A 55938-nucleotide genomic window follows, 5' to 3' on the forward strand; every position below is an offset into this window, starting at 1 on the left:
GATGATCAGGTTGATAGGTCAGAGGTGGAAGCGTGGCGACATGTGGAGCTGACTGATACTAATAGATCGAGGACTTAACTAAAACGAAAAGCGGAAACGCCTGTTTATCGGCGTACAAACTGGAAGAGCTTGTTCTTTCGATAAAGGAAACACGATGAACGTAAGTGAATCGATGTTGACTTACGCAAAAGAGATGATCGGAAGTTTGATAGGCGATAGGCGTTGGAGCTGGACAATAAAACTTAGCGTAAGCTAAGTGAGATTACTTGTTTCTTTTCTTTTACTTCATAATCTAGTTTTGAGGGAATAACTCTCAAAAATCAATAGTCTGGTGGCGATAGCGAGAAGGTCACACCCGTTCCCATACCGAACACGGAAGTTAAGCTTCTCAGCGCCGATGGTAGTTGGGGGTTCTCCCCCTGTGAGAGTAGGACGTCGCCAGGCTGTCAAAAGGTTCTAAAAGCATTATGCTTTTAGGGCTTTTTTTATTTTAATTATCCCTTTTTATATTTACCCCAAATGTTTTAATCTTTTAAGTTTCTTTCGCTTGATAAATATAAATATATATTATTTTTTTATTCAATAAGATAAGCCTCGGCAAATTATTTAAACTTGAAAATTGTGATAAATCAGACTATAGTTAATATAATCTTTATACATACTCTCCTTTCTGGCATGAAAGAATGATGATAGTAGGTTTGGAATCACTAAAAAATGGGAAAATTAATAAAACGTCTTCCTTGCTAAATATTATTTTTATCGTGTATAATTATAGTCAAATATAGTCAAAGTCAGAAGGGGGAGGCTTGGTGAGAAATATTTCGGATATAATTGAGCTTTACTTAAAAGAAGTATTAGAAATGAGCGAAAAATCATTAGTGGAAATAAAGCGAAGTGAAATTGCCGATAAATTTGAGTGTGTCCCATCACAAATTAATTATGTTATTAATACTCGTTTCACTATTGAAAAGGGGTATGTAGTTGAAAGTAAACGTGGTGGCGGTGGTTTCATTCGAATTATGAAGGTTCAAACACATGATCATGCCCATTTAATTGATCAATTACTATCCCTTATTCAAAGTCGGATACCTCAAAACAGTGCGGAAGATTTAATTCTTCGACTAGTAGAAGAAGATGTTATTAATAAGCGAGAAGCAAAGATTATGTTAAGTGTAATCGATCGCTCTGTATTATATTTAGAATTACCTTATCGAGATGAATTAAGAGCAAGATTATTAAAGGCGATGTTAACATCATTAAAATATAAATAACATCCCAGTTTTTAAATTGAGGTGAGAAACATGATGTGTTCTGAATGTAATCAAAGACCAGCTACTTTACATTTTTCAAAAAATATTAATGGGAATAAGACAGAGTTTCATCTCTGCGAGCATTGTGCACAAGAAAATGGTGATATGTTTATGATAAACGGAACAACTGGTTTATCTTTAAACAGTTTATTAGCGGGGTTACTAAATATAGAGCCAAGTTTTCAACACATCACTGAGGATACTTATAAGCGACAACAGCCTTTACAGTGCAAAGAGTGTCAGATGACATTTTCTCAATTCAGGAAAGTTGGTAAATTAGGCTGTCCTCACTGTTATGATACATTTAAAGAACAATTGCTGCCATTCATTAAACGATTGCATGGTGGTAATGTAGAGCATAAAGGGAAAATTCCAGAACGAATAGGTGGTCATTACCTCATTAAAAAGGAAATTGACCAGTTGCGAATAGAGCTCAAAGATCTAATTAATAGGGAAGAGTTTGAAAAAGCAGCAGTTATTCGAGATGAAATAAAGCATAAAGAACAACAGTTAACTTCTTTTAATGAGGGAGGGGAGTAACGTGTCTTTAGAAAAATTTATAAGTAAAGCACGGACTTCATGGATGAGTTCCGAGGGACCTGACTCTGAAATTGTGCTTACCTCTCGGATTCGATTAGCTAGGAATATACAGAACGTGAATTTTCCTCTTTTATTTTCAAAAGAAGAAGCTGATAATGTGATTCAGCAGGTGGAGGATTCTCTATTAAAGCAATTCAATCAAGAACTAGAATTGCTTGCAATGAGTGAGTTAAACACATTAGAGAAAAGAGTTCTAGTAGAAAAGCATCTCATTAGTCCTCAGCTTGCTGACCAATCTCCTAATGGAGCTGTAATATTATCAGAAGATGAAGAGTTAAGCATAATGATTAACGAAGAAGATCATATTCGAATTCAGTGTATAAAGCCTGGTCTCCAAATAGATGAAGCATTTAAAGAAGCTGATTCAATGGATGATTTAATAGAAAAAAAGATAAATTATGCTTATCATACAGAAATGGGATATTTAACAAGCTGTCCGACTAATATAGGAACAGGTTTAAGAGCTTCTGTAATGATGCATTTGCCAGGAATGGTGTTAACGCAACAAATGAGTCGAATTATTCCGGCTATTCAACAGCTTGGCTTAGTGGTTAGAGGTATTTATGGAGAAGGTAGTGAGGCACTTGGAAATATTTTTCAGATATCCAATCAAATAACATTAGGAAGATCTGAAAAAGACATCATGGAGGAACTAAAAAGTGTCGTTATGCAGTTGATTGAGCAAGAAAAAGGAGCAAGAAATGCATTAGCACAAACCTCCAACATACAATTAGAAGATAGAGTTTTCCGCTCCTATGGAATATTATGCAATAGTCGTATTATGGAAACAAAGGAAGCAGCTAAATGCCTTTCCGATGTTCGATTAGGTATTGATATGGGATATATCAAAAATATATCAAAAAGTATCCTTAATGAATTAATGATTCTTACCCAGCCAGGGTTTTTACAACTTTACGCTGGAGAACAAATGAATCCAACTGATCGCGATATTCGTCGTGCATCCTTAATAAGAGAAAGATTAAAATTGGAAACAGAATAAAGATTCTAAGGAGGATGAAAGTATGATGTTTGGCCGATTTACAGAAAGAGCGCAGAAGGTATTGGCACTTTCCCAGGAAGAAGCAATTCGCTTAGGTCATAATAATATTGGTACAGAGCATATTTTACTTGGGTTAGTTCGTGAAGGGGAAGGAATCGCAGCAAAGGCTTTACAGGCGCTTGGATTAGGTGCAGAAAAAATTCAAGAGGAAGTAGAAAACTTGATCGGCCGTGGGCAAGATGCAGCACAAACTATTCATTATACACCAAGAGCTAAAAAAGTAATAGAACTGTCGATGGATGAAGCAAGGAAATTAGGTCATTCATATGTAGGTACAGAACATATCCTTTTAGGGTTAATAAGAGAAGGAGAAGGGGTTGCTGCTAGAGTATTAAATAATTTAGGTGTAAGCCTAAATAAAGCTCGCCAACAAGTACTTCAATTACTTGGAAGTAGTGAGTCTGGCAACCATCCAGGTGGATCGGCAGCTAGTGCTAATACCCCAACTCTAGATAGTTTAGCTCGTGATTTAACAGCTATTGCAAGAGAAGGAAGCCTAGATCCGGTTATTGGTAGAAGCAAGGAAATCCAACGTGTTATTGAAGTGTTAAGCAGACGAACAAAAAATAACCCTGTATTAATTGGGGAACCTGGTGTTGGTAAAACAGCTATTGCTGAAGGCCTTGCACAACAAATTGTTCAAAATGAAGTTCCGGAAATATTAAGGGATAAACGTGTTATGACATTAGATATGGGGACAGTTGTGGCTGGTACGAAATACCGTGGTGAATTTGAAGACCGTTTAAAGAAGGTAATGGATGAAATTCGCCAAGCTGGTAATATTATTCTATTCATCGATGAGTTGCATACGTTAATTGGTGCTGGTGGAGCAGAAGGTGCAATTGATGCTTCCAATATTTTGAAACCATCTCTAGCGCGTGGGGAGCTTCAATGTATTGGTGCTACTACATTAGATGAATATCGTAAATATATTGAAAAAGATGCGGCATTAGAAAGAAGATTCCAGCCTATTACAGTAGATGAACCTACAAGTGAAGAATCTATTCAAATTTTAAAAGGTTTAAGAGATCGCTATGAGGCACATCATCGTGTTTCAATTACAGATGAAGCAATTGATGCAGCTGTAAAATTATCTGATCGCTATATTTCTGATCGCTTCTTACCAGATAAAGCAATTGACTTGATTGATGAGGCTGGTTCTAAGGTCCGTTTAAGATCTTATACAACTCCTCCTAACTTAAAAGAGTTGGAAGTAAAGTTAGAGGAAGTACGCAAAGAAAAGGATGCTTCTGTTCAAAGTCAAGAATTCGAGAAGGCGGCATCTTTACGTGATACGGAACAAAGATTGAGAGAACAGTTAGAAGAGACGAAGAAGAATTGGAAAGAAAAGCAAGGACAAGAGAATACAGAAGTGACAGTGGAAGATATTGCGAGTGTTGTTTCTAGCTGGACTGGAATCCCTGTATCTAAGCTTGCACAAACAGAAACAGATAAGTTATTAAACATGGAAAATATTCTTCACAATCGAGTAATTGGTCAAGAAGAAGCAGTAATTGCGATTTCTAAAGCAGTAAGACGTGCTAGAGCTGGATTAAAAGATCCAAAGAGACCAATTGGTTCCTTTATTTTCCTTGGTCCTACTGGGGTGGGTAAGACGGAGCTTGCTCGTGCCCTTGCGGAGTCTATGTTTGGGGATGAAGATGCGATGATTCGTATCGATATGTCTGAATACATGGAGAAGCACTCTACTTCAAGGCTAGTAGGATCTCCTCCAGGGTATGTCGGATATGAAGAAGGCGGACAATTAACGGAGAAAGTAAGAAGAAAACCATACTCTGTCGTGCTTTTAGATGAAATTGAGAAGGCACATCCAGATGTATTCAATATCTTACTTCAAGTTCTAGAAGATGGTCGACTTACAGACTCAAAAGGAAGAACGGTTGATTTCCGTAATACTGTCTTAATAATGACATCTAATGTTGGTGCTTCTGCGTTGAAACAAAATAAATATGTTGGTTTCAATGTTCAGGATGGAGACCAAGATTATAAAGATATGAAGGGTAAAGTAATGGAAGAGCTGAAAAGAGCATTCCGTCCAGAGTTTTTAAATCGTATCGATGAGACAATTGTTTTCCATGCATTAGAGAAAAAGCATTTAAAAGAAATCGTTACTTTAATGGCAGATCAATTAGTTAAACGCCTAGTAGAACAGGACATTCAACTATCTATTACAGAAGCGGCAAAAGAAAAAATAGCGGAAGAAGGCTATGATCCAGAGTATGGAGCAAGACCACTTCGTCGTGCGATACAAAGACATGTAGAGGACCGATTATCGGAAGAGCTTCTAAAAGGAACCGTATTAACTGGTCAACAGATTGAGTTAGATGTAGAGAATGGTGAGTTCACAGTAAAGGTCAATGGAGCAGAGCCAGCAGTAAATTTACAAAAATAATAAACGAGTAAATGAATATAAGTGACACACGTATTACAGCTTCCTGCGTGTGTCCTTTCTTTATTTAATAAAATATAGGTGTAAGATTACCATCTAAGTATTTTCGTATAGCAACATACCGGGAATACATATCATTAAGGTAGAAGAAGAAATGAGTATACAAGGAAAAGGGTGCTGAATATGGCCAAAAGGAAAACAAAATTTCTTTGTCAGGATTGCGGATATGAATCTGCAAAATGGATGGGGAAATGTCCAGGATGTGGCAACTGGAATACCATGGTGGAAGAAGTAGAGAAAAGCGCTGTTCAAAGAAAAGGAGCGTTTGCCCACACAGCTACCAGTACGATTGCTGCAAAACCGATTCCTATAACAAGCATTGAAACTGTTAATGAACCTAGAATTTATACAGATTTAATCGAATTAAATCGTGTGCTTGGAGGAGGAATAGTTCGAGGTTCACTCGTATTAATAGGGGGCGATCCAGGGATAGGGAAGTCTACGCTTTTATTACAAGTTTCTTCTCAATTGGCACAGAAGAAGCATTCCGTTTTATACGTATCTGGGGAGGAATCTCAGAAGCAAACAAAATTAAGAGCAGATCGGTTAGGTGTAGTTTCAGACCATTTGCTTGTTTATTCGGAAACCAATCTAGAAGAAATAAGTAGAACGATTGAAAATACGAATGTAGAGTTTGTTGTTATTGATTCGATTCAAACAATCTATCATCCCGAAGTTACTTCTGCACCTGGAAGTGTTTCTCAAGTTAGAGAATGTACAGCGGAATTGATGCGAATTGGAAAAACAAAAGGAATAGCAATTTTTATTGTAGGACATGTTACAAAAGAAGGATCTATAGCAGGTCCAAGATTGTTAGAACATATGGTGGACACTGTTTTATATTTCGAGGGAGAAAGACATCATACATATCGCATTTTGCGGGCAGTAAAGAATCGATTTGGGTCTACCAATGAGATGGGCATTTTTGAAATGAAAGAATTTGGTCTTGAAGAAGTAGAGAATCCATCTGAAATTTTCCTAGAAGAGCGTTCACAAGGTGCCGCGGGTTCAACAGTTGTAGCATCAATGGAAGGGACGAGACCTGTTCTTGTTGAAATCCAAGCATTGATTTCACCGACGAGCTTTGGTAATCCAAGGAGGATGGCGACTGGGATTGATCATAATAGAGTCCCGCTTTTAATGGCAGTGTTAGAAAAAAGAGTAGGAATGTTATTACAGAATCAGGATGCTTATTTAAAGGTAGCTGGTGGGGTAAAACTGGATGAGCCTGCTATTGATTTAGCAATCGCAGTAAGTATTGCGTCAAGCTTTAGAGATAAACCAACTAAAGCTACGGATTGCATTATAGGAGAAGTTGGATTAACTGGGGAAGTTAGAAGAGTTTCTCGTATTGAGCAAAGAGTACAGGAGGCTGCAAAACTTGGGTTTGAACGTGTTATTATTCCAAGCAATAATTTAAGCGGTCTAAAGGCACCAGAGGGAATAAAGGTTGTGGGAGTTAGTTCAGTGGCAGAGGCATTAACAGCCGCTTTTGGGGACTAATTAAGAAAAAATACATTGATGTGAATTTTTAGTTGTGTTAAAATGGAGTATTTAATTATTTGACAGCGATTTATTTTTAATGCTAATCTAGTTTTATCAAATAAAATAGATATTTATCTCTCTGTCTGTGTTATCTTTTCAATTTACAGTTGGGAATTATATGTTTTTCTATGTATCTTCCTTTATCCATAATTTTTATAGATAGATACGAAGGAAGTATTTACAGTATATTATTATTTCCCGCGCAATGTATAAGGATTGCATCAAAATTAACACTAGTATTTGGCATAGTCATCATATCTATAAAAATAACTTTTTCATTACAAATAAAAAATTCCTGTAATATTAGGTTTCAAATCTGGGAATTTGTTTATAATGTGAAAGAGGAGGTGGAAGTATTGTTAAAACGCATTGTTCAAATTTGTTTTTTAATTATTGGAGGAACAATAGGATTTTTATTCATTCCTGATTTATTCTCCATAATGTCTATTGATCATAATCTTATTAATAACGCATATGTGTCAGCAATACTTGGTGCCATTATTTTTTATCTTATTACTTTTTGGGCGATTGATTATATTGTTAACTTTATCAAGTTCTTGGAAGAATCGATTGTAAAGGCTCCAATAACAGATATTATTTTTGGTAGTGTTGGAATAGGATTTGGGTTAACTTTGGCCTTTTTAGTAGGGTATGCGTTAACATCTGTTCCTGTGCTTAATAATGTCGCGCCAATTCTTTTGTCATTACTTTTTGGATATTTAGGTTTTCAAGTTGGCTTTAAGAAGAGAGATGAACTGTTAACGCTCTTCACAGCAAGAAAGAAAAAAGTAGTGGAAGAAGAACCCTTAAAAGTTGAAAAAAGTAATTTAAAAATATTGGATACTAGTGTTATTATTGATGGGAGAATTGCGGATATTTGCCAAACAGGGTTCCTAGAGGGCACCATTGTTATTCCGCAATTTGTTCTTGGAGAGCTTCAGCATATAGCAGATTCATCAGATGCGCTTAAACGTAATCGAGGAAGAAGAGGGTTAGATATTCTTAATCGGATACAAAAAGAGTTAGCGATTAAAGTGGAAATTTACGAAGGTGATTTTGAAGATATCACAGAAGTAGATAGTAAACTAGTTAAATTAGCTAAATTGACTAATGGTGTTGTTGTAACGAATGATTTTAACCTAAATAAAGTTTGTGAACTGCAGAAGGTTGCTGTTCTTAATATTAACGACTTGGCAAATGCCGTAAAACCGGTTGTTCTTCCTGGAGAAGAGATGAAAATCCAAATTATCAAAGACGGGAAAGAACATAATCAAGGTGTTGCATATCTAGATGATGGAACAATGATTGTTGTGGAAGAAGGACGCAATTATATTGGAAAACATATAGATGTTCTTGTAACAAGTGTCTTGCAGACGTCTGCGGGTCGAATGATTTTTGCTAAACCAAAGTTATTAGAAAAAGCATTGTAAGAATAGGGGTTAGTAACATGGCTTATGAAGTCATTATTCCGGCAGCTGGACAAGGGAAACGAATGGGATTAGGAAAGAACAAACTGTTTCTTGAGTTAGACCATTTACCAGTATTTATTCATACCTTACTTGTTTTCGAAAATGATCCAAACTGTAATGGAATTTGGTTGGTAGTTAGTTCAGACGATAAAAAACAAATGAGTGAACTAGTAAAGAAATATGCAATTATGAAAGTTGCTGCACTAATTGAGGGTGGTAGTGAAAGACAACACAGTGTCTACCATGCAGTAAAGGAAATATCGGATGATACGATCGTTCTTGTTCATGATGCGGCTAGACCTTTTATTCAAACAGATCAAATAGCTAGATTGACAAAGGTTGCAGAGGAAAGTGGCGCAGCTGTTTTAGCAGTACCAATTAAAGATACTGTCAAAAGGGTTGATGGTGATTTGGTAGTGGAAACAGTTGAGCGTTCAAGCTTGTGGGCTATTCAGACCCCACAAGCTTTTCGCATTTCCATTTTAAAAGAGGCACATGAAAAGGCGGTTGTAGATACATATATAGGTACAGACGATGCTAGTTTGGTGGAGAGATTTGGACAAGCTGTTCACATTGTTGAAGGAAACTATGACAATATTAAATTGACGACACCGGAAGATTTATACTTTGCTGAAGCAATAGTAGCGAAGCGAAAAATAAAGAACTAGCGAGAGAGTAATATTTTTTAATAAGGGAAAAAGACTGGAGGATTTTTAAGATGTTTCGGATTGGACAAGGTTTTGATGTTCATCAATTAGTAGTCGGCAGGCCGCTTATTATCGGTGGGATAGAAATACCGCATGAAAAGGGACTGCTCGGACACTCTGATGCAGATGTTTTACTACATACGATTGCGGATGCCTGTTTAGGAGCTATTGGAGAAGGAGATATTGGAAATCATTTTCCAGATACGGATGATGCATTTAAAGATGCTGATTCAGCAAAACTATTGCAGCATGTATGGCAAATAGTGAAGGAAAAAGGCTATAAATTAGTAAATGCTGATTGTACGATTATGGCACAGCAACCTAAAATGGCACCCCATATTCAGGCAATGCAAGCAAGGATTGCGGAGTTGCTCGAAACAGAACAGGAAAATGTAAATGTAAAAGCGACTACTACAGAGAAATTAGGGTTTACTGGAAGAGGAGAAGGAATTGCATCACAAGCGGTTGTATTACTCCAAAAAAGAAATGGATAAATGATAGGTAATTAAGGACGAAACCTTTTAAAGGAAAAAGCAAAGTGATAGAATAGATTAGAAAAAGCGTAAGTAATCAAGGAGGCACAAGCATGTCTAACGAAATTCGTGTTCGTTATGCTCCAAGTCCAACGGGACATCTGCATATTGGGAATGCGCGTACAGCATTATTTAATTATTTATTTGCACGTAGTAAAGGCGGAAAGTTTATTATCCGCATTGAAGATACTGATAAAAAAAGAAATATTCAAGGTGGAGAAGAAAGCCAGCTGAAATATTTAAAATGGCTTGGAATGGACTGGGATGAAAGTACGGATGTTGGTGGTGAATATGGTCCGTATCGTCAGTCTGAAAGAAATGATATTTACAAAAAGTACTACACAGAATTATTGGAAAAAGGACTTGCTTATAAATGTTATTGTACGGAAGAGGAAATTGAAGCAGAAAGAGAAGAACAAGTAAGCAAAGGAGAAACACCTAAGTATTCAGGCAAATGTCGCCATTTAACAAAAGAACAACAGGGGAAATTAGAAGCTGAGGGAAGACAGCCTAGTATTCGAATTCGTGTTCCTGAAAATGTTGTTTATGAATTTAATGATATGGTTAAAGGGGAAGTTTCTTTTGAATCAGAAACAATTGGCGATTATGTCATTGTTAAAAAGGACGGGACTCCAACATATAACTTTGCTGTGTCTATTGATGATCATTTAATGGATATCACCCATGTTTTACGTGGAGATGATCATATTACCAATACACCAAAACAATTGATGCTCTATGATGCATTTGGTTGGGAAAGACCGATATTTGGGCATATGACATTAATTGTCAATGAAAGCAGAAAGAAATTGAGTAAGCGTGATGAATCAATTATTCAATTTATTGAGCAATATGAAGAACTAGGCTATTTACCTGAAGCGTTATTCAATTTTATTGCTTTATTAGGCTGGTCTCCAGAAGGCGAAGAGGAATTATTCTCTATTGAAGAATTTATTCGTATTTTTGATCCAGCGAGATTGTCTAAATCTCCTGCGCTATTTGATCAAAATAAATTGGCATGGATGAATAATCAATATATTAAAAAGGCAAATATAGAAACTGTTGTGCGTCTAGCTGTTCCACATTTAGAAAAAGCTGGCTTAGTGAATGAAAATCGTTCTGCTGAAGAAGAGGCATGGGTAAATAATTTGGTTGCTTTATACCAAGAACAAATGAGCTGTGGAGCAGATATTGTAGACTTATCTACTTTGTTCTTCAGTGACGAAATTCATTATGATGAAGAAGCAAAAGAAGTTTTAGCTGGGGAACAAGTTCCTGCAGTAGTACAAGCCTTTAAAGAAGCATTAGCTGAAATGTCGGAATGGAGTGCTGATCAGATAAAGGCTTCCATTAAAGCAGTTCAAAAGGCTACCGGTCAAAAGGGTAAAAACTTATTTATGCCAATTCGAGTTGCTACAACAGGACAAACGCATGGACCAGATTTACCAAAAGCCATTGAGCTTCTAGGAAGAGAAAAAATTGATGCAAGATTAACAGCATTAATTAGTTAACATTTCTAGGGAAATGTAATATAGTAATAGGAAAGCTATATAGAAAAATCGTAGATGAGGAAAAGTAAAAAAGGAGAAGCTTATTAGAGAGAATCATCACCCGGCTGAAAGTGATTCAAGTAACCTCTTTTTTGAAGTGCACCTCAGAGTCCTATATCGAAAAAATGTTTTAGTAGATAGAGGCGGAACCTAACCGTTAACAGGGATTGAGTGGAGATTATCGTTTACGAGCGATAGTCTAAACAGAGTGGAACCGCGCCTCAAAAAGCGTCTCTGTCTTTTTTAGACAGAGACGCTTTTTTTATGGATTTATCCCATTCTTAATGGACAGTAATTCTCCTAAAAGCTTATGGAAAATAAGAAGATAAGTGGGAGGTTAACTTTCCGTAAAGGTCCCATTGGTTCAACAAACCATCGGGAGAGGGCCCTCGACTGATGAAGGTTTCTTTATTCATTAAAGGTAAGAGCGAACTTGCTATTTGGAGGGAGTACGTTTACCTTGTGGTGATAGATTTGTTTTTAGAGTATTGTCTGTATGGAGAGTCGGGAGAATTTCTAAGTTCTAATTTTATATTAACAATAATGGTATTAAACTGATGTATCTTTTGCATAAAAATAATTATTTTAGGAAATGAAGCGAAAGAACAACGATCCATTTTTAAGGAGTATGACTGTTAGAAAGCAGAATATAGTTGCAAATGGGGGGAGATTAGTATGTTTCGGCGCATAAAAGAGGATGTTGCAGTTGTGTTTGAACAAGATCCTGCTGCAAGAAGCTCAATAGAGGTTATCTTAACCTACTCAGGGTTGCATGCCATATGGTTTCATCGAATTGCTCATTTTTTATATAGACATAAAAGGTTCTTCCTAGCTAGGGTCATCTCACAATTTTGCCGCTTTTTGACAGGTATTGAAATACACCCAGGAGCAAAGATCGGAAATCGACTATTTATTGATCACGGAATGGGCGTTGTCATAGGGGAGACGTGTGAAATTGGGGATAATGTCACCATTTTTCAGGGAGTAACGCTTGGGGGAACAGGGAAAGAAAAAGGAAAAAGACATCCGACTGTTAAGGATAATGCGCTGATTGCCTCAGGAGCCAAAGTATTAGGATCAATTGTTATTGGGGAAAATGCGAAAATCGGTGCTGGTTCCGTTGTGCTTAGAGACGTACCAGCAAATTCAACGGTTGTAGGTATTCCGGGGAGAGTAAAGGTACAAGATGGTATTAAAATAAAGAAAGACTTAAATCATTGTGATTTACCAGATCCAGTTGCTGATCGACTAAAAGAAATGGAAATGGAAATTACTCAATTAAAAGAACAACTAAAAGAATTACAGGATGAAAGGAGTTATAAGTAATGTCTATTCAAATATATAACACTTTATCAAGAGTAAAGGAGGACTTTGTTCCACTTGAAGAGGGAAAGGTAAAAATGTATGTGTGTGGACCAACAGTCTATAATTATATCCATATTGGTAATGCTCGTCCTGCTATTGTTTTTGACACAGTTCGTCGCTATCTAGAATTCCGTGGTTATGATGTACAATACGTATCCAACTTCACTGATGTGGATGATAAATTGATTAAAGCAGCAAATGAACTTGGAGAAACAGTACCGGTTATTGCTGACCGCTTTATCCATGCATACTTTGAGGATGTTTCCGCATTGGGCTGCAAAAAAGCTGATTCGCATCCCCGTGTAACAGAGAATATGGATATTATTATCGATTTTATTGCTGCATTAATTGAAAAGGGCATTGCCTATGAGTCAGAAGGTGATGTCTATTATCATACAAGAGCTTTTAATGGATATGGTAAGCTCTCTCATCAATCCATTGATGAACTGCGCTCAGGTGCTAGAATTGCAGTAGGAGAGAAAAAACAAGATTCATTAGATTTCGCTCTATGGAAGAAGGCGAAAGATGGAGAGATTTTCTGGGAAAGTCCTTGGGGGCAAGGGCGTCCGGGGTGGCATATCGAATGCTCTGCAATGGTCCGCAAATATTTGGGTGATACCATTGATATCCATGCAGGCGGGCAGGATTTGGCATTTCCCCATCACGAAAATGAAATTGCTCAGTCTGAAGCATTAACTGGAAAGACTTTTGCTAATTATTGGATGCATAATGGATATATTAACATTGATAATGAGAAGATGTCTAAGTCGCTTGGGAATTTTATTACGGTAAATGATATTATTAAAATTCATGATCCACAAGTGTTAAGATTCTTTATGCTATCTGTTCATTATCGCAATCCAATTAACTATAGTGAAGAGGTATTGGAAAAGACAAGAGCTGGTTTAGAAAGAATTCGGACTTCTTATGAAAACTTAAAGCATCGCAGTACAGCAAGTACAGATCTTACTGATACAAATGACGAATGGATTGCTAAAATTGCTGATCTTCGAAAACAATTTGTTGAAAGTATGGATGATGATTTTAATACAGCGAACGGAATATCTGTTCTATTTGAATTATCGAAGCAAGCAAACTATTACCTACTTGAAAAAACAACATCACCTGCTGTTATTCATGCTTTTATGAATGAATTTGAAGAATTATTTGGAGTGCTTGGTCTATCCCTATCTCTTGATGAGGAATTATTAGATGAAGAAATAGAAGCACTGATTGAAAAAAGAACACAAGCAAGAAAGGATAGAAATTTTGCCCTTGCTGATCAAATTAGAGATCAATTAAAGGCAATGAATATCATTTTAGAGGACACAGCACAAGGTATACGATGGAAAAGAGGGTAAAAGATGCTTCTCTATGAAAAAAAAGTAGATGAAAAGCAATTGAACAGCCTTGCCCTTGCCTATATGGGTGATGCTGTTCTTGAAATATATGTAAGAAGACATTTGTTATATAGCGGAAAAGTGAAGCCAAATCAGCTTCATAGGGAAGCTACCAGATATGTATCAGCTAAAGGACAGGCAAAAGTAGTGCATCACCTCCTTGAAAAGGAATTTTTTTCGGAAGAGGAAATAGCAGTATTAAAGAGGGGAAGAAATGCAAAATCGGGTACGGTCCCTAAAAATACGGATGTACAGACATATCGATATAGTACTGGTTTTGAAGCGGTATTAGGATATTTATATTTAGCGATGAAAGAAGAGCGACTTGAGGAAATAATCCAAGCGGCTTTTTCTATCATTGAAAGCAAATAGGAGGAGCAAAAAGTGTCTAGTGACTTTATTGTTGGAAAAAATGCAGTAATTGAAGCATTAAAATCAGAAAGAGATGTAAATAAAATACTTATTGCAGAAGGATCCCAAAAGGGCCAAATGCAAACAGTAATCGGTTTAGCTAAACAGGAAAATGTACTCGTTCAATTCGTTCCCAAAAAAAAATTAGATAGCTTGGTAGATGTGAATCATCAAGGGGTTGTAGCGCAAGTTGCTGCCTATCAGTATGCAGAAATAGATGATTTGTTTGCATTAGCAGAAAAGAAGCAAGAAACACCCTTTTTCTTGTTGCTTGATGAAATTGAGGATCCGCATAATTTAGGATCTATCATGAGAACGGCTGATGCAGTAGGTGCGCACGGCATTATTATTCCTCGGAGACGGGCAGTAGGTTTAACGGCAACTGTAGCCAAAGCTTCCACGGGTGCTATTGAGCATATTCCTGTTGTACGTGTGACAAATATGGCAAGGACGATAGAGGAACTTAAGACGAGAGGAATATGGATTGCAGGAACAGATGCAAAAGGAAGTGAAGATTATCGGAGATTCGATGGAACGATGCCATTAGGATTAGTGATTGGTAGTGAAGGAAAAGGCATGGGAAGGCTGATTAAGGATAAATGTGATTTCCTTATTCATTTACCTATGGCTGGAGCTGTCACTTCGTTAAATGCTTCTGTTGCAGCCGCACTTTTAATGTATGAGGTATATCGGAAACGCCATCCACTTGAGGGATAAAAATGGATATTCTTATCGTCGATGGATATAACATTATTGGAGCTTGGCCAGAATTAAATGCGCTAAAACATAAAGATCTTGCAGCAGCAAGGGATGCTTTGGTTAGTAAAATGGCGGAGTATCAGGGATATTCAGGATATCGAGTAATAGTTGTATTTGATGCCTATTATGTGAAGGGGACAGAGAAAAAGTATAAAGATTACAAGGTGGAAGTCATTTTTACTCGGGAAAACGAAACAGCTGATGAACGGATTGAAAAGCTTGCTATTGAGCTAAATAACAGAAAAACACAAATACATGTTGCGACATCAGATTTTACGGAACAGTGGGCGATTTTTGGACAAGGTGCCCTGCGAAAATCAGCCCGGGAATTGTGGATAGAGATGGGTGGCATGGAGCAGGAAATAGGGAAAAAAGTAAAAAAAATAAAAGAAAAAAAGCCTGTTGCTAAGATTCCGCTTTCGAGAGAAATAGAAGAAATTTTCGAAAAATGGCGCCGTGGAGAGAAATGAGTTGTTGACGCTCAAAAAAAAGCTAGAGTATAATGGATTTATCCATGATTGCACGGTCGGGGGGATCTGTATGAGTACTGACAACTGGACTAAGAGTAACGAATATATTAGAAATTATATGGAACTTGAAGATGAAGTGTTAGTGGAATTGGTGCACAAAGGGGAAAGTGATGCTTTAGATTACTTAATTCAAAAGTATCGTAACTTTGTGCGAGCTAAAGCCAGATCCTATTTCTTAATCGGAGCAGACAAAGAAGATATTGTACAAGAAGGAATGATTGGTCTTTATAAGGCGATTCGTGACTTTAAAGAGGACAAACTCTCCTCATTTAAAGCTTTTGCAGAACTATGTATAACACGCCAGATTATAACTGCTATTAAAACGGCAACTAGGCAAAAGCATATTCCTTTAAATTCTTATGTTTCTTTGGACAAGCCTATCTATGATGAAGAATCTGATCGAACATTAATGGATATTATATCTGGTGCAAAGGTTCTTGATCCAGAAGAATTAATCATTAATCAGGAAGAATATGATCATATTGAGATAAAAATGTCTGAATTATTGAGTGATTTAGAAAGAAAAGTATTGTCTCTATATCTTGATGGTCAATCTTATCAGGAAATTTCTGAAGAATTAAATAGACATGTAAAGTCGATTGATAATGCTCTACAACGAGTGAAGAGAAAGTTAGAGCGATATTTAGAAATAAGAGAATTTTCGCTTTAAGCATCAATTTTTTTTGAAATAGCAAATATTTACTGATATTGACATCTTATGCGTGTCCATGATACAGTTTGAGAAGATATAAAGGACGTAGTAGGTGTAATGTGAAATGAGAAAAAAGCTTGTGTTAGCATGTGAAAAATGTGGGTCAAGAAATTATTCTACTGTGAGTAACAATGGAACAGACCGTTTGGAGATAAAGAAATTTTGTCAAAATTGTAATGCTCACACCGTTCATAAAGAAACAAAATAACGATTTTTTAGAATAAATTACCCGCACTTAAAGATGGAGGTAACAAAATGCAAAGTGCTGTTAAGTATTTTCGCGAAGTTGGTAGAGAATTAAGAAAGGTTAGTTGGCCAAGAAAGAAAGAGTTAACTAATTATACGCTCACAGTTCTTGTAACTGTTGTCTTTTTTGCTATCTTCTTTGCGGTTGTTGATTTAGGAATTTCTGAACTTATTCGTTTAATACTTGAATAACAGTTGTCTACTCATGGTATAATGGTAAAACGATAGGAAACATTTACAAAAGCCCGGTAACGGGTTTTTTCATTTGCTGAAAAATAAATGAATTGTTCCTTACAGATACTATAAAAAAACAGCACGAAAAAATAAAGTTACAGGGAGGGACGGACGAAAAAGTCCTCTTTTATGGAAAAAAACTGGTATGTAGTGCATACGTACTCCGGATATGAAAATAAGGTGAAAGCCAATTTAGAAAAAAGGGTAGAAACAATGGCGATGCAAGATAAAATTTTCCGCGTTGTGGTACCTGAAGAAGAAGAAACCGATATTAGAAATGGTAAAACAAAAGTAGTAAAAAGAAAAGTTTTCCCAGGTTATGTGTTGGTAGAAATTGTTATGACAGATGATTCTTGGTATGTAGTTCGTAATACCCCTGGTGTAACTGGGTTCGTAGGCTCTGCTGGATCGGGCTCAAAGCCAACTCCACTTTTACCAGAAGAAGTCCAAGTGATTCTGAAGAGAATGGGTGTCGAGGAACAAAGAATTGAAATTGAGTTCGAATTAGGGGAAACAGTGAAGGTGAATGAAGGTCCATTTGCTAACTTTACTGGGACTGTTGAGGAAATTGATAAGGATAAGGCAAAGGTTAAAGTACTAGTAAATATGTTTGGAAGAGATACCCCTGTGGAACTCGATTTTACACAAATTGAAAAATTTTAACTAGAAAACTTGAAATGATATTGAAAAAGTGTTACTATTTCATAGGTCAGTATATCTCATAAAGAGATAGGATATTGTCAAATTTCTTTATTTCATATAAAGACGAAAAGTTGAGTGGGAGGGGAAACCCCTATTACCACATCACGGACTTTAAGGAGGTGTGTCTCGTGGCTAAAAAAGTAATTAAAGTTGTTAAATTGCAAATCCCAGCAGCTAAAGCGAATCCGGCACCACCAGTTGGTCCTGCATTGGGTCAAGCTGGCGTAAACATCATGGGATTCTGTAAGGAGTTTAACGCTCGTACAGCTGAACAAGCTGGTTTAATAATTCCTGTTGAGATTACGGTTTTCGAAGACCGTTCATTTACATTTATTACAAAAACTCCACCTGCTGCAGTTTTACTTAAAAAAGCAGCTGGTATCGAGTCTGGTTCTGGTGAACCAAATCGTAATAAAGTAGCAACTGTTAAGCGTGATAAAGTACGCGAGATTGCTGAAACAAAAATGCCCGATCTAAATGCAGCTAGCGTTGAATCCGCTATGCGCATGGTTGAAGGTACTGCCCGCAGCATGGGTATTGTTATTGAAGACTAAACCTATATATGGTTAGTGTTGATTAAGGTTGTGACGACGGTAAATCTTTAGTCGCAACCTTTATTCGTGGGAGGTAATTCCGCTAAAACCACAATTCAAGGAGGAAATAAAGTTATGGCTAAAAAAGGTAAGAAGTATTTAGAAGCTATCAAACTTGTTGATCGTACTAAAGCTTACCCAATTCAAGAAGCAATTGAATTAGTAAGAAAAACTAGCACTACAAAATTTGATGCATCTGTTGAGGTTGCTTTCCGTCTAGGCGTTGACCCTAAGAAAGCTGACCAACAAATCCGTGGAGCAGTAGTTCTTCCAAACGGAACTGGTAAAACTCAACGCGTTTTAGTTTTCGCTAAAGGTGAAAAATTAAAAGAAGCTGAAGCAGCAGGAGCAGACTATGTAGGCGATGCTGAATATATAAATAAAATCCAACAAGGTTGGTTTGATTTCGACGTAATCGTTGCAACACCAGACATGATGGGTGAAGTTGGTAAACTTGGTCGTGTATTAGGACCTAAAGGTTTAATGCCAAACCCTAAAACTGGAACAGTTACATTTGATGTAACGAAAGCAGTTAACGAAATTAAGGCTGGTAAAGTAGAATACCGTGTAGATAAAGCTGGTAACGTACATGTTCCAATCGGTAAAGTATCATTTGATGATGCTAAACTAGTTGAAAACTTCCAAACTATCTTTGATACAATGTCAAAAGCAAAACCAGCAGCTGCAAAAGGAACTTACATGAAGAACGTTTCTGTTACTTCAACAATGGGTCCTGGCGTAAAAGTAGATCCTTCTACTGTTTGATAAAAATTGGTATTTGACAAAATGAGATGGATATCATATACTTCATCTTGTTGAAAAAATAAATAACATTTGTACCGTAGACAGTAGGTGCTAAAATTTTAGCTTAATGTCCTGCCGAGGTAATACGATAGATTATTTGATCAGTTGTGAGAACGACTATTGTATACACCTCCATGTCTAAATGATATGGAGGATTTTATTTGTCGGTATAAATGTAGAAATTCTACAGGAGGTGTAAAGATGAGCAGCGTAATCGAACAAAAGCAACAAATAGTATCTGATATTGCTGAAAAATTCAAAGCGAGTAAATCAACAATCGTTGTTGACTACCGTGGTTTGACTGTTTCAGAAGTAACTGAACTTCGTAAACAACTTCGTGAAGCAGGAGTAGAGTTCAAAGTTTTCAAAAACTCTTTAACTCGCCGTGCTGCAGAATCTGTTGAATTAGCAGGTTTAAACGAATCTCTAACTGGTCCTAACGCTATTGCGTTCAGTACAGAGGATGTTGTTGCACCAGCAAAAATTTTAAACGACTTCGCAAAAAAACACGAAGCGTTAGAAATTAAAGCAGGAGTAATCGAAGGAAACTTAGCAACAGTTGAAGAAGTGAAAGCTCTTGCTGAACTTCCATCACGCGAAGGTTTACTTTCTATGTTACTCAGCGTTCTTCAAGCACCAATCCGCAACCTTGCTCTTGCTACAAAAGCAGTTGCAGATCAAAAAGAAGAACAAGGCGCTTAATATTTAATACGGAAACGTATCATAAAAAACCCAAAATACAAGGAGGAAAAATATAATGTCTAAAGAACAAATCTTAGAAGCAGTTAAAAATATGACTGTTTTAGAATTAAACGATTTAGTAAAAGCAATTGAAGAAGAATTTGGAGTAACTGCTGCAGCTCCTGTAGCTGTAGTTGCAGGTGGCGGAGAAGCTGCTGCAGAAAAAACTGAGTTTGATGTAGTTCTTGCATCTGCTGGAGATCAAAAAATCAAAGTTATCAAAGTTGTACGTGAAATCACAGGTCTTGGTCTTAAAGAAGCAAAAGAACTTGTTGACAACACTCCAAAAGCAGTTAAAGAAGGAGCTTCTAAAGAAGAAGCTGAAGAAATCAAAGCTAAACTTGAAGAAGTTGGAGCTAACGTTGAAGTTAAGTAATGTTAGTTAAAAAAAGAAGCTCGCTATAATAGCGGGCTTTTTTTTCCTAAAGTGTATGAGGCTTAAGAAGCATCTAGTTACAATCAGTCCAGTAGGAAATGGCTTTTTTTGAAACCATCTTTTGTTAGGTTAATTATGTGAGAAGATTTGGTGGGGTCAGCTAACTGTATGTGATAGCTTAAAAGTCATCTACGCTTTTTTTAATTCATTGCAAGAATAGCTTGCTTTGCAATTAATCCTCAAGTAGTCTTCCTTATATAAATTCTCCTAAGGAGGTGTTCGTATGACAGAACATTATTATTCCCGAACCCAGAATGTAAATAGCGATCCAAATTACTGGAATTTTACACTTAAAGGTAATACAATACGTTTTAAAACAGATAATGGGGTTTTCTCCAAAAGAGAAGTTGATTTTGGCTCTAGGCTATTAATTGAAACCTATACATTTCCAAAAATAGATGGAGATATTTTAGATGTGGGTTGTGGTTATGGTCCATTAGGTCTTTCCATTGCAAAAGCAAATCCAGATAGAATGGTTCATATGGTAGATGTTAATTTAAGAGCGATTGAATTAGCACAAGAAAATGCGCAACAAAATAGTATTGAAAATGTTCAAATTTATGAAAGTGATCGACTTCTTGATGTGAAAGGGACTAAGTTTGCGTCTATCTTAACAAATCCTCCGATTAGAGCAGGAAAAAAAGTAGTCCATGATATTTTTGAACAAAGCTATGAACATTTAGCAGCAAATGGTGAGCTTTGGGTAGTGATTCAAAAGAAGCAAGGAGCTCCATCGGCGATTGCAAAGTTAGAAGCGTTTTTTAAAGAGGTAAATATAGTAGAAAAGAAAAAAGGGTATTTTATAATTCAAGCAAAAAAGATTGACTAGTCCTTTTTGTTGTGATAGCATTGTATAATGCCAATATAATATTTTTCTGAAACTCACAATTTTATCCATCTTATTGTATAAAATTGGTGTAAGAAGGAAAAACTAACAGAATAATATTAGAAATATGAAAATGTGGTTTTTTGATTGGAAAACCCTTTTTCTTTTTGTCTTATAAAAACAGGCTTTTAAGCCTATTTTATAAGATGTTAATAGATGTACTATAACGTTTGATTTGAGGGGTGAATCAGTTGACAGGTCAACTTGTTCAGTATGGACGACACCGCCAGCGGAGAAGCTACGCACGTATTAGTGAGGTTTTAGAATTACCAAATCTTATTGAAATCCAAACCTCTTCCTATCAATGGTTTTTAGATGAGGGATTGCGAGAAATGTTCCAGGACATTTCACCTATTGAAGATTTTACTGGCAATTTATCACTTGATTTCATTGATTACAGCTTAGGTGATCCTAAGTATTCAGTGGAAGAATCGAAAGAGCGAGATGTTACATATTCTGCACCTTTGCGTGTGAAGGTCCGTCTTGTGAATAAAGAAACAGGAGAAGTAAAAGACCAAGATGTATTCATGGGTGATTTCCCGCTTATGACTGAAACTGGTACTTTTGTTATTAATGGTGCGGAACGTGTTATCGTTTCTCAGTTAGTACGTTCTCCAAGTGTATATTATAATGGGAAACTCGATAAAAACGGGAAAAAAGGATTTACCGCAACGGTTATTCCTAACCGTGGAGCATGGCTAGAGTATGAAACAGATGCAAAGGATGTTGTATATGTACGTATTGACCGTACACGTAAACTTCCGGTTACTGTTCTGTTGCGTGCATTAGGATTCGGTTCTGATCAGGAGATTCTTGAACTGATTGGTGACAACGAATATTTACGCAATACTTTAGAAAAGGATAACACTGAAGGAACAGACAAAGCGCTACTAGAAATTTATGAGCGTCTGCGTCCTGGTGAACCGCCTACTGTTGAAAACGCAAAAAGTCTATTGGTATCAAGATTCTTTGATCCAAAAAGATATGATCTTGCAAATGTAGGACGCTATAAAATTAATAAAAAGCTTCATATAAAAAATAGATTGTTTGGTCAACGCCTGGCAGAAACACTAGTGGACCCTGAAACAGGAGAAATCATTGCTGAAAAAGGAACACTTCTAGATCGCCGTGCACTTGATCGTATTATTCCAAATCTAGAAAACAATATCGGATTTAAAAAACTAAGCCCTTATGGTGGTGTTTTAGAGGATGATGTTGTTGTTCAATCGGTAAAAATTTACTCACCATTGGATGAGGGAGATAAAGAAATTAATGTTATTAGTAATGCATATGTAGAAGAAGCTGTGAAAAACATCTCTCCTGCAGATATTATTGCATCCATCAGTTATTTCTTTAACTTATTACATGGTGTTGGTTTAACAGATGATATTGACCATTTAGGTAACAGACGTTTACGCTCTGTAGGTGAATTGTTACAAAACCAATTCCGTATTGGTTTATCTAGAATGGAGCGTGTTGTTCGCGAAAGAATGTCTATTCAAGATACGAATACGATTACGCCGCAACAACTAATCAACATTAGACCTGTTATTGCATCCATTAAAGAATTCTTTGGAAGCTCTCAGCTTTCTCAATTTATGGACCAAACAAATCCATTGGCTGAATTGACCCATAAACGTCGTCTTTCTGCCTTAGGACCTGGTGGTTTAACAAGAGAACGCGCAGGAATGGAAGTTCGTGACGTTCACTATTCTCACTATGGCCGTATGTGTCCGATTGAAACACCTGAGGGACCAAATATTGGTTTGATTAACTCTTTATCTTCTTATGCAAAAGTGAATAGATTCGGGTTTATTGAAACACCATATCGACGTGTTGATCCTGAAACAGGTAAAGTATCATCAAGAATTGATTATTTAACTGCTGATGAACAAGATAACTACGTTGTTGCCCAAGCAAACTCTCGTTTAGGAGAAGATGGTTCTTTCTTAGATGAAGATGTAGTTGCACGTTTCCGTGATGAGAACGTTGTTGTTAAGCGTGAGCGTATAGACTATATGGACGTTTCTCCAAAGCAGGTTGTATCTGCTGCGACAGCATGTATCCCATTCTTAGAAAACGATGACTCTAACCGTGCCTTGATGGGTGCGAACATGCAACGTCAAGCAGTACCTTTAATGCAACCAGAAGCTCCAAGAGTAGGAACTGGAATGGAGTACGTTTCAGGAAAAGACTCTGGTGCAGCGGTTATCTGTAAGCATCCTGGTATTGTTGAACATGTAGAAGCACGTGAAGTTTGGGTTAGACGTATTTCGGAAGTAGATGGTCAAGAGGTTAAAGGAAATCTTGATAAATATAAAATGCTTAAATTTGTTCGTTCAAACCAAGGTACATGCTATAACCAACGCCCAATTGTTGCTGTTGGAAACAAAGTAACAAAAGGGGAAGTTCTAGCAGATGGACCTTCTATGGAGCTTGGTGAATTAGCACTTGGTCGTAACGTATTAGTTGCCTTTATGACATGGGACGGATACAACTACGAGGATGCTATTATCATGAGCGAACGCTTAGTAAAAGATGATGTATATACTTCTATTCATATTGAAGAATATGAATCAGAATCTCGTGATACAAAGTTAGGGCCGGAAGAAATTACACGTGATATCCCGAATGTCGGGGAAGATGCATTACGCAACTTAGATGATCGCGGTATTATTCGCATCGGTGCAGAAGTGAAAGATGGAGATTTACTAGTTGGTAAAGTTACACCTAAAGGGGTAACAGAATTAACAGCTGAAGAACGTTTATTACATGCTATTTTTGGTGAAAAGGCTCGTGAAGTTCGTGATACAAGCTTACGTGTTCCGCATGGCGGTGGCGGTATAGTTCATGATGTTAAAGTCTTCAATAGAGAAGATGGAGACGAATTGCCACCAGGCGTTAACCAATTGGTACGTGTATATATTGTTCAAAAACGTAAAATCCATGAAGGCGATAAGATGGCTGGGCGTCACGGTAACAAAGGGGTTATCTCCCGTATTTTACCTGAAGAAGATATGCCATATTTACCAGACGGAACACCAGTTGATATCATGTTAAACCCACTAGGTGTTCCATCACGTATGAACATCGGTCAAGTATTAGAATTGCATCTTGGAATGGCTGCCAGAAGCCTGAACATCCATGTTGCATCCCCTGTATTTGATGGTGCTCGTGAGGAAGACGTATGGGAAACAATTAGAGAAGCTGGAATGGCACAAGATGCGAAAACAGTACTATATGACGGACGTTCAGGTGAACCTTTTGATAACCGTGTATCCGTTGGTGTTATGTATATGATTAAACTTGCCCACATGGTTGATGATAAACTACATGCTCGTTCTACTGGACCATATTCTTTAGTAACGCAACAACCACTAGGAGGAAAAGCTCAATTTGGTGGTCAGCGTTTTGGAGAGATGGAGGTTTGGGCGCTTGAAGCTTATGGAGCAGCTTATACTTTACAAGAAATTCTTACTGTTAAATCAGATGATGTTGTTGGTCGTGTGAAAACATATGAAGCAATTGTTAAAGGAGAGAACGTTCCAGAACCAGGTGTGCCAGAATCATTCCGCGTGTTAATGAAAGAGCTACAAAGCTTAGGGCTAGATGTAAAAATCTTATCTAGCACAGAAGAAGAAATCGAAATGAGAGACACAGACGATGATGATGATATTCATCAAGCAGAATCTCTAACTATTGTTTCGGAAACGCAAGAGCCTGAGTCAGAAAAGGTAGGCATGCAAGAATAATAAAGTAATGTACATGGCCTGTCTAAAAACGAAAGGGTCAGACTCCACTACGAAGACATCTAGATAGAAGATCCTTTTATATCTTTTATAAATAGATTATTCACGTGAGGTCAGACCCTTTTGTGACGGCCTGTCTTTGATTATAAATGTTTTTAAGAAGTTCTAAGTAAGGCAAAAGCCTGAAGATCGAAAGGGAGGTAGGACCCTTGTTGGATGTTAATAATTTTGAATATATGAAAATAGGTCTAGCTTCACCAGACAAAATCCGTTCTTGGTCATTTGGTGAAGTCAAAAAGCCAGAAACAATTAACTATCGTACTTTAAAACCGGAAAAAGATGGCTTGTTCTGTGAGCGTATTTTTGGTCCTACAAAAGACTGGGAATGTCACTGTGGTAAATACAAGCGTGTTAGATATAAAGGCGTAGTTTGTGATCGATGTGGAGTGGAAGTTACTCGTGCAAAAGTTCGTCGTGAGCGTATGGGTCACATCGAATTAGCAGCTCCAGTTTCACATATTTGGTATTTTAAAGGAATCCCTAGCCGTATGGGACTTGTTTTAGATATGTCTCCACGTGCATTGGAAGAAGTTATTTATTTTGCTTCTTATGTAGTAACAGATCCAGGCGATACTGCTTTAGAGAAAAAACAACTTCTATCTGAAAAGGAATATAGAGCATACCGCGATAAATATGGTGTGAAATTCCAAGCTTCTATGGGAGCTGAAGCAATCAAAAAGCTACTATCTGATATTGATTTAAATAAAGATGTAGATGCACTAAAAGAAGAATTGAAAACTGCGCAAGGTCAAAGAAGAACTCGTGCCATTAAAAGACTAGAAGTATTAGAAGCGTTCCGTGGTTCTGGTAATGAGCCTTCTTGGATGATTCTTGATGTACTTCCAGTAATTCCTCCAGAATTGCGTCCAATGGTTCAATTGGATGGTGGACGTTTTGCAACATCTGACTTAAATGATTTATATCGTCGTGTTATTAACCGTAATAACCGTTTAAAAAGATTATTAGATTTAGGAGCACCAAGCATTATCGTTCAAAACGAAAAACGTATGCTTCAAGAAGCTGTTGATGCGTTAATCGATAATGGTCGTCGTGGACGTCCGGTAACTGGTCCTGGTAACAGACCGCTTAAATCTCTATCTCACATGCTAAAAGGGAAGCAAGGACGTTTCCGTCAAAACTTATTAGGAAAACGTGTTGACTATTCTGGACGTTCTGTTATTGTCGTTGGTCCTAACTTAAAGATGTATCAATGTGGCCTTCCTAGAGAAATGGCAATTGAATTGTTTAAGCCTTTTGTAATGAAAGAGTTAGTAGAAAAAGGAATTGCTCATAATATTAAATCTGCAAAGAGAAAAATCGAAAGACTTCAGCCTGAAGTGTGGGATGTGCTTGAAGAAGTAATTAAAGAGCATCCAGTATTGCTTAACCGTGCCCCAACTCTACATAGATTGGGAATCCAAGCGTTTGAACCAACTTTAGTAGAAGGCCGTGCGATTCGTCTTCATCCGCTAGTATGTACAGCATACAACGCTGACTTTGACGGAGACCAAATGGCTGTTCACGTTCCTTTATCTTCTGAAGCTCAAGCGGAAGCTCGTTTACTTATGCTTGCAGCTCAAAACATCTTGAACCCTAAAGATGGTAAACCAGTTGTTACTCCTTCTCAGGATATGGTATTAGGAAACTATTATCTAACATTAGAACGTGAAGGTGCAGTTGGAGAAGGTATGATCTTCAATGATACGAACGAAGCTGTTTTGGCATATCAAAATGGTTATGTACATTTACACACACGTGTAGCAGTACGCGCTAGCTCTTTAAACAATGAAACATTCACGGAAGAGCAAAATAAGCAATTGTTATTAACAACTGTTGGTAAGCTAGTATTCAATGAAATTTTACCAAAATCTTTCCCGTATATTAACGAACCAACTAAAACAAACTTAGAAGAAAAAACTCCTGAACGATACTTTGTAGAGCCAGGTGTAGATGTGCCAGCTGCTATTAAAGAGTTGCCAATCATAGAACCGTTTAAAAAGAAAATTTTAGGGAATATAATCGCTGAAGTATTTAAACGTTTCAAGATTACGGAAACTTCTAAGATGTTGGATAGAATGAAGGATCTAGGATTTAAGCATTCTACCAAAGCTGGTATTACTGTTGGTGTGGCCGACATCGTTGTATTAGGTGAAAAACAAGAAATTATCGATGAAGCACAAGGTAAAGTCGATAATGTCATGAAGCAATTTAGACGTGGATTAATCACAGAGGAAGAGCGTTATGATCGCGTAATTTCTATCTGGAGCGCAGCGAAAGATACAATTCAAGCGAAGCTAATGAAATCCTTAGATAAACGAAATCCTATCTTTATGATGAGTGACTCTGGTGCCCGTGGTAACGCATCTAACTTTACACAGCTTGCTGGTATGCGTGGTTTGATGGCCAACCCGGCTGGTAGAATTATTGAGTTACCGATTATTTCAAGTTTCCGTGAAGGATTAACGGTATTAGAGTACTTTATCTCTACTCACGGAGCACGTAAAGGTCTTGCTGATACAGCGTTAAAAACAGCAGACTCTGGTTACTTAACTCGTCGTCTAGTAGATGTAGCACAAGATGTCATTGTACGCGAAGATGATTGCGGCACAGATAGAGGATTGTTAGTTGCTGCTCTTAAAGAGGGTACAGAAATTATCGAATCTCTTGATGAGCGTTTAATTGGTAGATATGCAAGAAAATCAATTAAACATCCAGAAACGAATGAAGTTATTGTTCCTGAAAATGGACTTATCACAGAAGACTTAGCAGTAGAAATTGTAGAGGCGAATATCGAAGAAGTATGGATTCGTTCTGCATTTACATGTAATACACGTCATGGTGTATGTAAAAAATGTTATGGTCGCAACCTAGCAACAGGCCAAGAGGTGGAAGTAGGAGAAGCTGTTGGTATTATAGCGGCACAATCTATCGGGGAACCAGGTACACAGTTAACAATGCGTACATTCCATACAGGTGGAGTTGCAGGGGACGATATCACACAAGGTTTACCTCGTATTCAGGAGATATTTGAAGCTCGTAATCCAAAAGGGCAAGCAGTTATTACTGAAATGGCAGGGGTAATTGTTGGTATCAATGAAGGCAGAGACCGTCAACATGAAATTGTTGTTCAAGGTGAATTAGAAACTAGAACATATACTGCTCCTTACACAGCAAGATTGAAAGTTAAGATCGATGATGTTGTAGAACAAGGACAAGAATTAACAGAGGGTTCTATTGATCCGAAAGAATTAATTAAAGTGAAAAACGTTACAGCAGTACAAGAGTATCTACTTCGCGAAGTACAAAAAGTATATCGTATGCAAGGGGTAGAAATTGGGGATAAACACGTAGAAGTAATGGTTCGCCAAATGTTACGTAAAATCAGAGTAGTGGATGCTGGTGAGACAGATGTATTACCAGGTACACTATTAGATATTCACCAATTTACTGATGCTAACGCAAAAGCTTTAAGAGAAGGTAAGCTTCCAGCAACAGGTAGACCAGTATTGCTTGGTATTACAAAAGCATCTCTTGAAACTGATTCATTCTTATCGGCTGCATCGTTCCAAGAAACTACAAGAGTTCTGACAGATGCTGCTATTAAAGGAAAACGTGATGAATTACTAGGATTAAAAGAGAATGTAATTATTGGTAAATTAGTTCCAGCTGGAACTGGTATGCCAAGATACAGACATGCTGAACCTATTACAGCAGAAGAACTAACAGAAGAGTCAATTACTGTAGAGTAATTAGCGATAAAGCATTTATTTTAGAAAAAAGAAAGTGGTTAATACGAGGATTATCGATTCTATCATTTAGGAAAGAGTCGATAATCCTCGTAAACCATAACTTTTAGGAATATCTATTAAAGTTTTTCAGGAAAATAATTGACATCTAATTTTATAGATGATACTATATCAAAGGTGCTCCTATTTCACCTGTTGCTTTGGAGGATATAAAAATGTCTTATGAAAAAGTACTACAGGCAAGTAAGATAGTAGTAGGAACAAAGCAAACAGTAAAAGCGTTAAAAAAAGGAATAGCGACAGAGGTTATTGTTGCTGAAGATGCTGATCCAATATTAATTAGAAAAGTATCTGAAATAGCCAAAGAAGTTAATGTTCCCATTATACTTGTTGAATCCATGAAGAAGCTAGGCGAATCATGTGGAATAGAAGTAGGCGCAGCAACTGTTGCCATAATTAATTAAAACTGTTTTTATGGAAAATACCATGAAAACTTTGTTTTTGCCCTAATATGAACCACCTGGATGTGTGGGCTTCAAACATAAAGGAAGGGAGGAAAAAGAAATGCCTACAATTAACCAATTAGTACGCAAACCTCGTCAATCTGCTGAAGAGAAGTCGAAGTCTCCTGCGTTAAACAAAGGTTATAACAGTTTCAAAAAAGCACAAACAAACGTATCTTCACCTCAAAAACGTGGGGTATGTACTCGTGTTGGTACAATGACACCGAAAAAACCAAACTCTGCATTACGTAAATATGCACGTGTTCGTTTAACAAATGGTATCGAAGTAACAGCATACATTCCTGGTATTGGTCACAACCTACAAGAACACAGTGTTGTACTAATCCGTGGAGGACGTGTAAAAGACTTACCGGGGGTACGTTATCATATCGTACGCGGTGCTCTAGATACTGCTGGTGTTAACAACCGTATGCAAGGTCGTTCTAAATACGGTACTAAAAAACCAAAAGCAGCTAAAAAATAATAAATTTGATTTTATAGCATAATTGAAAGGAGGAAATCAAATGCCACGTAAAGGTCCTGTAGCAAAAAGAGACGTGTTACCAGATCCGATATACAATTCTAAGCTTGTATCTCGTTTAATCAATAAAATGATGATCGATGGTAAAAGAGGAAAAGCACAAGCTATTCTATATTCAGCATTCGAAATCGTTGCTGAGCGTTCTGGAAAAGAAGCGATTGAAGTATTTGATCAAGCATTAAAGAATATCATGCCAGTTCTTGAAGTAAGAGCACGCCGTGTTGGTGGTTCTAACTATCAAGTTCCAGTGGAGGTTCGTCCTGAAAGACGTACAACTTTAGGTCTTCGCTGGTTAGTTAACTATGCTCGTCTTCGCGGTGAGAAAACAATGGAAGAGAGACTAGCTAACGAAATCCTAGATGCAGCAAACAACACTGGTGCATCTGTGAAAAAGCGTGAAGATACACACAAAATGGCTGAAGCAAACAAAGCGTTTGCTCACTATCGTTGGTAAAATTATAATTCATAAAAATACTTTCAATATGAAAGGAGAAAGACCAAATGGCAAGAGAGTTCTCCTTAGAAAACACTCGTAATATTGGTATCATGGCACATATCGATGCTGGTAAAACGACTACAACTGAGCGTGTACTTTATTACACTGGTCGTATCCACAAAATTGGTGAAACTCACGAAGGTGCATCTCAAATGGACTGGATGGAGCAAGAACAAGAGCGTGGAATTACCATTACATCAGCTGCAACAACTGCACAATGGAAAGGTAACCGTGTAAACATTATCGATACTCCAGGGCACGTAGACTTCACAGTTGAAGTTGAACGTTCTCTACGTGTACTTGATGGTGCTGTTGCAGTACTTGATGCTCAATCAGGTGTTGAGCCACAAACAGAAACAGTTTGGCGTCAAGCAACAACTTACGGTGTACCTCGTGTAGTATTCGTAAACAAAATGGATAAAATTGGGGCAGACTTCCTTTATTCATTAAAAACTTTACATGATCGTTTACAAGCAAACGCTCATGCAATCCAACTACCGATTGGTGCTGAAGATCAATTCGAAGGTATCATTGATTTAGTTGAAATGAAAGCGACTTTCTACGGAAATGACCTTGGTACAGATATTCAAGAACGTGAAATTCCAGAAGAGTACAAAGAGTTAGCTGATGAATACCATGAGAAATTGGTTGAAGCAGTAGCTGAACTTGATGAAGAACTTATGGAAAAATATCTTGGTGGTGAAGAAATCACTACTGATGAGTTAAAGGCTGCTATCCGTAAAGGTACAGTTAACGTTGAATTCTATCCAGTAATCTGTGGATCTGCTTTCAAAAACAAAGGTGTTCAAAAAATGCTTGATGCTGTAATCGAGTACTTACCATCACCATTAGATGTACCTGCAATTAAAGGTACAGCTCCTGATTCTGATGAAGTAATTGAAAAGCATTCAAGTGATGATGAACCATTTGCAGCTCTTGCGTTTAAAGTAATGACAGACCCATTTGTTGGTAAACTGACATTTTTCCGTGTATATTCTGGTACATTGAGCTCAGGTTCATATGTACAAAACTCTACAAAAGGCAAACGTGAGCGTGTAGGACGTATCCTACAGATGCATGCAAACAGCCGTCAAGAGATTACAGAAGTATATGCTGGTGATATCGCAGCAGCTGTAGGTTTAAAAGATACTACAACTGGAGATACTCTATGTGATGAAAAAGATTTAGTAATCTTAGAGTCCATGGAATTCCCAGAACCAGTTATCGAATTGTCTATCGAGCCAAAATCAAAAGCTGACCAAGACAAAATGACAACTGCTCTACAAAAATTACAAGAAGAAGATCCAACATTCCGTGCACATACTAACCAGGAAACTGGTCAGGTTATCATTGCAGGTATGGGTGAACTTCACTTAGATATTCTTGTAGACCGTATGCGTCGTGAATTCAAGGTTGAGGCTAATGTTGGTGCTCCTCAGGTTGCTTATCGTGAAACATTCCGTTCTTCTGCAGCAGTTGAAGGGAAATTCACTCGTCAATCTGGTGGTCGTGGACAATATGGTCACGTTTGGATTGAGTTTGCACCAAACGAAGAAGGTAAAGGATTCGAATTTGAAAATGCTATCGTCGGTGGTGTTGTTCCTCGTGAATACATTGCTCCAGTTCAAGCTGGTCTAGAAGATGCATTACAAAGAGGAGTACTTGCTGGTTATCCATTGGTAGATATCAAAGCTAAATTATTTGATGGATCATACCATGATGTTGACTCATCTGAAATGGCGTTCAAAATCGCTGCTTCAATGGCATTGAAAAATGCAGCATCTAAATGTAATCCTGTAATTCTTGAGCCTGTTATGAAAGTAGAAGTTATCATTCCGGAAGAATACATGGGTGATATCATGGGTAACATTACTTCACGTCGTGGACGTGTTGAAGGTATGGAAGCTCGTGGTAACGCACAAGTAGTTCGTGCAATGGTTCCACTTTCTGAAATGTTTGGTTATGCTACGACATTACGTTCAAGCACGCAAGGTCGTGGGGTATTCTCAATGGTGTTCGATCATTATGAAGAAGTACCAAAATCAATCTCTGAAGAGATCATCAAAAAAAATAAAGGGTAATTGTTGATTTTACCTTTTTAATGAAGTATAACTACTATGTAAGCAATAAAGCTGTGATGAATATTCACAGCTCTATAAAAATACTTAATTTTTTTAAAATCAAAGGAGGATTTTCCTAATGGCAAAAGCTAAATACGATCGTTCTAAGCCACACGTAAATATTGGAACTATTGGTCACGTTGACCATGGTAAAACTACATTAACAGCTGCTATCACAACTGTACTTTCTAAAGTGGGTGGCGGTGAAGCACGCGGATATGATCAAATCGACGCTGCTCCAGAAGAGCGCGAGCGTGGAATTACAATCTCAACTGCACACGTTGAGTATGAAACAGCTACTCGTCACTATGCACACGTTGACTGCCCAGGACATGCTGACTATGTTAAAAACATGATCACTGGTGCTGCTCAAATGGATGGCGGTATCTTAGTAGTATCAGCTACTGATGGTCCTATGCCACAAACTCGTGAGCACATTCTTCTTTCTCGTCAAGTTGGTGTACCTCACTTAGTAGTATTCTTAAACAAATGTGATATGGTTGATGATGAAGAACTATTAGAATTAGTAGAAATGGAAGTACGTGACCTATTATCAGAATATGAATTCCCTGGTGATGATATTCCTGTAATCAAAGGTTCAGCTCTTAAAGCTCTTGAAGGTGAAGCTGCTTGGGAAGAAAAAATCACTGAGCTTATGGCTGCAGTTGACGAATATATCCCAACACCAACTCGTGATACTGACAAACCATTCATGATGCCAGTTGAGGATGTATTCTCTATCACTGGTCGTGGTACAGTTGCTACTGGTCGTGTTGAGCGTGGACAAGTTAAAGTTGGTGACGTTGTAGACATCATCGGTTTAGCTGAAGAGAAAAAATCAACTACTGTAACTGGTGTTGAAATGTTCCGTAAATTACTTGATTATGCTGAAGCTGGAGATAACATCGGTGCACTTCTTCGTGGGGTTGCTCGTGAAGATATCCAACGTGGTCAAGTATTAGCAAAACCAGGTACTATTACTCCACACGTAAAATTCAAAGCTGAAGTTTACGTATTATCAAAAGAAGAAGGTGGACGTCATACTCCATTCTTCACAAACTACCGTCCTCAGTTCTACTTCCGTACAACTGACGTAACTGGTATTTGTAACTTACCTGAAGGTGTAGAAATGGTTATGCCTGGCGATAACATCGAAATGGATGTTGAATTAATTTCTTCTATCGCTATTGAAGAAGGAACTAAATTCTCAATCCGTGAAGGTGGACGTACAGTAGGCGCTGGTGTAGTTGCTACTATCGTTGAGTAATAACATTTAAAAAAACAAGCTGATTCGTCAGCTTGTTTTTTTGCGCTTAAAAGTAAGTAATCTATGAAAAGAATACTAGGATCAAATAAGTAAGTTAAACAACTCCTTTATTAGAATGAAAGGTATTTAATGTAATAATAAGTATAAGTGTTTACTATTGAAATAATTAGCTATAATAGATAAAAGTATTTATATAGAAGGAAATAGATTTTCCATAATCTTTCTATTTAAACAGCAATCCATTTTTGTTAGAATAAAAAAGTCGCAAAATGATTGGTTCGATTGAAAGATCATTAGCGTCTAATTGACTGACTATTGTACATTGGGTTGAAATATCAGCTTAGAATATGTATAATAATCTGAGTGTACTAAAACGAAAGAAAAATAATAAATGTTGTTGCTTTTCTAGGCGTTTTTATGTATAATAGACAATGTTGGTCTTTGACTGCGATGATGCGGGAGGTTGCTGACACACCCGGCCGCTTTGCCATGGCGAGTGTGTGGGAAATTCCTGCGGAGAATGTCTATTCTAAAATAGGCGAAAAGGAGGGAAAATAATGGCAAAACAAAAAATTCGTATTCGTTTAAAAGCGTATGATCATAGAATTTTAGATCAATCAGCAGAGAAAATCGTTGAAACTGCAAAACGTTCTGGTGCTGCTGTATCTGGACCGATTCCGTTACCAACAGAAAAGTCTATATACACTATCCTACGTGCGGTTCATAAATATAAAGATTCTCGTGAACAATTTGAAATGCGTACGCATAAACGTCTAATCGACATCGTGAACCCAACTCCACAAACAGTTGATTCACTAATGCGTCTGGATTTACCATCAGGTGTAGATATCGAAATTAAATTATAATTGAAATAAACATTTAAACTATCAGGAGGTGTGACTTAAATGACCAAAGGAATCTTAGGAAGAAAAATAGGTATGACTCAAGTATTTGCTGAAAATGGCAACCTTATCCCTGTAACAGTAGTTGAAGCTGCTGAGAATATTGTTCTTCAAAAGAAAACTGTTGAAGCTGATGGCTATACAGCAGTTCAAATCGGTTTTGAAAACAAACGTGAAAAGTTAGCTAATAAACCTGAACAAGGGCATGTTGCTAAAGCAAGTACTGCTCCTAAGCGCTTCGTTCGTGAATTCAGAGATGTTAGCGTGGATGAGTATGAGGTTGGTCAAGAAGTCAAAGTAAGTATTTTCGCAGAAGGCGATGTAGTAGATGTAACAGGTATCTCTAAAGGGAAAGGTTTCCAAGGTTCAATCAAGCGCCATGGACAATCACGTGGACCAATGGCTCACGGATCTCGTTATCATCGTCGCCCAGGTTCAATGGGACCTGTTGCACCAAACCGTGTATTTAAAGGGAAAGCATTACCTGGTCGTATGGGTGGAGAACAAATCACAGTTCAAAACTTAGAAATCGTTAAAGTAGATACAGAACGCAATCTTCTATTAATTAAAGGTAATGTACCTGGAGCAAGAAAAGCTTTATTAAAAATCAAAACTGCTGTTAAAGCATAATTATTAATCTGGAAAGGAGGAAATAAGAATGCCTAAAGTTGCATTATTCAACCAAGACGGTACGCAAGCTGGAGATATCGAATTAAATGAATCAGTATTTGGTATCGAGCCTAACAATCATGTTTTATTTGAAGCTGTTGTTATGCAAAGAGCTTCATTACGTCAAGGAACTCATAAAACTAAAATTCGTTCTGAGGTTGCTGGTGGTGGACGTAAGCCATGGCGCCAAAAGGGTACAGGACGTGCACGTCAAGGATCTATCAGATCTCCACAATGGCGTGGTGGTGGAACAGTATTTGGACCAGTTCCACGTAGCTATAGCTACAAACTACCTAAAAAGGTTCGTAGACTAGCAATTAAATCTGCATTATCTGCTAAAGTATTAGAAGAAAATATTTTAGTATTACAAAGCCTTGCTTTTGATGCACCTAAAACGAAAGAATTCAAAGCGGTACTAGGTAATCTTTCTGTTGAAAAGAAAGCATTAATCGTTACAGCTGATCTTGATGAGAACGTAGCATTATCTGCTCGTAACATCCCGGGGGTAACAGTTGTTACTGCTACTGGAATTACAGTTTTAGATGTTTTAAACCATGATAAATTAATCATGACAAAAGCAGCGGTTGAAAAAGTAGAGGAGGTGCTTGCATAATGGATGCACGCGATACGATTAAGCGCCCCGTTATCACTGAACGTTCTACTGATTTAATGGTTGACAAAAAATACACGTTTGAAGTTGATGTAAGAGCTAATAAAACTCAAGTTAAAGATGCAGTTGAAGAAATCTTTGGCGTTAAAGTTGAAAAAGTAAACATCATGAACTATAAAGGTAAATTCAAACGTATGGGACGTTTTGGTGGATACACAAACAAACGTCGTAAGGCAATTGTTAAATTAACAGCTGACAGCAAAGAAATCGAATTCTTTGAAGCTTAATAATAATATTTAGAAGAGGAGGGAACACAAATGGCGATTAAAAAATATAAACCTACCTCCAATGGTCGACGTAACATGACGTCTTCTGACTTTAGTGAAATCACTACAAGTACTCCAGAAAAGTCATTGCTTGCTCCTTTACACAGAAAAGGCGGCCGTAATAACCAAGGTAAGTTAACTGTTCGTCATCAAGGTGGAGGTCATAAGCGTCAATATCGTGTTATCGATTTTAAACGTGACAAAGATGGCATTCCAGGACGCGTTGCTACAATTGAGTATGATCCAAACAGATCTGCTAACATCGCGCTAATCAATTATGTAGATGGTGAAAAACGCTACATTCTTGCACCTAAAAATTTAGAAGTTGGATTAGAAGTTATGTCAGGACCTGAGGCTGATATCAAGCCGGGTAATGCATTACCACTTGCTAACATTCCAGTTGGTACAGTAATCCACAACATCGAGTTAAAGCCAGGTAAAGGTGGACAATTAGTTCGCTCTGCTGGAACAAGCGCTCAAGTGCTTGGTAAAGAAGGTAAATACGTACTTGTACGTTTAAACTCTGGTGAAGTTCGTTTAATCCTTGCTACATGCCGTGCTTCTATCGGTCAAGTTGGTAATGAACAACACGAACTAATCAACATTGGTAAAGCAGGTCGTAATCGTTGGTTAGGTAAACGCCCAACTGTACGTGGATCTGTAATGAACCCTAATGACCATCCACATGGTGGTGGTGAAGGACGCGCTCCAATCGGACGTAAATCACCAATGTCTCCTTGGGGTAAACCAACACTTGGTTACAAAACGCGTAGCAAGAAGAATAAATCTGATAAATTTATTGTACGTAGCCGTAAAAAATAACGGGGTTGAACTACGGTTCAATGATAGAACCGTAGAACAATCACGAAGGGAGGTTCCATTATGGGTCGCAGCTTAAAAAAAGGACCTTTTGTTGATGATCATTTACTAACAAAGATCGAAAAATTAAGTGATAGTGATAAGAAGCAAGTTGTTAAAACTTGGTCTCGTCGTTCTACGATCTTCCCACAATTCATCGGTCAAACAATCGCTGTTTATGATGGTCGTAAACATGTGCCAGTTTATGTTACTGAAGACATGGTAGGTCACAAACTTGGAGAATTTGCTCCAACTCGTACTTACAAAGGTCATGCAAGTGACGATAAGAAAACAAGACGTTAATGAGAGGAGGGCATTCCAATGCAAGCAAAAGCTGTTGCAAATACAGTTCGTATTGCTCCTCGTAAAGCTCGTTTAGTCGTAGATTTAATTCGAGGAAAGCAAGTTGGTGAAGCGGTAGCTATTTTGAAGTTAACTCCAAAGGCAGCTTCTCCAATCGTAGAGAAAGTTCTAAAATCTGCTGTTGCTAATGCAGAGCATAACTACGAAATGGATATTAATAACCTAGTGGTTGAGCAAGCATATGTTAATGAGGGACCAACTCTAAAGAGATTTCGTCCACGTGCACAAGGTCGTGCAAGTCAAATTAACAAACGCACTAGCCATATTACTATCGTTTTATCAGAAAAGAAGGAGGGGTAATTAGTGGGTCAAAAAGTAAATCCAGTCGGTTTACGTGTTGGGATCATTCGTGACTGGGAATCTAAATGGTTCGCAGGTAAAGACTATGCTGATCTTTTACACGAAGACCTAAAGGTACGTGAGTATATTACAAAACGCCTAAGCGATGCTTCTGTTTCTAAAGTAGAAATCGAGCGTGCAGCAAACCGCTTAAATGTTACTATCCACACTGCTAAACCAGGTATGGTTATTGGTAAAGGTGGTACAGAAGTTGAAGCTTTACGTAAAGCTCTTAACTCACTTACTGGCAAACGTGTACACATCAATATCTTAGAAATTAAAAGAGCAGACATGGATGCTAAACTAGTTGCTGAGAACATTGCTCGTCAATTAGAAAATCGTGTTTCCTTCCGTCGTGCTCAAAAACAAGCGATCCAACGCTCAATGCGCTCTGGAGCTAAAGGTATTAAAACAATGGTATCAGGTCGTCTAGGTGGCGCAGATATCGCACGTTCAGAGTCTTATAGCGAAGGAACTGTTCCATTGCACACTCTACGCGCAGATATCGATTATGCAACTGCTGAAGCTGATACAACTTATGGTAAATTAGGTGTAAAAGTTTGGATCTATCGTGGAGAGATCCTTCCAACGAAGAAGAAAACTGAGGAAGGAGGCAAATAATATGTTACTACCTAAACGTGTAAAATATCGTCGTGTACACCGTGGTAAAATGCGTGGTCAAGCAAAAGGTGGTACAGAAGTTGCATTCGGTGAATATGGTCTACAATCTTTAGAAGCTTCTTGGATTACAAACCGTCAAATCGAATCTGCTCGTATTGCAATGACACGTTATATGAAACGTGGCGGTAAAGTTTGGATTAAAATTTTCCCACATAAGCCTTACACTGCTAAGCCTCTAGAAGTCCGAATGGGTTCCGGTAAGGGTGCTCCTGAAGGTTGGGTTGCAGTAGTTAAGCCTGGAAAAATATTGTTCGAAGTTGCTGGTGTATCTGAAGAGATCGCTCGTGAAGCACTTCGTCTTGCAGCGCACAAACTTCCTGTTAAATGTAAGTTTGTAAAACGTGAAGAAATTGGTGGTGAAACTAATGAAAGCTAATGAAATTCGTGACCTTACCACTGCTGAAATTGAACAAAAAGTTAAATCCTTAAAAGAAGAGCTTTTCAACCTTCGCTTTCAATTAGCGACTGGACAACTTGAAAATACAGCTCGCATTCGTGAAGTACGCAAAGCGATCGCTCGAATGAAAACTGTCATTCGTGAGAGAGAAATCGGCGTCAATAATCGATAAGTTGAGAGGAGGTTCGTAGAATGAGCGAACGCAATCAACGCAAAGTCTATACTGGTCGTGTTGTATCTGATAAAATGGATAAAACCATTACAGTTGTTGTTGAAACATACAAAAAACACCCACTATACGGCAAACGCGTGAAATACTCTAAGAAGTATAAAGCTCATGATGAGCAAAACACAGCAAAAACTGGCGATATCGTACGTATTATGGAAACTCGCCCATTATCAGCTACAAAACGTTTCCGTCTTGTAGAAGTAGTAGAAAAAGCAGTTATTATATAATTGTTCGGAATTAAGCATCCCGAAGGGAGGTTACACACATGATTCAACAAGAATCACGTTTGAAAGTTGCTGACAACTCTGGTGCTCGTGAAGTACTTACTATTAAAGTTCTTGGTGGTTCAGGACGTAAAACTGCAAACATCGGTGATATCATCGTTGTTACTGTGAAACAAGCAACACCAGGTGGCGTTGTTAAAAAAGGTGAAGTAGTAAAAGCAGTAGTCGTTAGAACTAAAAGTGGTGTTCGTCGTGCTGACGGTACTTACATTCGTTTCGATGAAAACGCATGTGTAATTATCCGTGATGATAAGAGTCCACGTGGAACACGTATCTTTGGACCAGTTGCACGCGAACTTCGCGACAATAACTTTATGAAGATTGTATCATTAGCTCCAGAAGTACTATAATATAAATTTTAATTGCCTTTAAGGAGGTGCGAAAAGATGCATGTAAAAAAAGGTGACAAAGTAATGGTCATCTCTGGTAAGGATAAAGGTAAAACAGGTGTTGTTCTTGCTGCATTCCCTAAGAAAGATCGTGTGATCGTTGAAGGGATTAATATTGTTAAGAAGCACTCTAAGCCATCCCAGTTGAATCCACAAGGTGGAATCAATGACCAGGAAGCCGCTATTCATGTATCCAACGTTATGCCTATCGACCCTAAAACTGGTGAACCTACTCGTGTAGGATCAAAAACGGTTGATGGTAAAAAAGTTCGCGTAGCGAAAAAATCCGGTGAAATTCTAGATAAATAGTTCAAATGAAGAAGGGAGGTACAATGAATGAACCGCCTAAAAGAAAAATTTGTTAAAGAAACTACTCCTGCTCTTATGAGCAAGTTCAATTATAAATCAGTTATGGAAGTTCCAAAACTGGAAAAAATCGTGGTTAACATGGGCGTTGGTGATGCTGTAGCGAATGCTAAAGCATTAGACGTTGCTGTTGAAGAATTAGCACAAATTACTGGTCAAAAACCATTAATCACTCGTGCGAAAAAATCAATCGCAGGTTTCCGTCTACGTGAAGGAATGCCAATCGGAGCAAAAGTTACTCTTCGTGGAGAACGCATGTATCAATTCCTTGATAAACTTGTATCTGTTTCTCTTCCACGTGTACGTGACTTCCGTGGTGTATCTAAAAAATCATTTGATGGTCGCGGTAACTACACTTTAGGTGTAAAAGAACAATTAATTTTCCCTGAAATTGATTACGATAAAGTAAACAAAGTAAGAGGAATGGATATTGTTATTGTTACAACTGCAAACACAGATGAAGAAGCTCGTGAACTGTTAACTCAATTTGGAATGCCGTTCCAAAAGTAATCTCTAATTAGAGGGAGGCGAAGATGTGGCTAAGAAGTCAATGATTGCGAAACAAAAACGCACGCCTAAATATAAAGTACAAGAATACACACGTTGCGAACGTTGTGGTCGTCCACATTCTGTGTACCGTAAATTTAAGCTTTGCCGTATTTGTTTCCGCGAATTAGCGTATAAGGGACAAATTCCTGGTGTGAAAAAAGCTAGCTGGTAAAACCCGATATTGGGAAGGAGGTAAATACAAATGGTTATGACAGATCCAATTGCAGATTTGCTTACAAGAATCCGTAATGCGAATATGGTTCGTCACGAAAAATTAGAAGTTCCTGCTTCTAACATCAAAAAAGAGATCGCCGAAATTTTAAAGCGTGAAGGTTTTGTACGTGATGTAGAATATATCGAAGACAACAAACAAGGTATTATCCGCATTTTCTTAAAATACGGTTCAAGCAACGAGCGTGTAATAACTGGACTTAAAAGAATTAGTAAACCTGGTCTTCGTGTTTATGCGAAAGCAACAGAAGTACCTCGTGTATTAAACGGTCTTGGAATTGCATTAGTTTCTACTTCTCAAGGAGTACTTACTGATAAAGAAGCTCGTGCGAAACAAGTTGGCGGAGAAGTATTAGCATACGTTTGGTAATAATAGGTTTAATGAATGGAGGTGCAACTAAATGTCTCGTGTAGGTAAAAAACCAATCGAAGTACCAGCAGGCGTTACAGTTACTATTGATAAAAGTACTGTAACGGTGAAAGGTCCTAAAGGTGAATTAACTCGTACTTTTAATTCTGATATTGCGATCAACTTAGAAGAAAACGTGATTAATGTAACTCGTCCTTCAGATGTGAAGGAACATCGTGCATTACATGGAACAACTCGCGCATTGTTATCAAACATGGTTGAGGGTGTTTCAAAAGGCTTTGAAAGAGGTCTTGAATTAATCGGTGTCGGGTACCGTGCTCAAAAACAAGGAAGCAAACTTGTGTTGAACGTAGGTTACTCTCATCCAGTAGAAATCGAACCAGAAGCTGGTATTGAAATCGAAGTACCATCTGCTACGAAAGTAGTTGTAAAAGGAACTAGTAAAGAGCGTGTTGGAGCACTTGCTGCTAACATCCGTGATGTTCGCCCACCAGAACCTTATAAAGGTAAAGGTATCCGTTATGAAGGCGAATATGTACGTAGAAAAGAAGGTAAAACTGGTAAGTAATGCCGCATAGGTAAACGAAAGGAGTGACCTAAATGATTACGAAGGCTGATAAAAATCAAGTCCGTAGAAAAAGACACGCACGTGTGCGTTCTAAACTTAGCGGAACTGAAGCTCGTCCTCGTTTAAATGTGTTCCGTTCAAACAAACACATTTACGCTCAACTAATTGATGATGTTAAAGGTGTAACAATCGCAAGTGCATCTTCATTAGATAAAGAGCTTAACCTTGAATCTACTGGTAATTTAGAAGCTGCAGTTAAGATCGGTGAATTAGTAGCGAAACGTGCAGTAGAAAAAGGAATTAAATCAGTAGTATTTGACCGCGGAGGATATTTATATCATGGTCGCGTTAAAGCTTTAGCTGATGCTGCTCGTGAGAACGGCCTAGAATTTTAATAGACAAAGGAGGGACATAAAAAGATGCGTCGTATTGATCCAAACAAACTTGAACTTGAAGAACGCGTAGTTACAGTTAACCGTGTAGCGAAAGTTGTTAAAGGTGGACGTCGTTTTCGTTTCTCTGCTCTAGTAGTAGTTGGGGACAAAAATGGTAACGTTGGTTTTGGTACTGGTAAAGCTCAAGAAGTACCAGATGCTATTCGCAAAGCGGTTGAAGATGCGAAGAAAAATCTTATTGAAGTACCAATGGTTGGTACAACAATTCCACACGAAATTATCGGACATTTCGGAGCTGGTGAAATCCTATTAAAGCCTGCTTCAGAAGGTACTGGGGTTATCGCTGGTGGTCCAGTACGTGCTGTGCTTGAACTAGCTGGTGTAGCTGATATCTTATCTAAGTCATTAGGTACAAACACACCAATTAACATGGTTCGTGCTACTTTAGACGGTTTAAAACAATTAAAACGTGCTGAAGACGTAGCAAAGTTACGTGGAAAATCAGTAGAAGAACTGTTAGGATAAGGAGGGAAATTAGATGGCAAACAAACTGGAAATTACCCTCACTAAAAGCGTAATTGGTCGTCCGCAAGACCAACGCGAAACAGTTAAAGCTTTAGGATTACGTAAAGTAAATCAAACAGTTGTTCAACAAGATAATGCTGCTATTCGCGGTATGATCAATAAAGTATCACATCTTGTAACTGTATCAGAAAATTAAAAATCATTCTTCTTCAAATAAGGAGGTGCCAAAATGAAACTTCATGAATTAAAACCTGCAGAAGGTTCTCGTCAAGAACGCAAACGCAAAGGGCGCGGTATCGGTTCAGGTAATGGTAAAACTGCTGGTAAAGGTCATAAAGGTCAAAATGCACGTTCAGGTGGGGGTGTAAGACCAGGATTCGAAGGTGGTCAAACTCCTTTATTCCGTCGTTTACCAAAACGTGGTTTTACTAATATCAACCGTAAAGAATACGCTATTGTTAATTTAGATACTCTAAATCGTTTTGAAGATGGAACTGAAGTAACTCCAGAACTTCTTATCGAAACAGGAGTTGTTAGTAACGAGAGAGCAGGAATTAAAATTCTTGCAAAAGGCAACGTAGAGAAAAAGCTTACTGTTAAAGCTCACAAATTCTCCTCTGCTGCTAAGGAAGCTATTGAAGCTGCCGGCGGTCAAACAGAGGTGATCTGATGTTTAAGACAATCTCCAATTTTATGCGCGTGGGTGAAATAAGACGAAAAATCATATTCACCCTATTAATGTTGATTATATTTCGTTTAGGTACTTTTATTCCTGTACCTTATGTAAATGCAGACTTCTTAAAAGCACAAGATGCTTTCAGTGCCTTCGGAATTTTAAATACTTTCGGTGGTGGGGCACTTAAAAACTTTTCTATTCTTGCAATGGGGATCATGCCATATATTACAGCATCCATTATTGTAAGCTTATTACAAATGGATGTTGTTCCAAAATTTACGGAATGGTCAAAGCAGGGTGAGGCTGGGCGTAGAAAGCTGACACAATTTACGCGTTACTTTACAATCGTTCTAGCTCTTATCCAAGGCTTTGGTATGTCATATGGTTTTAATAATCTTGCAGGTGGTGCACTGATTACAAAACCTGGATTTGCATCCTATCTAGTTATTTCTATTGTATTAACAGCAGGAACTGCCTTTTTAATGTGGTTAGGTGAACTAATTACTTCTAAAGGTGTTGGAAATGGTATATCTATTATCATTTTTGCTGGTATTGCTGCAGGAATTCCTTCAATGGCTAATCAAATCTATGCACAGCAGTTTGACAATCCAGGTGATCAATTATTTCTCAATATTGTAAAGCTAGCTTTAATTATTATAGCTGTCGTTGCAATTGTAGTTGGGGTAATTTTTATCCAGCAAGCTCTTAGAAAGATACCGATTCAATATGCAAAAAGAATGGTAAATGGTAATAGCAGCGCAGGCGGACAATCAACACATTTACCGTTGAAAGTAAACTCTGCTGGTGTTATTCCAGTTATCTTTGCAGTTTCCTTCTTGGTAACTCCAAGAACAATTGCATCGTTCTTACCGCAAAATGACGTTACTTCCTTGATACAAAGAGTATTTGATTATACTCATCCAATAGGAATGATTATATATACAGTGTTAATTATTGCGTTTACTTATTTCTATGCTTTCATTCAGGTGAACCCAGAACAAGTTTCTGAAAACCTGAAGAAACAAGGTGGATATATCCCAGGTATTCGTCCTGGTAAAAGTACGCAAGAATATTTGTCACGTGTTCTATCTCGTTTAACATTAGTTGGAGCTCTATTCTTAGCCATTATTGCTATACTACCTGTATTTTTTATTAATATTGCAGGACTTCCACAATCTGCACAGATCGGTGGAACAAGTATTATAATTGTGGTTGGGGTTGCATTGGAGACAATGAAGCAATTAGAATCTCAACTAGTTAAACGACACTATAAAGGTTTTATTAAATAGTATAATTTAGGGGACGTTTGTCCCTTGAATTTTATGTAAGAGAACTTGAGGGGGAATACGCATGAATTTAGTCTTAATGGGGCTCCCTGGCGCAGGTAAAGGTACTCAAGCTGAGAAGATTGTCGAGAAATATGACATCCCTCATATCTCAACTGGCGACATGTTCCGTGCGGCTATGAAAGACGAAACAGAACTTGGACTTAAGGCAAAATCTTTTATGGATAAAGGTGAACTTGTACCTGATGAAGTTACAATCGGTATTGTTCGCGAAAGACTTAGCAAGGATGACTGTGAAAAAGGCTTTCTTTTAGATGGTTTTCCTCGTACTGTTCCTCAAGCAGAAGCTTTAGAAAATATTTTGTCTGATTTAAATAAGAAATTAGACTTTTGTATCAATGTTCAAGTGGATAAAGAGATCTTAATGGAGCGTTTAACAGGACGCCGCATTTGTAAAAGCTGTGGTGCAACCTATCATTTAGTATTTAATCCGCCATCTAAGCCAGATACTTGTGATCGTTGTGGCGGCGAATTATACCAACGTGCTGATGATAATGAAGCAACTGTTAAAAATCGCTTAGAAGTTAATATTAAGCAATCTAAACCATTACTTGATTTCTATGAGTCAAAAGGCTATCTTCGTAACATTAATGGTCAACAAGATATTAATAAAGTTTTCGTAGATCTTGATGCACTACTAAGTACTTTAAAATAAAAGTGACTTTTGCTTTGACTAATCTGTTATCTAGCATGGAAATGAATCAGAGATAATAAATAGAAGAATTGGGATGAAATGGCTGAGGAGTTTATTCCTAAACATGATGCATTTCCTTTTTTCAAAAGGTATAATAATTTTCATGGTTATATCTGTAACAAAAAAAGCATAACCGTGTTATTTTGACATGTTTATCTTCGTTAAAAGATTAATCAATTTAGATAATTGGTGCAGAGTATTTTGGATTTCATGGTAACTCCGCTTAAATTGCTTTTTTATCTAGTAGTGAAGAAGGTAATGTAACTATTATTCTTTCTATTATGACGATTGGTATTAGACCAGGTGTGCAAGTTGTCGAACGCTCTACGAAATCCTTTAAATACGAAATCTATGTGGCTTTTCAAGTGAAAACAAGTATGTAGTGGAAGATTTAAGGCTAGACTTTTGAAGGTGATTTATTTTTCTTGGAATTGTCTATACGTTGCATGCTTACTTCTATACGATAAGACACAAGCTGTTGATAGAATGTTCGTAAATCAAAGGAAAGATCATTTCTTTTCTATTAATGAATGATCTACCAAAGCTAAGTTTAGTTGGTAGCATTAAACTTATTATTATTTCTTCCCTATAAATATATTTTTTTATAATTAATAGCGGACGAAGTGCCTATTCTTATGATATAATCAATTAGTTGCAGTTTAATGCAGTTTTATTATATTATAGGAGCAGTTCAGAGTAGTTTAATGTGCACGATCGTGTGACAAGAAGAGCTACACTTTGCTATATTAGTTAAGATGGATCTCGTATTTTTTATGGAAAGGAGAGATATTCGATGGCTAAAGACGATGTAATCGAAATTGAAGGCACAATCACTGAAACTTTGCCGAACGCCATGTTTAAGGTAGAATTAGAAAATGGTCATACTGTATTGGCTCACGTTTCTGGTAAAATCCGCATGCATTTCATCCGTATTTTACCTGGTGATAAAGTAACGGTTGAGTTATCTCCATATGACTTAACTCGCGGAAGAATTACTTACCGCTTTAAATAATCTGATTGCACTCCGTACTATCAAGGAGGTTAGGATAATGAAAGTTAGACCATCTGTTAAACCAATCTGCGAAAAATGTAAAGTTATCCGCAGACGTGGTAAAGTTATGGTTATCTGTGAAAACCCTAAACACAAACAAAAACAAGGTTAATAACAAGGAGGTGCGCATATAGATGGCACGTATTGCTGGTGTGGATATTCCACGTGAAAAACGTGTAGTAATATCTTTAACATACATTTACGGTATTGGAAAAAATACTGCACAACAAGTATTAGCAGAAGCAGGTGTTTCTGAAGATACACGCGTTCGTGATTTAACAGAAGATGAATTAAACAAAATTCGTGATATTATCGACCGTTTAAAAGTAGAAGGGGATCTACGTCGTGAGATTTCTCTAAACATTAAGCGTCTAATGGAAATTGGTTGTTACCGTGGTCTTCGTCACCGTCGTGGCTTACCAGTTCGCGGACAAAACACGAAAAACAACGCTCGTACACGCAAAGGTCCTCGTAAGACTGTAGCTAATAAGAAAAAATAATCGGTAAAGGAGGTACAATATAATGGCACGTAAAACTAATACACGTAAACGTCGTGTTAAAAAGAATATTGAAGCTGGTGTAGCTCATATTCGTTCTACTTTCAATAATACTATCGTAACTATTACAGACGTTCATGGAAATGCTCTTTCATGGTCAAGCGCAGGTGCACTTGGATTCAGAGGTTCTCGTAAATCTACTCCATTTGCTGCACAAATGGCTGCTGAAACTGCTGCTAAAGCATCAATGGAACACGGTATGAAAACTTTAGAAGTAACAGTTAAAGGACCAGGTGCAGGTCGTGAGGCTGCAATTCGTGCTCTTCAAGCTGCAGGACTAGAAGTTACAGCAATTAGAGACGTAACTCCAGTTCCTCATAACGGTTGCCGACCACCTAAACGTCGCCGAGTTTAATTTTTCTGTATAAATTTTGTATCCTTGTCTATAATGGGATATGACTAAAACTTTTAGAACCCGTACAGATTTATTAACTAACCCAGTTGTTGTGCACAAGCGGGAACGTAAACATGGGGAATTTCGGTAAAGCTTACCGGGGTTTCGACGTTTTGAAGGAGGGTATATCTTGATGATCGAAATAGAAAAACCAAAAATCGAAACGGTTGAGATCAACGATGATGCCAAGTATGGTAAATTCGTCGTCGAGCCACTTGAGCGTGGATATGGTACTACTTTGGGTAACTCCTTACGTCGTATTCTACTATCCTCACTGCCAGGTGCCGCTGTCACATCCATTCAAATTGATGGGGTACTTCATGAGTTCTCAACAATTGAAGGCGTCGTAGAAGATGTTACAGCTATCATATTAAATATCAAAAAACTAGCATTGAAAATATACTCTGATGATGAAAAAACTTTAGAGATTGATATGCAAGGTGCAGGAGTAGTTACAGCAGCAGATATTACACATGATAGTGATGTAGAGATCTTAAATCCAGATCTTCATATCGCAACTTTAGGCAGCAACGGAAACTTCCGTATGCGTTTAACAGCAAAGCGTGGTCGTGGGTACACACCAGCTGAGCAAAATAAGCGTGAAGATCAGCCTATTGGTGTAATTCCTATTGACTCTATCTTTACACCAGTATCTCGTGTTTCTTATCAAGTAGAGAATACTCGTGTTGGTCAAATGACTAATTATGATAAGTTAACTTTTGACGTTTGGACTGACGGTAGTACAGGTCCTCAAGATGCTGTTGCACTTGGTGCAAAGATTTTAACTGAGCATTTAAATATCTTTGTTGGTTTAACTGATGAAGCACAAAATGCTGAGATTATGGTAGAAAAAGAAGAAGATCAAAAAGAAAAAGTTCTTGAGATGACAATCGAAGAATTAGATCTTTCTGTTCGTTCTTATAACTGCTTAAAGCGTGCTGGTATTAATACCGTACAAGAATTAGCAAATAAGACGGAAGAAGATATGATGAAAGTTCGAAACTTAGGTAGAAAATCTCTAGAAGAAGTAAAACATAAATTAGAAGAGCTTGGATTAGGCTTAAGAAAAGATGACTGATTAGTCTCTTGACTATGTCTATAAAGCTTGTACTTTAACAAAAGGAGGGAATCTCACATGGGTTACAGAAAGTTAGGACGCACAAGCGCACAACGTAAAGCAATGTTACGTGACTTAACTACAGACTTAATCATCAATGAGCGCATTGAAACAACTGAAGCTCGTGCAAAAGAACTTCGTTCTGTTGTAGAAAAAATGATTACACTTGGTAAACGTGGAGATCTACATGCACGTCGCCAAGCAGCTGCTTATGTACGTCACGAGGTAGCTAACGCTGAAACAAAACAAGATGCTGTACAAAAATTGTTCAGTGATGTTGCTGCTCGTTATACTGATCGTCAAGGTGGTTACACTCGTATCATGAAAATGGGACCTCGTCGTGGAGACGGAGCACCAATGGTAATTATCGAGTTAGTGTAATAGGATTTAAAAGAAACTTAGGGTGCGGGACAGTTTATAATGTTATGAAACTTGTTCAAGTGCCCTTTTTCTTTAATTCTCGCTTTTTGATCAAGCCAAAATAGAGTGTTACGATGAGCATTTATTTTTATTAATGACTCGTCTAGCTCGTGCGCCTCTTCTTTCGATTCATCGTTCGAATGAGGTGCGGGCTTTTTTCATTTTTAATTAGGACTGCAGGGTGCTAAGAAGTGGAATACCATAAGATATATTTTAACAAGCATAGAAATAGGATATCAAAGATTATACAAATAATCTTATGTTAAACCAATTCAAAGCTCGCCCAATTGGCGAGTTTATTTTTTTATTATCTATGGTTTATGGTTAGTGAGAGTATCACCTCTTGCTTATGAAATTTCGTGAAAGATAGGTGGGAAATCTACTGTCCGTTTAGGTACGATTGCTTCAACTAATCATCAGTGAGGCTGTAGGAACTGCCCACTGATGTAAGTTTCATTTTATGTAACAATTTGTACTTTGATTATAAAGGTTTTATATATTATATTATCGATAATATCTAGTAAGTAAATGGTGGGGTTGTAATGGACCAAAAGATTTTAGTAAAGGTAGAAGATGTATCCTTTAAATATGAGGAGCAATTAGAGAACGCCCTTGATCATGTTTCTTTTCATGTTAATAGGGGGGAATGGGTTGCTATAGTTGGGCATAATGGTTCCGGTAAGTCTACGCTAGCTAAGTTATTAAATGGATTACAATTCTCTAATGAAGGTTCAATTATAATAGATAGTATTCCGATAACGGAAGATTCTGTGTGGGATATTAGAAAAAAGGTTGGAATGGTATTCCAGAATCCCGATAACCAGTTTGTTGGTACAACGGTTAAGGATGATGTGGCTTTTGGTTTAGAAAATAACGCAGTTCCAAGGAATGAGATGGTAACAAGAGTAGAAAGTTCTTTAGAAAAAGTTAAGATGTTATCTTTTCTTGATCAAGAGCCACATCATCTATCTGGTGGACAAAAGCAGAGAGTCGCTATTGCAGGAATTATTGCATTGAAACCTGAAATTATTATATTAGATGAGGCTACCTCTATGCTTGATCCGCAAGGAAGAGAAGAAGTTTTTGAAATCATGAGAGATTTACAAAAGGAAAATATGACGATTATCTCCATTACCCATGATTTAGATGAGGCTGCTAAAGCAGACCGTATCATCGTAATGAATAAGGGGAAAGTGTATAAAGAAGGAAGTCCTAAAGAAATTTTTAAGCTTCAGAAGGAACTTGTAGATATTGGTTTAGACATCCCTTTTACAATTAAATTAAGAGAAAGTTTAATGAACAAGGGGATTTCATTAGAAGAAGTATATTTAACAGAAGAAGAGTTGGTGACAGGCATATGGACATCTCACTTCAAAAAGTAGAGTATCGTTACCAGGAAAATTCGCCGTTTGAACGTTTAGCGATAGAGGATGTAAACTTTGACATTCCATCAGGAAGCTATGTAGCAATTATTGGCCACACTGGATCTGGCAAATCGACTATTTTACAGCATCTTAATGCTCTTATAACACCAACTAAAGGAACGGTCGTAATAGGTGACCGTAAAATTGAAGGTGGACAAAAGCACAAGAACCTGCGGAGTATACGGCAAAAAGTAGGTATTGTTTTTCAGTTTCCAGAACAGCAGCTGTTTGAAGAAACGGTTGAAAAGGATATTTGTTTTGGTCCTCTTAATTTTGGGATTTCAGAGTCGGAGGCAAAGAAAAGAGCAGAAAAGGCATTAGGAGAAGTGGGATTATCAAAAGAGTTCCTCCTAAAGTCTCCTTTTGATTTATCTGGTGGTCAGATGAGAAGAATTGCCATTGCGGGTGTTTTAGCAATGGAGCCGGATGTACTTGTTTTAGATGAGCCGACAGCTGGTTTAGATCCAAGAGGCAGACGAGAAATAATGGATATGTTTTACAAGCTTCATAAGGAGCGAAATTTAACGACCATTTTAGTTACGCATAGTATGGAAGATGCAGCACATTATGCTGATCAAATTGTTATTATGAATAAAGGGAAAGTTCATCGCCAGGGAACTCCGCTTGAGATATTTAGGGATGCAGAAGATTTGGCCACTATTGGGTTGAATGAGCCTGAGGTGGTTCGATTTCAAAAAAAAATAGAAGAAAAATTTGGAATAAAAATGGGACAAGTACATTTAAAGATGGAAGACTTCACAGAAGAGCTGGCAGTGTATTTAAAAAAGAAAGTAGGGAGTAGTTAATGGGAAAAATGATTATTGGCCGTTTTATTCCCGTTGATTCGCTATTGCATAGAATGGACCCCCGTTCAAAATTACTGCTTGTTTTTCTATTTATTTGCATTGTGTTTTTAGCTAACAATATTTGGAGCTATTCTTTATTAATTATATATGTAGGTACGTTAGTAGCTATATCTAATGTACCGATAAAGTATATTTATTTAGGATTAAGACCCATTTTTTGGCTAATTATCTTTACGTTTATCTTGCATTTATTTTTCACGAAGAATGGAGAGCTATTGTTTGAATGGGGATGGATTACCATTTATGAAGAAGGAGTGAGAATGGGAATTCTGATTTCGATTCGATTCTTCCTGCTTATTATTATGACATCCTTGCTTACGTTAACAACTACACCAATTGAGTTAACAGATGCAATTGAAACACTGTTAGGGCCGTTAAAGAAAGTGAAATTTCCAGTTCATGAATTGGCACTTATGATGTCTATTTCTTTGCGATTCATTCCAACTTTAATGGATGAAACAGAGAAAATTATGAAGGCTCAGATGGCAAGAGGAGTAGAATTTTCGAGTGGTTCTATTAAAAGCCGGATTCAAGCAATTATTCCTTTATTGATTCCTTTATTTGTTAACTCCTTTAAACGGGCGGAGGAGCTCGCTATTGCGATGGAAGCACGCGGTTATCAAGGTGGAGAAGGAAGAACAAAGTATCGTCAATTAGTATGGAATCCAATCGATACAATCATGATTATTATTTTGATTCTAGTAACAGCTTTGCTGTTTTTATTAAGAACATAGTGGAGAATAAGATGCAACGATACAAATGTACAATAAGCTATGATGGTTCAAATTATAGTGGTTTTCAGATTCAACCAAAGGATCGAACGGTGCAAGGTGAAATCGAAAAGGCTTTAAGAAAGCTTCATAAAGGGTTAGAGATAAAGATTCAGGCATCAGGTAGGACAGATGCTGGTGTTCATGCGAAGGGACAAGTCATTCATTTTGATAGCTCGCTTGATATTCCAGCAGAAAAATGGCCTATTGCACTAAATACCTTGTTGCCCCATGATATAGTAGTTGCTGATGCTGTGAGAGTGTCTGAAGCCTTTCATGCAAGATATAATGTAACAGCAAAAGAATACCGTTACTTTATTCAATTAGGGGAGCGGAGAGATCCATTTAAACGCCATTATGCCTATTATTATCCATATTCTCTAAATGTAGAGGCAATGAGAGAGGCACTTACCTATTTTATTGGAGAATATGATTTTACTAGTTTCTGCTCTGCTAAGACAGATAAAGAAAGAAAAGTAAGAACTGTAACTGGGGTAAAGTTAATAGAGGAAGAAAATATGCTAATATTTTCCTTCCGAGGGAATGGGTTCCTTTATAATATGGTGCGCATTATGGTTGGAACATTACTAGATGTTGGAAGAGGAAAGAAATCCCCACAGGATATCCCTGTGATTATTGAGAAAAAGGATAGAAAAGCGGCCGGGAAAACCGCTTCTGCGAATGGATTGTATCTTTGGAAAGTAATGTATGAATGAATGCCGTATATGTCCAGCCACAATTATAATTTCTATGAAGTTGGAATGCCAAAATAGCTTATTTATATGTAAAAATCATTATTTAGTAAGTGAAAATAAATAGAAAGATAATTTTTTTCTCATAACAACTAAACCTGGTGTAACATTCCCTTGACATATACTAGTCTAGGATATATCATAATATGGTATGTATTTTAATCCCACATTAAGCCCCGGAACTTAATTGTGTGAACATATAGACGTAAGAACAGAACATTCGTAATTTAAAAAAATTATAATTAAACATTTCAGGAGGGAAACTCATGCGTACAACGTTTATGGCTAATTCAAACACTGTTGATCGTAAATGGTACGTGATTGATGCTGAAGGCAAAACTTTAGGTCGTCTTGCTAGTGAAGTAGCATCAATTCTACGTGGTAAACATAAACCAACTTTCACACCTCATGTGGATACTGGTGATCATGTTATTCTTTTAAATGCTTCAAAAATCGAATTGACTGGTAAAAAATTAACTGACAAAATTTACTACCGTCACTCTATGCACCCAGGTGGATTAAAACAAAGAACAGCTTTAGAAATGCGTACTAACTATCCAGAGCAAATGTTAGAACTTGCAATCAAAGGTATGCTTCCAAAGAATTCTCTTGGTCGTCAAATGTATAGAAAATTACATGTATATGCTGGTAGCGAACATCCGCACCAAGCTCAACAACCAGAAGTTTACGAACTTCGTGGATAATTAATTAAGGGAGGTAAAACAAATGGCACAGGTTCAATATATCGGTACTGGTCGTCGTAAAAGCTCTGTTGCTCGTGTACGTTTAGTTCCAGGTGACGGACAAATCATCATCAATGGTCGTGAAATCGAAAGTTATATCCCGTTTGCAGCTTTACGCGAAGTTGTTAAACAACCATTAGTAGCTACTGAAACTACTGGAAGCTACAATATTTTAGTAAATGTTAACGGTGGAGGTTATACTGGTCAAGCTGGCGCTATCCGTCATGGTATCGCTCGTGCTTTACTTCAAGTGGATCCTGAATACCGTCCAACATTAAAGCGTGCAGGATTATTAACTCGTGACGCTCGTATGAAAGAACGTAAAAAATACGGTCTTAAAGGCGCTCGTCGTGCACCTCAGTTCTCAAAACGTTAATTTGTGGCGTTTCAAAGGCTCTTTCCATATTTATGGAGAGGGTCTTTTTTTATGTCTGAAAAGTGCTTTTGACCACACTTTGACCACGAAAATATTTTTGACCACATCTGACCACATCTCATAACTCAATATATCTTTGAAACTTTTGTGCAGTTTGCTCTTTTAGCGTATCTGTTACGTGTGTATAGATGTTCATCGTCATTTGTATATCAGAGTGGCCTAACCGCTCCTGAACCTCTTTTATACTGGCTCCTGCTTCGAATAAAAGGGAAGCATGAGTATGACGTAAACCATGTATTGTAATTTTGTGTAGGTTATGTTTTTTGATTAAAGCGGCCAGCTTTTCGTTTGGATAGGCTAACCGCATCGGAGAGCCATCATCCCTGTCAAAAACCACCTTGTTATTATTCAAATAACCTTTCCCGGCTAAATAAGCTTCATTTTGCTTTATACGCCATTTATTAAGCAGAGAGAGGGTTAGAGGATCCAAGCTAATTAAACGCTTAGATTCCCTTGTTTTGGACGTTTGGAAGATGAATTTACCATCATGATGAAATAACGTTTTGTTTAACCGTATGGAGCCAGCTTCGAAATCAATATCATCCCATGTAAGGGCTAAAATTTCTCCCTTGCGTGCACCGGTATAGATTAACAGATGAAAAAGTACATGATCTCGAAAATCTAATTCATGTTTCGTTATTGAAAGGAAATTACGTATCTCATCCTTTTTCCAATAATTCCGCTCATCCGTTTCATTATCCTCATTAATAATTTCATTTTGCTGTCTTGGTATGGTGACATGCTCTAATGGATTCCTTTCAATAATCTCCATTTTTAAAGCATATTTGAATACTTGGTTAGCCTGTATTTTTAGGCTCTATAATATTTGTTGGGGTTGTCCTACAATTTGTATGCAAAAAAATACACGCATACATCCAATTCTTTTATACTTGAATTGTCGAGAAACAAGTAAAGAAATGGAGATGCGTGTATATGAATTTTAACATTTCTATTCCAGGATTAAAAGATGTGCTGGTAAAAAACGTAGAAGAAGTAGGAGAATATATTCATGTTTATGTAGAGATGGAGCGTAAACCGCACTGTTGTCCAAAGTGTGGCAGTCAAACCAATCGAATTCATGATTATCGCATTCAAAAAATCAAACATTTGAAGTGGTTTGAACGAAAAACGCTGTTGTTCTATAAAAGAAGAAGATATGTTTGTGCTTGCGGAAAGCGATTCTCTGAAATGAACACGTTTGTAGAGTGTTATCAGCGTAGTACGATCGAATGGAACCAGGCAATTGCAATCAAAGCAATAAAAGGAAAAACATATAAAGAGACGGCAGAAGTTTATGGAACATCCCCAACAACAGTTGTTCGTCGTTTCGATCAAATAGCCAAAGAAGCAATTCATCCGGTCACAGAGCTGCCAAAAGTGATAGCTATTGATGAGTACAAAGGCGATACCAAGGAAGGGAAATATCAATTAATTATAGCTAATGGAATCACAAGAGAACCAATTGACATTCTTCCAAATCGGTATAAAAAAACGATTAAACGGTACCTTCAAAAACATGGAGCGCAAGTACAAATCGTAATCATGGATATGAGTCCATCCTTTAAAGCAGCTGTACAAGAAGCTCTGGGTAAACCAGTTATTGTAGCGGACAGGTTTCATTTTTGTCGATATATTTATTGGGCATTAGATAAGGTTAGGCGACGTGTCCAACAAAACTTTCATGCGTATGATCGTAAGAAGTGTAAGAGAATGAAACATGTCTTTCATAAAGCAAAAGATAAGTTAAATAATGAAGAACGTTGGCTTCTAGAGAGATATCTATCTATGTCGGAAGAATTAAAGCAGGCCTATGAACTGAAAGAAGCCTTTCGAGCATGGTTTACAAGGGCTAAAGAAATTGGAAGCACACAAATTAAGAAGGTCAAATATGAACTCGAACAACTTTTAATAAGATTTAAAACCGAAGGTATTTTAGAGATGTCTGATGTAATAAAGACATTCAAGAATTGGCAGACGGAGATACTCAACAGCTTTGTGTACAATTACTCAAATGGTTTTCTTGAGGGGATTAACAATTCCACCAAAGTAATCAAACGAAACGCATTTGGATTTAGAAGTTTTGAGCGCTTTCGTGC

The 55938-nt window shown here is 37.5% G+C and carries 67 protein-coding genes, 1 rRNA gene and 2 other annotated features (1 of these 70 only partly in view); of the genes, 67 read left to right on the forward strand and 1 reads right to left on the reverse strand.

What is annotated here, in order from left to right:
• Positions 1 to 327 precede the first annotated feature (327 nt).
• The 66 genes from rrf (at position 328) to rpsI (ending at position 53782) form a co-directional block, all read left to right on the forward strand.
• Positions 328 to 444, forward strand: a 5S ribosomal RNA gene (gene rrf / locus ACTQ5K_RS12760).
• A 365-nt stretch (positions 445 to 809) separates the two neighbouring features.
• The gene (locus tag ACTQ5K_RS12765) at positions 810 to 1271 is read left to right on the forward strand and encodes a CtsR family transcriptional regulator (RefSeq protein ID WP_031537870.1); all 462 of its coding nucleotides are present in this window, start codon (positions 810 to 812) and stop codon (positions 1269 to 1271) included.
• A gap of 30 nt (positions 1272 to 1301) precedes the next feature.
• On the forward strand, positions 1302 to 1850 hold the full coding sequence (locus tag ACTQ5K_RS12770; protein WP_031537871.1) for a UvrB/UvrC motif-containing protein: 549 nt from the start codon (positions 1302 to 1304) through the stop codon (positions 1848 to 1850).
• A 1-nt stretch (position 1851) separates the two neighbouring features.
• Positions 1852 to 2910: a protein arginine kinase gene (locus ACTQ5K_RS12775; protein WP_031537872.1), complete on the forward strand. Its 1059-nt coding sequence runs from the start codon at positions 1852 to 1854 to the stop codon at positions 2908 to 2910.
• 22 nt (positions 2911 to 2932) lie between these two features.
• Positions 2933 to 5383 (forward strand): ATP-dependent protease ATP-binding subunit ClpC, encoded by a 2451-nt coding sequence (gene clpC / locus ACTQ5K_RS12780; RefSeq protein WP_031537873.1) that lies wholly within the window; start codon positions 2933 to 2935, stop codon positions 5381 to 5383.
• Between the two features lie 180 nt (positions 5384 to 5563).
• A complete protein-coding gene (gene radA, locus ACTQ5K_RS12785) occupies positions 5564 to 6943 on the forward strand; it encodes a DNA repair protein RadA (protein WP_031537874.1) in 1380 nt (459 codons plus the stop codon).
• A 398-nt stretch (positions 6944 to 7341) separates the two neighbouring features.
• Positions 7342 to 8415: a PIN/TRAM domain-containing protein gene (locus ACTQ5K_RS12790; protein ID WP_031537875.1), complete on the forward strand. Its 1074-nt coding sequence runs from the start codon at positions 7342 to 7344 to the stop codon at positions 8413 to 8415.
• 17 nt (positions 8416 to 8432) lie between these two features.
• Entirely contained in the window at positions 8433 to 9122 is a 690-nt protein-coding gene (gene ispD, locus ACTQ5K_RS12795; protein ID WP_031537876.1) for a 2-C-methyl-D-erythritol 4-phosphate cytidylyltransferase, read from the forward strand.
• Between the two features lie 50 nt (positions 9123 to 9172).
• The gene (gene ispF, locus ACTQ5K_RS12800) at positions 9173 to 9655 is read left to right on the forward strand and encodes a 2-C-methyl-D-erythritol 2,4-cyclodiphosphate synthase (RefSeq protein ID WP_349204584.1); all 483 of its coding nucleotides are present in this window, start codon (positions 9173 to 9175) and stop codon (positions 9653 to 9655) included.
• A gap of 92 nt (positions 9656 to 9747) precedes the next feature.
• A complete protein-coding gene (gene gltX, locus ACTQ5K_RS12805) occupies positions 9748 to 11205 on the forward strand; it encodes a glutamate--tRNA ligase (RefSeq protein WP_048717921.1) in 1458 nt (485 codons plus the stop codon).
• A gap of 42 nt (positions 11206 to 11247) precedes the next feature.
• Positions 11248 to 11483, forward strand: a binding site (T-box leader).
• Between the two features lie 436 nt (positions 11484 to 11919).
• On the forward strand, positions 11920 to 12570 hold the full coding sequence (cysE, locus tag ACTQ5K_RS12810) for a serine O-acetyltransferase (protein WP_048717919.1): 651 nt from the start codon (positions 11920 to 11922) through the stop codon (positions 12568 to 12570).
• Positions 12570 to 13970: a cysteine--tRNA ligase gene (gene cysS / locus ACTQ5K_RS12815; RefSeq protein ID WP_284561149.1), complete on the forward strand. Its 1401-nt coding sequence runs from the start codon at positions 12570 to 12572 to the stop codon at positions 13968 to 13970. The genes cysE and cysS overlap by 1 nt, the downstream gene beginning before the upstream one ends.
• Positions 13971 to 13973: 3 nt before the next feature.
• On the forward strand, positions 13974 to 14381 hold the full coding sequence (locus ACTQ5K_RS12820; RefSeq protein WP_048717914.1) for a Mini-ribonuclease 3: 408 nt from the start codon (positions 13974 to 13976) through the stop codon (positions 14379 to 14381).
• 12 nt (positions 14382 to 14393) lie between these two features.
• Positions 14394 to 15137 (forward strand): 23S rRNA (guanosine(2251)-2'-O)-methyltransferase RlmB, encoded by a 744-nt coding sequence (rlmB, locus tag ACTQ5K_RS12825; protein ID WP_349204585.1) that lies wholly within the window; start codon positions 14394 to 14396, stop codon positions 15135 to 15137.
• A 2-nt stretch (positions 15138 to 15139) separates the two neighbouring features.
• Positions 15140 to 15649, forward strand: coding sequence for an NYN domain-containing protein (locus tag ACTQ5K_RS12830; RefSeq protein WP_048717912.1), 510 nt, complete (start codon positions 15140 to 15142; stop codon positions 15647 to 15649).
• A gap of 70 nt (positions 15650 to 15719) precedes the next feature.
• Positions 15720 to 16379, forward strand: a complete 660-nt coding sequence (gene sigH, locus ACTQ5K_RS12835) for an RNA polymerase sporulation sigma factor SigH (RefSeq protein WP_048717910.1) — start codon at positions 15720 to 15722, stop codon at positions 16377 to 16379.
• A 106-nt stretch (positions 16380 to 16485) separates the two neighbouring features.
• Positions 16486 to 16629, forward strand: coding sequence for a 50S ribosomal protein L33 (rpmG, locus tag ACTQ5K_RS12840; protein WP_081836646.1), 144 nt, complete (start codon positions 16486 to 16488; stop codon positions 16627 to 16629).
• Positions 16630 to 16676: 47 nt separating this feature from the next.
• Entirely contained in the window at positions 16677 to 16859 is a 183-nt protein-coding gene (secE, locus tag ACTQ5K_RS12845) for a preprotein translocase subunit SecE (protein ID WP_031537887.1), read from the forward strand.
• A gap of 171 nt (positions 16860 to 17030) precedes the next feature.
• Positions 17031 to 17564, forward strand: coding sequence for a transcription termination/antitermination protein NusG (gene nusG, locus ACTQ5K_RS12850; protein ID WP_016204544.1), 534 nt, complete (start codon positions 17031 to 17033; stop codon positions 17562 to 17564).
• A 167-nt stretch (positions 17565 to 17731) separates the two neighbouring features.
• Positions 17732 to 18157 (forward strand): 50S ribosomal protein L11, encoded by a 426-nt coding sequence (rplK, locus tag ACTQ5K_RS12855; protein WP_031537888.1) that lies wholly within the window; start codon positions 17732 to 17734, stop codon positions 18155 to 18157.
• A 114-nt stretch (positions 18158 to 18271) separates the two neighbouring features.
• Complete coding sequence (gene rplA / locus ACTQ5K_RS12860; protein ID WP_031537889.1) at positions 18272 to 18961, forward strand: 50S ribosomal protein L1; 690 nt, start codon at positions 18272 to 18274, stop codon at positions 18959 to 18961.
• A gap of 56 nt (positions 18962 to 19017) precedes the next feature.
• Positions 19018 to 19169, forward strand: a sequence feature (ribosomal protein L10 leader region).
• Between the two features lie 32 nt (positions 19170 to 19201).
• Positions 19202 to 19702 (forward strand): 50S ribosomal protein L10, encoded by a 501-nt coding sequence (gene rplJ, locus ACTQ5K_RS12865; protein ID WP_031537890.1) that lies wholly within the window; start codon positions 19202 to 19204, stop codon positions 19700 to 19702.
• Positions 19703 to 19757: 55 nt separating this feature from the next.
• Complete coding sequence (gene rplL, locus ACTQ5K_RS12870; protein ID WP_016204548.1) at positions 19758 to 20117, forward strand: 50S ribosomal protein L7/L12; 360 nt, start codon at positions 19758 to 19760, stop codon at positions 20115 to 20117.
• Positions 20118 to 20400: 283 nt separating this feature from the next.
• Positions 20401 to 21006, forward strand: coding sequence for a class I SAM-dependent methyltransferase (locus ACTQ5K_RS12875; protein ID WP_031537891.1), 606 nt, complete (start codon positions 20401 to 20403; stop codon positions 21004 to 21006).
• 248 nt (positions 21007 to 21254) lie between these two features.
• Entirely contained in the window at positions 21255 to 24815 is a 3561-nt protein-coding gene (gene rpoB, locus ACTQ5K_RS12880; RefSeq protein WP_031537892.1) for a DNA-directed RNA polymerase subunit beta, read from the forward strand.
• A gap of 206 nt (positions 24816 to 25021) precedes the next feature.
• On the forward strand, positions 25022 to 28621 hold the full coding sequence (gene rpoC / locus ACTQ5K_RS12885; protein ID WP_048717903.1) for a DNA-directed RNA polymerase subunit beta': 3600 nt from the start codon (positions 25022 to 25024) through the stop codon (positions 28619 to 28621).
• 212 nt (positions 28622 to 28833) lie between these two features.
• Positions 28834 to 29082: a 50S ribosomal protein L7ae-like protein gene (locus ACTQ5K_RS12890; RefSeq protein WP_031537894.1), complete on the forward strand. Its 249-nt coding sequence runs from the start codon at positions 28834 to 28836 to the stop codon at positions 29080 to 29082.
• A 100-nt stretch (positions 29083 to 29182) separates the two neighbouring features.
• Entirely contained in the window at positions 29183 to 29605 is a 423-nt protein-coding gene (rpsL, locus tag ACTQ5K_RS12895) for a 30S ribosomal protein S12 (RefSeq protein WP_016204553.1), read from the forward strand.
• A gap of 40 nt (positions 29606 to 29645) precedes the next feature.
• Positions 29646 to 30116 (forward strand): 30S ribosomal protein S7, encoded by a 471-nt coding sequence (rpsG, locus tag ACTQ5K_RS12900; RefSeq protein WP_031537895.1) that lies wholly within the window; start codon positions 29646 to 29648, stop codon positions 30114 to 30116.
• A 47-nt stretch (positions 30117 to 30163) separates the two neighbouring features.
• Entirely contained in the window at positions 30164 to 32239 is a 2076-nt protein-coding gene (gene fusA / locus ACTQ5K_RS12905; protein ID WP_031537896.1) for an elongation factor G, read from the forward strand.
• Positions 32240 to 32357: 118 nt separating this feature from the next.
• On the forward strand, positions 32358 to 33545 hold the full coding sequence (gene tuf / locus ACTQ5K_RS12910; RefSeq protein WP_031537897.1) for an elongation factor Tu: 1188 nt from the start codon (positions 32358 to 32360) through the stop codon (positions 33543 to 33545).
• Between the two features lie 557 nt (positions 33546 to 34102).
• Entirely contained in the window at positions 34103 to 34411 is a 309-nt protein-coding gene (rpsJ, locus tag ACTQ5K_RS12915) for a 30S ribosomal protein S10 (RefSeq protein ID WP_009336571.1), read from the forward strand.
• A gap of 39 nt (positions 34412 to 34450) precedes the next feature.
• On the forward strand, positions 34451 to 35077 hold the full coding sequence (rplC, locus tag ACTQ5K_RS12920; RefSeq protein WP_048717899.1) for a 50S ribosomal protein L3: 627 nt from the start codon (positions 34451 to 34453) through the stop codon (positions 35075 to 35077).
• Positions 35078 to 35105: 28 nt separating this feature from the next.
• Positions 35106 to 35729 (forward strand): 50S ribosomal protein L4, encoded by a 624-nt coding sequence (gene rplD, locus ACTQ5K_RS12925; protein WP_031537900.1) that lies wholly within the window; start codon positions 35106 to 35108, stop codon positions 35727 to 35729.
• Complete coding sequence (gene rplW, locus ACTQ5K_RS12930) at positions 35729 to 36013, forward strand: 50S ribosomal protein L23 (RefSeq protein ID WP_016204560.1); 285 nt, start codon at positions 35729 to 35731, stop codon at positions 36011 to 36013. Before rplD ends, rplW begins: the two co-directional genes overlap by 1 nt.
• Positions 36014 to 36043: 30 nt before the next feature.
• Positions 36044 to 36874 (forward strand): 50S ribosomal protein L2, encoded by an 831-nt coding sequence (gene rplB, locus ACTQ5K_RS12935; protein WP_016204561.1) that lies wholly within the window; start codon positions 36044 to 36046, stop codon positions 36872 to 36874.
• Positions 36875 to 36934: 60 nt separating this feature from the next.
• Entirely contained in the window at positions 36935 to 37213 is a 279-nt protein-coding gene (rpsS, locus tag ACTQ5K_RS12940) for a 30S ribosomal protein S19 (RefSeq protein ID WP_016204562.1), read from the forward strand.
• An 18-nt stretch (positions 37214 to 37231) separates the two neighbouring features.
• Entirely contained in the window at positions 37232 to 37573 is a 342-nt protein-coding gene (rplV, locus tag ACTQ5K_RS12945) for a 50S ribosomal protein L22 (RefSeq protein ID WP_016204563.1), read from the forward strand.
• 3 nt (positions 37574 to 37576) lie between these two features.
• Entirely contained in the window at positions 37577 to 38233 is a 657-nt protein-coding gene (rpsC, locus tag ACTQ5K_RS12950) for a 30S ribosomal protein S3 (RefSeq protein ID WP_031537903.1), read from the forward strand.
• A gap of 1 nt (position 38234) precedes the next feature.
• A complete protein-coding gene (rplP, locus tag ACTQ5K_RS12955; RefSeq protein WP_031537904.1) occupies positions 38235 to 38669 on the forward strand; it encodes a 50S ribosomal protein L16 in 435 nt (144 codons plus the stop codon).
• Complete coding sequence (gene rpmC / locus ACTQ5K_RS12960) at positions 38659 to 38862, forward strand: 50S ribosomal protein L29 (RefSeq protein WP_003351417.1); 204 nt, start codon at positions 38659 to 38661, stop codon at positions 38860 to 38862. The genes rplP and rpmC overlap by 11 nt, the downstream gene beginning before the upstream one ends.
• 20 nt (positions 38863 to 38882) lie before the next feature.
• Positions 38883 to 39146, forward strand: a complete 264-nt coding sequence (gene rpsQ, locus ACTQ5K_RS12965) for a 30S ribosomal protein S17 (protein ID WP_031537905.1) — start codon at positions 38883 to 38885, stop codon at positions 39144 to 39146.
• Positions 39147 to 39184: 38 nt separating this feature from the next.
• On the forward strand, positions 39185 to 39553 hold the full coding sequence (gene rplN, locus ACTQ5K_RS12970) for a 50S ribosomal protein L14 (RefSeq protein WP_031537906.1): 369 nt from the start codon (positions 39185 to 39187) through the stop codon (positions 39551 to 39553).
• A 36-nt stretch (positions 39554 to 39589) separates the two neighbouring features.
• Positions 39590 to 39901, forward strand: a complete 312-nt coding sequence (gene rplX, locus ACTQ5K_RS12975; RefSeq protein ID WP_016204568.1) for a 50S ribosomal protein L24 — start codon at positions 39590 to 39592, stop codon at positions 39899 to 39901.
• 27 nt (positions 39902 to 39928) lie between these two features.
• Entirely contained in the window at positions 39929 to 40468 is a 540-nt protein-coding gene (gene rplE / locus ACTQ5K_RS12980; protein ID WP_031537907.1) for a 50S ribosomal protein L5, read from the forward strand.
• 25 nt (positions 40469 to 40493) lie between these two features.
• Complete coding sequence (gene rpsN, locus ACTQ5K_RS12985; RefSeq protein WP_009499044.1) at positions 40494 to 40679, forward strand: 30S ribosomal protein S14; 186 nt, start codon at positions 40494 to 40496, stop codon at positions 40677 to 40679.
• A 30-nt stretch (positions 40680 to 40709) separates the two neighbouring features.
• The gene (rpsH, locus tag ACTQ5K_RS12990; RefSeq protein ID WP_016204570.1) at positions 40710 to 41108 is read left to right on the forward strand and encodes a 30S ribosomal protein S8; all 399 of its coding nucleotides are present in this window, start codon (positions 40710 to 40712) and stop codon (positions 41106 to 41108) included.
• A 31-nt stretch (positions 41109 to 41139) separates the two neighbouring features.
• Complete coding sequence (gene rplF, locus ACTQ5K_RS12995) at positions 41140 to 41676, forward strand: 50S ribosomal protein L6 (RefSeq protein ID WP_031537908.1); 537 nt, start codon at positions 41140 to 41142, stop codon at positions 41674 to 41676.
• 32 nt (positions 41677 to 41708) lie between these two features.
• On the forward strand, positions 41709 to 42071 hold the full coding sequence (gene rplR, locus ACTQ5K_RS13000; protein WP_031537909.1) for a 50S ribosomal protein L18: 363 nt from the start codon (positions 41709 to 41711) through the stop codon (positions 42069 to 42071).
• A gap of 24 nt (positions 42072 to 42095) precedes the next feature.
• Positions 42096 to 42596, forward strand: a complete 501-nt coding sequence (gene rpsE / locus ACTQ5K_RS13005) for a 30S ribosomal protein S5 (RefSeq protein ID WP_016204573.1) — start codon at positions 42096 to 42098, stop codon at positions 42594 to 42596.
• 13 nt (positions 42597 to 42609) lie between these two features.
• Complete coding sequence (gene rpmD / locus ACTQ5K_RS13010; RefSeq protein ID WP_031537910.1) at positions 42610 to 42792, forward strand: 50S ribosomal protein L30; 183 nt, start codon at positions 42610 to 42612, stop codon at positions 42790 to 42792.
• Between the two features lie 33 nt (positions 42793 to 42825).
• On the forward strand, positions 42826 to 43266 hold the full coding sequence (rplO, locus tag ACTQ5K_RS13015; protein ID WP_031537912.1) for a 50S ribosomal protein L15: 441 nt from the start codon (positions 42826 to 42828) through the stop codon (positions 43264 to 43266).
• Complete coding sequence (gene secY / locus ACTQ5K_RS13020) at positions 43266 to 44561, forward strand: preprotein translocase subunit SecY (protein ID WP_441993969.1); 1296 nt, start codon at positions 43266 to 43268, stop codon at positions 44559 to 44561. The genes rplO and secY overlap by 1 nt, the downstream gene beginning before the upstream one ends.
• A gap of 61 nt (positions 44562 to 44622) precedes the next feature.
• Positions 44623 to 45273 (forward strand): adenylate kinase, encoded by a 651-nt coding sequence (locus ACTQ5K_RS13025; protein WP_031537914.1) that lies wholly within the window; start codon positions 44623 to 44625, stop codon positions 45271 to 45273.
• 832 nt (positions 45274 to 46105) lie between these two features.
• Positions 46106 to 46324: a translation initiation factor IF-1 gene (infA, locus tag ACTQ5K_RS13030; protein WP_016204578.1), complete on the forward strand. Its 219-nt coding sequence runs from the start codon at positions 46106 to 46108 to the stop codon at positions 46322 to 46324.
• A 37-nt stretch (positions 46325 to 46361) separates the two neighbouring features.
• Positions 46362 to 46475: a 50S ribosomal protein L36 gene (gene rpmJ, locus ACTQ5K_RS13035; RefSeq protein ID WP_000868344.1), complete on the forward strand. Its 114-nt coding sequence runs from the start codon at positions 46362 to 46364 to the stop codon at positions 46473 to 46475.
• Between the two features lie 22 nt (positions 46476 to 46497).
• Positions 46498 to 46863, forward strand: a complete 366-nt coding sequence (gene rpsM / locus ACTQ5K_RS13040; RefSeq protein ID WP_031537915.1) for a 30S ribosomal protein S13 — start codon at positions 46498 to 46500, stop codon at positions 46861 to 46863.
• A 22-nt stretch (positions 46864 to 46885) separates the two neighbouring features.
• On the forward strand, positions 46886 to 47275 hold the full coding sequence (gene rpsK / locus ACTQ5K_RS13045) for a 30S ribosomal protein S11 (RefSeq protein WP_031537916.1): 390 nt from the start codon (positions 46886 to 46888) through the stop codon (positions 47273 to 47275).
• Positions 47276 to 47447: 172 nt separating this feature from the next.
• Positions 47448 to 48392, forward strand: a complete 945-nt coding sequence (locus ACTQ5K_RS13050; RefSeq protein ID WP_048717889.1) for a DNA-directed RNA polymerase subunit alpha — start codon at positions 47448 to 47450, stop codon at positions 48390 to 48392.
• 57 nt (positions 48393 to 48449) lie between these two features.
• The gene (gene rplQ, locus ACTQ5K_RS13055) at positions 48450 to 48812 is read left to right on the forward strand and encodes a 50S ribosomal protein L17 (RefSeq protein ID WP_048717887.1); all 363 of its coding nucleotides are present in this window, start codon (positions 48450 to 48452) and stop codon (positions 48810 to 48812) included.
• 581 nt (positions 48813 to 49393) lie between these two features.
• Entirely contained in the window at positions 49394 to 50233 is an 840-nt protein-coding gene (locus tag ACTQ5K_RS13060; protein ID WP_048717885.1) for an energy-coupling factor ABC transporter ATP-binding protein, read from the forward strand.
• Entirely contained in the window at positions 50209 to 51081 is an 873-nt protein-coding gene (locus ACTQ5K_RS13065; RefSeq protein WP_031540204.1) for an energy-coupling factor ABC transporter ATP-binding protein, read from the forward strand. Before ACTQ5K_RS13060 ends, ACTQ5K_RS13065 begins: the two co-directional genes overlap by 25 nt.
• Positions 51081 to 51875 (forward strand): energy-coupling factor transporter transmembrane component T family protein, encoded by a 795-nt coding sequence (locus ACTQ5K_RS13070; RefSeq protein ID WP_048717883.1) that lies wholly within the window; start codon positions 51081 to 51083, stop codon positions 51873 to 51875. The genes ACTQ5K_RS13065 and ACTQ5K_RS13070 overlap by 1 nt, the downstream gene beginning before the upstream one ends.
• Before the next feature lie 11 nt (positions 51876 to 51886).
• On the forward strand, positions 51887 to 52627 hold the full coding sequence (gene truA, locus ACTQ5K_RS13075) for a tRNA pseudouridine(38-40) synthase TruA (protein ID WP_048717882.1): 741 nt from the start codon (positions 51887 to 51889) through the stop codon (positions 52625 to 52627).
• Positions 52628 to 52929: 302 nt separating this feature from the next.
• The gene (rplM, locus tag ACTQ5K_RS13080) at positions 52930 to 53367 is read left to right on the forward strand and encodes a 50S ribosomal protein L13 (protein WP_016204587.1); all 438 of its coding nucleotides are present in this window, start codon (positions 52930 to 52932) and stop codon (positions 53365 to 53367) included.
• Positions 53368 to 53389: 22 nt separating this feature from the next.
• Entirely contained in the window at positions 53390 to 53782 is a 393-nt protein-coding gene (rpsI, locus tag ACTQ5K_RS13085; protein ID WP_016204588.1) for a 30S ribosomal protein S9, read from the forward strand.
• Positions 53783 to 53900: 118 nt separating this feature from the next.
• Here rpsI and ACTQ5K_RS13090 read toward each other — a convergent pair whose 3' ends face one another.
• Positions 53901 to 54614 carry a site-specific integrase gene (locus ACTQ5K_RS13090; RefSeq protein ID WP_053094371.1) on the reverse strand — a complete coding sequence of 238 codons (714 nt, stop codon included), beginning with the start codon at positions 54612 to 54614 and terminating at the stop codon, positions 53901 to 53903.
• 155 nt (positions 54615 to 54769) lie between these two features.
• On the opposite strand from ACTQ5K_RS13090, the gene ACTQ5K_RS13095 reads away from it, so the two are divergent.
• On the forward strand, positions 54770 to 55938 hold the 5' portion of the coding sequence (locus tag ACTQ5K_RS13095) for an ISL3 family transposase (protein WP_081836520.1). 52 nt of this gene lie beyond the right edge of the window; the window shows 1169 of its 1221 coding nt (coding positions 1–1169); it begins with the start codon at positions 54770 to 54772; its stop codon lies off the right edge, out of view.

This window comes from Niallia sp. Sow4_A1 (assembly GCF_052116745.1).
GTDB classification, from domain to species: Bacteria; Bacillota; Bacilli; order Bacillales; family Cytobacillaceae; genus Niallia; species Niallia hominis.

What these genes read in the sequence shown, in the direction of transcription:
- ACTQ5K_RS12770 (WP_031537871.1), top strand. Translation starts at nt 1,302, where the DNA reads ATGATGTGTTCTGAATGTAATCAAAGACCAGCTACTTTACATTTTTCA.
- clpC (WP_031537873.1), top strand. Translation starts at nt 2,933, where the DNA reads ATGATGTTTGGCCGATTTACAGAAAGAGCGCAGAAGGTATTGGCACTT.
- radA (WP_031537874.1), top strand. Translation starts at nt 5,564, where the DNA reads ATGGCCAAAAGGAAAACAAAATTTCTTTGTCAGGATTGCGGATATGAA.
- ispD (WP_031537876.1), top strand. Translation starts at nt 8,433, where the DNA reads ATGGCTTATGAAGTCATTATTCCGGCAGCTGGACAAGGGAAACGAATG.
- ispF (WP_349204584.1), top strand. Translation starts at nt 9,173, where the DNA reads ATGTTTCGGATTGGACAAGGTTTTGATGTTCATCAATTAGTAGTCGGC.
- gltX (WP_048717921.1), top strand. Translation starts at nt 9,748, where the DNA reads ATGTCTAACGAAATTCGTGTTCGTTATGCTCCAAGTCCAACGGGACAT.
- cysE (WP_048717919.1), top strand. Translation starts at nt 11,920, where the DNA reads ATGTTTCGGCGCATAAAAGAGGATGTTGCAGTTGTGTTTGAACAAGAT.
- cysS (WP_284561149.1), top strand. Translation starts at nt 12,570, where the DNA reads ATGTCTATTCAAATATATAACACTTTATCAAGAGTAAAGGAGGACTTT.
- ACTQ5K_RS12820 (WP_048717914.1), top strand. Translation starts at nt 13,974, where the DNA reads ATGCTTCTCTATGAAAAAAAAGTAGATGAAAAGCAATTGAACAGCCTT.
- ACTQ5K_RS12830 (WP_048717912.1), top strand. Translation starts at nt 15,140, where the DNA reads ATGGATATTCTTATCGTCGATGGATATAACATTATTGGAGCTTGGCCA.
- sigH (WP_048717910.1), top strand. Translation starts at nt 15,720, where the DNA reads ATGAGTACTGACAACTGGACTAAGAGTAACGAATATATTAGAAATTAT.
- rpmG (WP_081836646.1), top strand. Translation starts at nt 16,486, where the DNA reads ATGAGAAAAAAGCTTGTGTTAGCATGTGAAAAATGTGGGTCAAGAAAT.
- secE (WP_031537887.1), top strand. Translation starts at nt 16,677, where the DNA reads ATGCAAAGTGCTGTTAAGTATTTTCGCGAAGTTGGTAGAGAATTAAGA.
- nusG (WP_016204544.1), top strand. Translation starts at nt 17,031, where the DNA reads ATGGAAAAAAACTGGTATGTAGTGCATACGTACTCCGGATATGAAAAT.
- rplA (WP_031537889.1), top strand. Translation starts at nt 18,272, where the DNA reads ATGGCTAAAAAAGGTAAGAAGTATTTAGAAGCTATCAAACTTGTTGAT.
- rplJ (WP_031537890.1), top strand. Translation starts at nt 19,202, where the DNA reads ATGAGCAGCGTAATCGAACAAAAGCAACAAATAGTATCTGATATTGCT.
- rplL (WP_016204548.1), top strand. Translation starts at nt 19,758, where the DNA reads ATGTCTAAAGAACAAATCTTAGAAGCAGTTAAAAATATGACTGTTTTA.
- ACTQ5K_RS12875 (WP_031537891.1), top strand. Translation starts at nt 20,401, where the DNA reads ATGACAGAACATTATTATTCCCGAACCCAGAATGTAAATAGCGATCCA.
- ACTQ5K_RS12890 (WP_031537894.1), top strand. Translation starts at nt 28,834, where the DNA reads ATGTCTTATGAAAAAGTACTACAGGCAAGTAAGATAGTAGTAGGAACA.
- rpsL (WP_016204553.1), top strand. Translation starts at nt 29,183, where the DNA reads ATGCCTACAATTAACCAATTAGTACGCAAACCTCGTCAATCTGCTGAA.
- rpsG (WP_031537895.1), top strand. Translation starts at nt 29,646, where the DNA reads ATGCCACGTAAAGGTCCTGTAGCAAAAAGAGACGTGTTACCAGATCCG.
- fusA (WP_031537896.1), top strand. Translation starts at nt 30,164, where the DNA reads ATGGCAAGAGAGTTCTCCTTAGAAAACACTCGTAATATTGGTATCATG.
- tuf (WP_031537897.1), top strand. Translation starts at nt 32,358, where the DNA reads ATGGCAAAAGCTAAATACGATCGTTCTAAGCCACACGTAAATATTGGA.
- rpsJ (WP_009336571.1), top strand. Translation starts at nt 34,103, where the DNA reads ATGGCAAAACAAAAAATTCGTATTCGTTTAAAAGCGTATGATCATAGA.
- rplC (WP_048717899.1), top strand. Translation starts at nt 34,451, where the DNA reads ATGACCAAAGGAATCTTAGGAAGAAAAATAGGTATGACTCAAGTATTT.
- rplD (WP_031537900.1), top strand. Translation starts at nt 35,106, where the DNA reads ATGCCTAAAGTTGCATTATTCAACCAAGACGGTACGCAAGCTGGAGAT.
- rplW (WP_016204560.1), top strand. Translation starts at nt 35,729, where the DNA reads ATGGATGCACGCGATACGATTAAGCGCCCCGTTATCACTGAACGTTCT.
- rplB (WP_016204561.1), top strand. Translation starts at nt 36,044, where the DNA reads ATGGCGATTAAAAAATATAAACCTACCTCCAATGGTCGACGTAACATG.
- rpsS (WP_016204562.1), top strand. Translation starts at nt 36,935, where the DNA reads ATGGGTCGCAGCTTAAAAAAAGGACCTTTTGTTGATGATCATTTACTA.
- rplV (WP_016204563.1), top strand. Translation starts at nt 37,232, where the DNA reads ATGCAAGCAAAAGCTGTTGCAAATACAGTTCGTATTGCTCCTCGTAAA.
- rplP (WP_031537904.1), top strand. Translation starts at nt 38,235, where the DNA reads ATGTTACTACCTAAACGTGTAAAATATCGTCGTGTACACCGTGGTAAA.
- rpmC (WP_003351417.1), top strand. Translation starts at nt 38,659, where the DNA reads ATGAAAGCTAATGAAATTCGTGACCTTACCACTGCTGAAATTGAACAA.
- rpsQ (WP_031537905.1), top strand. Translation starts at nt 38,883, where the DNA reads ATGAGCGAACGCAATCAACGCAAAGTCTATACTGGTCGTGTTGTATCT.
- rplN (WP_031537906.1), top strand. Translation starts at nt 39,185, where the DNA reads ATGATTCAACAAGAATCACGTTTGAAAGTTGCTGACAACTCTGGTGCT.
- rplX (WP_016204568.1), top strand. Translation starts at nt 39,590, where the DNA reads ATGCATGTAAAAAAAGGTGACAAAGTAATGGTCATCTCTGGTAAGGAT.
- rplE (WP_031537907.1), top strand. Translation starts at nt 39,929, where the DNA reads ATGAACCGCCTAAAAGAAAAATTTGTTAAAGAAACTACTCCTGCTCTT.
- rpsH (WP_016204570.1), top strand. Translation starts at nt 40,710, where the DNA reads ATGGTTATGACAGATCCAATTGCAGATTTGCTTACAAGAATCCGTAAT.
- rplF (WP_031537908.1), top strand. Translation starts at nt 41,140, where the DNA reads ATGTCTCGTGTAGGTAAAAAACCAATCGAAGTACCAGCAGGCGTTACA.
- rplR (WP_031537909.1), top strand. Translation starts at nt 41,709, where the DNA reads ATGATTACGAAGGCTGATAAAAATCAAGTCCGTAGAAAAAGACACGCA.
- rpsE (WP_016204573.1), top strand. Translation starts at nt 42,096, where the DNA reads ATGCGTCGTATTGATCCAAACAAACTTGAACTTGAAGAACGCGTAGTT.
- rpmD (WP_031537910.1), top strand. Translation starts at nt 42,610, where the DNA reads ATGGCAAACAAACTGGAAATTACCCTCACTAAAAGCGTAATTGGTCGT.
- rplO (WP_031537912.1), top strand. Translation starts at nt 42,826, where the DNA reads ATGAAACTTCATGAATTAAAACCTGCAGAAGGTTCTCGTCAAGAACGC.
- secY (WP_441993969.1), top strand. Translation starts at nt 43,266, where the DNA reads ATGTTTAAGACAATCTCCAATTTTATGCGCGTGGGTGAAATAAGACGA.
- ACTQ5K_RS13025 (WP_031537914.1), top strand. Translation starts at nt 44,623, where the DNA reads ATGAATTTAGTCTTAATGGGGCTCCCTGGCGCAGGTAAAGGTACTCAA.
- infA (WP_016204578.1), top strand. Translation starts at nt 46,106, where the DNA reads ATGGCTAAAGACGATGTAATCGAAATTGAAGGCACAATCACTGAAACT.
- rpmJ (WP_000868344.1), top strand. Translation starts at nt 46,362, where the DNA reads ATGAAAGTTAGACCATCTGTTAAACCAATCTGCGAAAAATGTAAAGTT.
- rpsM (WP_031537915.1), top strand. Translation starts at nt 46,498, where the DNA reads ATGGCACGTATTGCTGGTGTGGATATTCCACGTGAAAAACGTGTAGTA.
- rpsK (WP_031537916.1), top strand. Translation starts at nt 46,886, where the DNA reads ATGGCACGTAAAACTAATACACGTAAACGTCGTGTTAAAAAGAATATT.
- ACTQ5K_RS13050 (WP_048717889.1), top strand. Translation starts at nt 47,448, where the DNA reads ATGATCGAAATAGAAAAACCAAAAATCGAAACGGTTGAGATCAACGAT.
- rplQ (WP_048717887.1), top strand. Translation starts at nt 48,450, where the DNA reads ATGGGTTACAGAAAGTTAGGACGCACAAGCGCACAACGTAAAGCAATG.
- ACTQ5K_RS13060 (WP_048717885.1), top strand. Translation starts at nt 49,394, where the DNA reads ATGGACCAAAAGATTTTAGTAAAGGTAGAAGATGTATCCTTTAAATAT.
- ACTQ5K_RS13065 (WP_031540204.1), top strand. Translation starts at nt 50,209, where the DNA reads ATGGACATCTCACTTCAAAAAGTAGAGTATCGTTACCAGGAAAATTCG.
- ACTQ5K_RS13070 (WP_048717883.1), top strand. Translation starts at nt 51,081, where the DNA reads ATGGGAAAAATGATTATTGGCCGTTTTATTCCCGTTGATTCGCTATTG.
- truA (WP_048717882.1), top strand. Translation starts at nt 51,887, where the DNA reads ATGCAACGATACAAATGTACAATAAGCTATGATGGTTCAAATTATAGT.
- rplM (WP_016204587.1), top strand. Translation starts at nt 52,930, where the DNA reads ATGCGTACAACGTTTATGGCTAATTCAAACACTGTTGATCGTAAATGG.
- rpsI (WP_016204588.1), top strand. Translation starts at nt 53,390, where the DNA reads ATGGCACAGGTTCAATATATCGGTACTGGTCGTCGTAAAAGCTCTGTT.
- ACTQ5K_RS13090 (WP_053094371.1), bottom strand. Translation starts at nt 54,614, where the DNA reads ATGGAGATTATTGAAAGGAATCCATTAGAGCATGTCACCATACCAAGA.